This is a genomic window from Microbacterium sp. PRF11, from assembly GCF_031844085.1.
Lineage (GTDB): Bacteria > Actinomycetota > Actinomycetes > Actinomycetales > Microbacteriaceae > Microbacterium.
Genome location: NZ_JAUZUP010000002.1, coordinates 628,191 through 685,861 on the forward strand (window position 1 = coordinate 628,191; position 57,671 = coordinate 685,861).

Below are 57,671 nucleotides of genomic sequence, written 5' to 3' on the forward strand. Positions count from 1 at the left end.
CCGGTGACGCCCGGTGCACGTGCGTGGCCCCGGGGCCACCTGCGCCGCCCCGGGGCCACGCGCGCCGCCCCCGCTCGCCGCGCCGACCCCCAGCGCACCCCCGCGATAAACGCCCTCCCGAGCGAAACACGCCGCGTGACAGGGTGTCTCGCTCGCCGGAGCGTTTATCGCGCCTGGCAGGCGTCACGCGTCGCGACGCGCGCCCTCCGACGGGGTCACCGTGAAGATGTTCGGGGTGCGGAAGCCGGATGCCGCGAACGCGACGCGGACCGCCTCGGTCGCCGCCGGCACGAGTCCGGTGGGGATCAGCGCGATCGCCGCCCCGCCGAAGCCGCCGCCGGTCATGCGCGCGCCGAGCGCGCCCGCGGCCAGCGTCGTCTCGACGGCGAGGTCGAGCTCGGGCACCGAGATCTCGAAGTCGTCGCGCATCGAGGCGTGCGAGGCGACGAGCAGCTCGCCGATTGCGGAGGGGCCGTCGGCGTCGAGGGCGGCGACCGTGTCGAGCACGCGCTGGTTCTCGGTGATCACGTGGCGGACACGGCGGAAGGTGACGTCGTCGAGGATCTGCTCTGCGCGGGGCAGGTCGTCGACCGACAGGTCGCGCAGTGAGGGGACGCCGAAGGCCGCGGCCCCGCGCTCGCACGCCTCGCGGCGCTCGCGGTAGCCGCCGGTGGAGTGCGCGTGCTCGACGAGCGTGTCGGTCACGAGGATCGACAGGCCGGCGTCGGCGAAGCCGAGGGGCACCGCGCGCGTGGCGAGGGTGCGGCAGTCGAGGAAGGTCGCCGCGTCGGCGACGCCGAGCATCGACGCCATCTGGTCCATGATCCCGGTGGGGGCGCCCACGGCGTCGTTCTCGGCGATGCGGCCCACCCGGGCGAGGGCGACCTTGTCGAGGCCGGCGTTCCACACGTCGTTGAGGGCGGATGCGACGGCCCCCTCGATCGCGGCCGACGACGATAGGCCGGCACCCACCGGCACCTCCGACGCCAGGGCGATGTCGACGCCGCGCGCCGTGGCATCCGGGGCCTCCCGCAGCAGCGCCCACGCCACGCCCAGCGGGTACCCGGCCCAGTCGAGGCCGCCCGCGGCGATGCGCGCGTCGAGCTCGCCGAGGGAGACCTCGACGGCCTCGGGGGCGAAGGTCGAGCGCACGCGGATCACGTCGTCGTCGCGGAGGGCCACGGCGGCGGCGGTGCGTTGGGCGATCGCGAAGGGGAAGACGAAGCCCTCGTTGTAGTCGGTGTGCTCGCCGATGAGGTTCGCTCGACCGGGGGCCGACCAGACCCCCACGGCGGGGGCGGCGAGAAGGGCGCGGGCGTCGTCGACGGCGGTCATGCCGTCACCTCCGGAACGGTGTCGAGGGCGGCACGCAGGCGCTCGGCCTGCGACTCGGGGGTCACGTCGCCGATCCAGGCGCCCATGGCGGCTTCGGATCCGGCGAGGTATTTCAGCTTGTCGGCCGCGCGGCGCGGCGAGGTGATCTGCAGGTTCAGGCGCACGGCATCCCGTCCGCGCCCGACGGGGGCCTGGTGCCAGGCGGCGATGTAGGGCGTGGGGGTGTCGTACAGCGCGTCGATGCCGCGCAGCAGCCGCAGGTAGAAGGGCGCGAGCTCGTCGCGCTCCGCGTCGGTCGTCTCGGCGAGATCGGCGACGTGGCGGTGCGGCAGCACGTGCACCTCGATGGGCCAGCGCGCGGCGAACGGCACGAACGCCGTCCAGTGCTCGCCGCGCAGTACGACGCGTTCGCCCGCCTGCTCGAAGGCGAGGATGCGTTCGAACAGGTCGTCGGAGGTGCGCGAGATCGTGTCGAGCAGACGGTGCGTGCGCGGGGTGACGTACGGGTAGGCATAGATCTGCCCGTGCGGGTGGGGGAGCGTGACGCCGATCTCCTGGCCGCGGTTCTCGAAGGGGAAGACCTGCCGGATGCCGGGCAGAGCCGACAGTGCCGCGGTGCGGTCGGCCCACGCCTCGATGACGGTGCGGGCGCGCGTGCGCGAGAGCGAGCCGAACGACCCCTCGTGCTGCGGGCTGAAGCACACGACCTCGCAGCGACCCACCGAGGTGCGGGTGCGACCGAGGCCGAGGTGCTCGAGGTCGTCGTCGCCGCGGGGCGGGTCGACGGCCGCGGGGGCGTCGCCGATCGCGGCGTCGAGGGCGGGGCCGAACGACGGCGACTTGTTCTCGAAGACCGCCACGTCGTAGAGCGAGGGGATCTCGGAGGGGTTGGTCGGCGTCTGCGGCGACAGCGGGTCGAGGTGCGCGGGAGGCAGGAACGCGCGGTTCTGGCGATTGGATGCCACGGTGATCCAGTCGCCCGTGAGCACGTCCTGCCGCATGGTCGCGGTGGTCGGGCGAGGGTCGAGGGTGCGCTCGTCGATCGCGCGTTCAGCGCCGAGGCTGGTGCCCGGGTCATCGAAGTAGATCAGGTCGCGACCGTCTGCCAGGTGGGTCGGCCGCTTGATGACGCCGGCGCCGAGCGCCACCGCGGAAGGGGTGTCCGTGTTCACGATAACACGCTACAGCCGGCGCGTGCTATCGTCAACACGGAGGGGGAATCGTGCGAGTTTCCATGGCCCACGTGGCCCAACGGGCCGGGGTGTCGGCGCAGACCGTGTCGCGCGTCGCGAACGGCAGCCCCCGCGTCGACCCGGCGACCCGCGCGCGCGTCGAAAAGGCCATGGCCGACCTCGGCTATCGCATGCATCGCGCTGCGCGTGCTCTGCGCACGGGCCAGACCTCGACGATCGGCCTCGTCGTGTCGACCCTCGCCTCGGTCGGCAACTCCCGAATGCTCCAGGCGATCTCCGAAGCCGCGGCCGAGCGCGACTACGCCCTCGCCGTCGTGACGGTGGGGGAGCGCGGCATCCGCGAGGCCTTCGCCCGCCTGCGCTCCCAGGGTGTCGACGGCGCGGTCGTGCTCAACGAGGCCACCGAGCTGGCGCGCGATGTCGAGACGCCCGCCGACCTTCACCTCGTCGTGGTGGACTCCCCGCCCGACCGGCGTTTCTCGATCGTGCAGACCGACCACGCCGGGGGAGCGCGAGCGGCCACCGCCCACCTCCTCTCCCTGGGCCACGACACGGTGCATCACCTCGCCGGCCCCGCCCGCTCCTTCGCCGCCGCCGAGCGCGAACGCGGATGGCGCGAGGCCCTCGCCGACGCCGGGGCGATGGTGGTCGACCCTGTTCGAGGCGACTGGACCTCGGCATCCGGTCATCGTGCGGCGGCAGACCTCGGAGCCGCCACGGCCGTCTTCGTGGCGAACGATCAGATGGCGCTCGGCGCCCTGCGCGCCTTCGCCGACTCGGGTCGGCGGGTGCCCGACGACGTCGCGGTCGTGGGCTTCGACGACATCGTGGATGCCGCCGAGTACCGGCCCCCGTTGACCACGGTCCGCCAGGACTTCGACGCTCTGGGTCGGCGTGCCGTCGACGCGCTCGTCTCCGCGATCGAGGGCGGCGCCCCCGCGGCCGACTCGGTGCCCGCGTCGCTGGTGGTCCGCGAGAGCAGCCTCCGCGCCTGACGGCGGGGCGACCCGATCAGTACTCCTCGTGCCACCCTCGGTCGAGGATGCGGAAGCCGGCCTCGATGGTCGCCGCCGCGTCGTCGTGCTCGAAGGCGAGGATCTGCAGTTGCAGCACCATGCGCGCGTACACCCGAACGTCGGCGTCGGGCTCGTCGCGTCCGGTGGTCTCGGCGATCGCCTGCGCGAGGGCGTCTTCGTGGCGAAGCCACATGCGTGAGGCGTAGTCCTGCAAGGCGGGGGTCTCGGTGATCAGCTTCATGAACTGACGCCGGTTCTCGCCGGTCGGGTCGAAAGCGAGGCCGATCAGCTCGCGCCGGTAGAGATCGCGCAGGGCCTCGGATACTGAGGTGCCGGGGGCGCGGTCGCGCACGGCGCTGACGAGCAGGTCGCGCTGGGCGTCGTCCTCGTCGAAGACGAGCGCCTCCTTCTGCGGGAAGTGCGCGAACACGGTGGTGGGCGAGACGTCGGCGGCGTCGGCGATCTCGCGGATGCTGACGTCGTCGAAGCCGCGCTCGACGAACAGCATCGTCGCGGCGTCGGAGATGGCCTTGCGGGTGGCGGCCTTCTTGCGTTCGCGGCGTCCGGGCTCCGTGGTCATGCCCTCAGCTTAGCGGCCTCGGTCCAAACACGTATTGACACCAAAACTGGTACGAGTACAGTTACGGCGTGACTTCACTTCCTCCCACATCCGATCCGGGCCGACGTGCCTGGATCATGCTCGTCGTCATCACGACGCTCACCACCGCGGGCATGACCGTCGTGCTGCCGGTCCTGCCCTTCGTCGTGCTTCGTTACGTGTCGAACCCGGCCGACCTGGCCGTCTGGGTCGGCATCCTCGAAACCGTCAACGCGCTGTGCGCGTTCCTCGTCGCGCCGTTCCTCGGGCGCATCTCCGACCGCTTCGGCCGTCGACCGGTGATCATCGTCGCCGGGTTCGGCGCCGCCCTCGGCTTCCTGCTCTTCGGCATCGGCGGCGCGATCTGGGTGCTGCTGCTCGGGCGCATCGTCCAGGGCATCACCGCCGGCGACCTCCCCGCCCTCTTCGCCTGCCTCGCCGACATCACCCCGCCCGAGAAGCGCGCGCGCCGCTTCGGTGTGCTCGGGGCGACCGCCGGCATCGGCACGATGGTCGGTCCCGCCCTCGGCGGCACCCTCGCCGCGATCGACGTCGACCTGCCCGTCTTCGTCACCGCGGCCCTCGCCCTGACGGTCGCGATCCTCAGCATCTTCCTGCTGCCCGAGAGCCTCGCGCCCGACAAGCGCATCGCCGCTCTCGACCTGCGCGCGGCGCACCCGTTCGCGGTGTTCCGCGGGGTCTTCCGCCGCCCCGAGCTGCGCGGCCTCATGGTCGGCCTGATCCTCGTGGGTCTGCCGTTCGGCTTCTTCGTGAACAACTTCAGCGTGCTCGCCCTCGACGCGATCTCCTGGAGTCCCACCGCGATCGGCCTGCTCACCGCCTGTGTCGGCATCATCGACATCGCGATCCAGGGCGTGCTGCTCGGATTCCTGCTGCCGCGCATCGGCGAGCGGGGCGTCGTGGTCGGCGGCATCCTCACCCAGACGGTCGGGCTCGTCGCCCTCGCCGCGGTCGCGTCGCTGTTCGCACAGCCGTGGCTGTTCGTCGTCGGTGCGCTGACGCTCGCCGCGGGGCAGGGGGCGGCCCAGGCCACGATGGACGGTCTGCTCTCCAACGCCGTCGGCGACGACGAGCAGGGGTGGATCGCCGGCGCCGCGCAGTCCCTCAATGCCGCGGTCGGCACGGTCGCACCGCTGGTCGCGGGCCTGCTCTACGCCCACGTCGCGCACGCAGCACCCTACGTACTGGGTGCGGCGCTCATGCTCGTTGCCGCGGTGGTCATCGGCCGCGCGCGCTTCACGAGCCCGTCGCTACGGTCGAAGGCTCCGGATGCCGCGGAGCCCGTGATCGCCACGCCGTGAGGCGGCATCACGCGAGATCGCGCGCCCGGGCGACACCGCCGTCAGGCCTCGTCGCCCCACGGCATCGGCCGGTCGGGGTCGCGGGAGCTGTCGTCGGGCAGGGGCGGCAGCGCCTCGCCACCCGCGCGGATGCAGAGCCACCGCAGCTCGCCCTCCCCGTCCGGGATCGCGCGCCACGTGCGCCAGACGTTCTGCCCCACTCGCACGACGCTGCCCGGTCCGACGTCGATCACGTCGTCGTCGAGCCCCATCTGACCGCGACCCTCGAGGAAGACGTAGAGCTCCTCGACCCGGGTGTGCGTGTGCCAATAGCCCGCCTGTTCGCCGGGGAGGAGGGCGTTCGCCGTCATCCCGATGAACTGCATGGTCAGTTCCTGGTCGACCACGCGTCGCCCGTCGCGCGAGCGCGCCGGGGCGAAACCGCCGAAGTGTTCGCGCCAGGCGTCCAGCCCGCCGATCTCGGTGATCTCGTAATCGCTCATCGCTTCTCACTCTCGTTCATTGGTCTGCCCACTGCCGGCGGTCGGAGGTGCCCGCCCGGTCTGGTCCCAGCCGGATGCCGCACCCGGCGCCCGAGGTCGACCGGGGCGCCGCAGCGACCTCAGTCCCCGCGGCGGCCGCTCTGGCGATCCCACTCGAGCGAGCGGAACTGCAGGTACGTGCAGAGGTTGACGGCGGCGACGACGAGCGCGGCGAGGCGGCCGAGCTCGAGAGGGGACATCGTGACCTCCTCGTCACGGGCGGGGAGCGTCATCTCCCACAAGGGGTCGTCGTACGCCCGCGGCTGGATGTAGATCGGCATCTCGGAGTGGCGGGGGCGCATCACGACGAGGCCGGTGTCGAGGTCGCGCTCTCCCTCCTGCGGCATCACGTCGATGCGGTGGCCGGAGTCGCCGTCCTCGGCGAGGAAGTCGTCGACCCATCCCTGCAGTCGTTCCCGCGTCCGGCGGGGAGGGAAGTCGTCGTCGTCGCTCATGGTGTCATCCTTTCACTCTCCGTCCCACGCCGCGCCCCGGATACGGAGCAGGCCGGTCCTGGACGGACCGGCCTGTTCCGGGGCGAGCCCCTCGGGCGACGTCTACTCCTCGAGCTGCCCCAGGGAGGGGCCTGCGACGAAACGGGCGACCGGAGCGACGGCGTGCTCGAGCTCGAGAACGACCACCTCGTTCGTGCCGACCCGCGTGGCCGGGCCCGGGACGTACAGGGTGCCCTGCGGGACGCTGTTCCAGTACCGGCCGAGGAAGAAGCCGTTGACGAACGCGAAGCCCTTGCCCCACGAGCTTGTGTCGAGGAAGAGGTCGGCCTCGCTCTCGAGCTCGAACGAGCCGCGCAGCAGGGCACGTCCCACGGAGCCGTTGCCGGCTCCTCGGGCGAGCGTGAGGTCGACCGGAGTCGCCGTCCAGCCGGTGAGTGGCTCGCCGTTCAGCGTCACCGCGCCGATGAGGCCCTTGGCCTCGCCGAGACGGTCGGCGTAGTTGACCCGGCCCTGGTCCTCGACGAGGACGGTCAGGCGGGCGCCGGCGGGGATCGTCAGCGCGCGTTCGTGCAGCGCTCGCGAGAGGCGGCCCACCGGCGTCCCGTCGACGTGGATCCACGCGAGGTCGCGCACCTCCTCGAACATCAGGGCCGCGGGTCCGCTGAACGCGGGGAGGTCGACGTCGTAACGCACAAGGGGTCCCAGGTGCGCGAGTTCCTCGAACGTCGCGGGAACGTCGGTAGGAGCCGCCGCGGAGGTCGCCGGCATCCAGTCCCCGTGTCCGACGAGGGGCGCCTCGAAGACGGGCGCGTCGGGTCGGGGGGCGGGGACGTCCGCGGGTACGGGGGCGTACTTGGCGATGACCTCGCGGAACGCGTGGAACTTCGCCGTGGGGTGCCCCGACTCGTCGATCGGCGCGTCGTAGTCGTAGGAGGTCACGATCGGGTCGAAGCGACCCTTGTCGTTCGCGCCGTTCGTGGTGCCGAAGTTGGTGCCGCCGTGCACCATGTAGATGTTCACCGACGCACCCGCCGCGAGAAGCACGTCGAGGTCGTGGGCGGATGCCGCGGGGTCGGTCGTGTGGTGGATGCTGCCCCACCAGTCGAACCACCCGTCCCAGAACTCGCTGCACATGAGCGGGCCCGTGGGCTGGTGCTCGCGGAGGGTCGCCAGGCGATCCTCGGACCGCGAGCCGAACGACCCGGTGAGGTGCAGCTCGGGCAGGCTCCCCGCCTCGAGCATCCACGGCATGGGCTGGTCGACCGTGGTCAGCGGCACCGTGATGCCGGCGTCCTTCGTCACCCGCACGAGTTCGCGCAGGTACTCCTTGTCGGAGCCGTACGCGCCGTACTCGTTCTCGATCTGCACGAGCACGACGTTGCCGCCGCGGTCGATCTGGCGGGGCGCGACGATCTCGTAGACGCGGCGCAGGTACTCCGACACCGCCTCGACGAACTGCGGTTCCGAGCGACGGATGCCGATCCCCGGCGTCGAGGTCAGCCACACCGGCAGGCCGCCGTTGTGCCACTCCGCGCAGATGTAGGGGCCCGGGCGCACGATCGCGTGCAGGCCCTCCGCGGCGATGAGGTCGAGGAAGCGCCCCAGGTCGTTCCACCCGGTGGCATCCCACTCGCCGCGCACCGGCTCGTGCGCGTTCCAGGCGACGTAGGTCTCGATGGTGTTCAGGCCCATCGCCTTGGCGGTGCGGATGCGGTCCGCCCAGTGCTCGGGGTGGATGCGGAAGTAGTGCAGCGTGCCCGAGATGACCTGGTGCGGTCGTCCGTCGAGCAGGAAGTCGGTCTCGCCGATGGAGAAGGTCGTCACGATGTCTTTCGGGTCAGGCGGTGAGGCGCGCGGTCAGGCGCACCCAGGCGAGGGCGGGGAGAGTGAAGCGGAGGATGCCGTCGGCACCCACCTCGACGGGCAGGTCGACGGGGGCGATGGGCTCGCCGTCGGCGGAGTTGGTGGTGTGGCGGTCTCCGCCGTCGGGGACCGTGACGATCACGGCCTCCACCTCGGCGACGCGGCCGAGGTCGAGCTCGACGGGGGTCGACGCCTCCAGGTCGCGGTGCGCGAGGAAGACCGACACGGCGTCGCCGTCGATCGTGGCGACCGTGTCGACGGCATCCACCGCGCCGTGTCGGGGGGTGTCGATCGTGGCGCCGTCGACGTGCGGGACGACGACGCGGCCCGTCGCCGCCCGCGCGGTGAGGGCGAAGGGGTGGAACGTGCTCTGGCGCCAGGCCGCACCGCCGTCCGGTTCGGTGCGGATGGGCGCGATGACGTTCACCAGCTGGGCGAGGTTGGCCATCGACACGCGGTCGGAGCGTCGGATGAGCGTGATGAGGAGTGAGCCGACGACGACGGCGTCGGTGACGGTGTAGTCGTCCTCGATGAGGCGCGGCGCGATGGGCCAGTCGCCGGTGAAGACGCGCGGCTTGTCGACCTCGTTCCAGCGCGTCTGGTTCCAGACGTTCCACTCGTCGACGCTGATGCCGATCGGGCGGCCGTCGGGGGTGGTCGCCCCGACCTCGTCGATGATGTCGGCGACCTCGCCGATGTAGCGGTCGAGGGCGGCTCCGCTGGCGAGGAAGCTCTGCGGATCGGCGGGGTCCTCCTCGTAGTACGCGTGCACCGAGATGTGGTCGATGAGGCCCGCGGTGTGGCGCAGCACGGTGCGCTCCCACTCGCCGAAGGTGGGCATCTCGTGGTTCGAGCTGCCCGCGGCCACGAGCTCCACGGTCGGGTCGATGAAGCGCATCATGCGCGCGGTCTCGGCCGAGAGGCGGCCGTACTCGTCGGCGGTCTTGTGGCCGATCTGCCAGGGGCCGTCCATCTCGTTGCCCAAGCACCAGAGGCGGATGCCGAAGGGGTCCTCGCGGCCGTTGTCGCGGCGGCGGTCGCTCAGCGCCGTGCCGGAGGGATGGTTCGCGTACTCCAGCAGGTCGGCGGCCTCGGCCACGCCGCGTGTGCCGAGGTTGACGGCCTCCATGACCTCGAGGCCCGCGGCATCCGCCCACTCGGCGAACTCGTGGAGACCCACCTGATTGGTCTCGGTGCTGTGCCACGCGGCATCCAGGCGCACCGGTCGCTCCGCCCGGGGTCCCACGCCGTCCTCCCACCGGTAGCCCGAGACGAAGTTCCCACCCGGGTAGCGCACGACCGTAGCGCCGAGCTCGCGGACGAGATCGAGCACGTCGGCGCGGAAACCGGCGGCGTCGGCGGTGGGGTGTCCGGGGGAGTGGATGCCGTCGTAGACGCAGCGGCCCATGTGCTCGACGAACGAGCCGAACAGGCGGCGGGGGACCTCGGCACCGACCGCGGAACGGTCGACGCGGATGCGGGTGGGGGTGCTCATGACTCTCCTCGGGAGGGAAAGGGAGGGGCGGACCGCTAGCGTTCGCTGCGGCCCGCCCCCGGGGAACTGCTTACTTGTTGACCGAGAAGCCCTGGTCGTTGCCGTACTGCACGAGCTGGTCCTGCCACGTGCTCAGGCCCGCGTTCAGGTCGCTCTTGTTGGCGTAGGCCTGGCCGACGGTGTCGCTGTAGATGCTGTTCGCGTACACCTGGAAGGGGAGGTAGCTCCAGCCCTCACGGACCTCGCTCGAGGCCTGCGTGAGCACCTGGTTGATCTGCTGGCCGCCGAAGTAGTCCGACTTCTTGTCGACGAAGGCGGAGTCGCTCAGCTGCGCGGTCGTGGAGGGGAACCCACCCGACTCGGCGAAGATCTGCAGGCTCTCCTCGTCGTTGTTCAGCCACTTGAGGAAGCCGGCCGCGAGAGCAGGGTTCTTGCTCTGCTTGGTCACGGCCTGGCCACCGCCGCCGTTCTCGGCCGTCACGGCCTTGCCGTCGTAGGTGGGGATGGGGGCGACGGCCCACTTGCCCGCGCCGTCGGTCACCGACGACTCGAGCACGCCGGGCATCCAGGCGCCGATGACGAGCGAGGCGATCGATCCGTCACCGAGGCCCTTGAACCACTCGTCGCTCCAGCTGGGGGTGTCCGAGAGCAGGCCGCCCTCGATGAGGCGGTTCCAGTTGTCGGCGAACTTCTTCGAGCCGTCGTCCTGCAGGTCGATGGTCACATCGGTGCCCGCGTCGCCGGTGGTCTGGAAGGGGGTCCCGCCGGCCTGCCAGATCATGCTCGTGGTGAAGCCGGAGTCGCCGGTGTCGGCGGTGATGTACTTCGTCGGGTCGGCGGCGTGCAGCTTCTGCGCGGCGGCGTAGTACTCGTCCCACGTGGTGGGGACGGCGATGCCGTACTGGTCGAAGACGCTCTTGTTGTAGAACAGGGCCATGGGGCCCGAGTCCTGCGGGAGGCCGTAGATCTTGCCGTCGAAGTCGACCGAGCCCCAGGGGCCGGTCGCGTAGTCGCCCTTCAGGTCGGCGAAGCCGTACGACGACAGGTCGAGCAGCGAGTCCGACAGCGCGAACTGCGGGAACGCGTAGTACTCGATCTGCACGACGTCGGGCGCGCCCGAGCCCGCCTTGATGGCGTTCTGGAGCTTGGTGTACTCCTCGGTGTTGGTGCCCGCGTTGACGTAGTTCACCTTCACGTTGGGGTACTTCGCCTCGAAGGCCTTGACCTGCGCCTCGGCGGAGGGCGTCCACGACCAGTAGGTGATCTCGCCGCCGGCCTCGAGGGCCTTCTCGATGTCGTCGGCCGAGCCGCCGGCGGCGCCGCCACCGGTGTTGCCGCCGGAGCACGCGGTCAGCGCGCCCACCGACAGGGCGGCGGCGGCGACGGCGAACACGGCCCGCCGTGCGGCGGTGCCCTTGCGCATGAATGTCATCGGTTCCTCTACTTCGTTGTTGTGGATGCCGGGGCAGGACGCTCCGGAGTTCGGGTGTGCGGTTGTGCGGGGCGGATGCCCCGATCAGGGGGAGTTCGGGTGGATCACTGCTTGACGCTGCCGGCGCTGAGGCCGGACTGCCAGAAGCGCTGCAGCACGAGGAAGGCGGCGACGATCGGGATGATCGACAGCACGGCTCCCGTGATCACGAGGTTGTAGATCGGCTGGGCGCCCACGCCCACGGCCTGCGCGTTCCACTGGTTCAGGCCGACGGTGAGCGGGTACCACTGCGGGTCGCTCAGCATGATGAGCGGCAGGAAGTAGTTGTTCCAGGTCGCGACGACCGCGAACAGCAGCACGGTGACGATGCCCGGGGTGAGCAGACGGATCGAGATCGTGAAGAACGTCCGGAACTCGCCGGCACCGTCCATGCGGGCGGCTTCCAGCAGCTCGGTGGGGATGGCATCCGTCGCGTAGACCCAGATGAGGTACAGGCCGAACGGGCTGATGAGCGAGGGGATGATGATCGCCCAGGGCGTGTTGGTGAGCCCCAGCTGGCTGAACAGCAGGAACGTGGGCACCGCCAGCGCGGTGCCGGGCACCGCGATCGCGCCGAGCACGACGGCGAACACGGCCTTGCGTCCGCGGAAGTTGTACTTGGCCAGACCGTATCCCGCGAGGGTCGCCAGCAGGGTCGCACCGCCGGCGCCGACGACGACGTACAGCAGCGTGTTGCCAAGCCAGCGCAGGAAGATGCCGTCGCGGTAGGTGAGCGTCTGCGCGATGTTGTCGAACAGCGCGAAGCTGGTGCCCGGGCCGAGACCGAACGTGGTGAACAGGTCGGGCTGGGTCTTGGTGGCGTTGATGAGCAGCCAGGCCAGCGGCAGGAGCGTGTACACCAGGTACAGCGCCATGACGATGCTCAGCACGACCGACTTCTTGCCCTGCGTGGGCGAGGTGCGGGCGAACCGGCGACGCGTGCTCGATCGGGACGTGGTCACGGCCACGGTGTCGGTGCGGGGTGCGGTCGCGGTGGTCATCGCGCCTCCTGACGGGAGCCGCGCAGCTGCACGACGTAAGCGATGACGGCGGTGATGACGCCCATGATGATGGCGATCGTGGCCGCGTAGTTGTACTGCTGGCCCGCGAACGAGAGGTTGTAGGCGTACATGTTCGGCGTGAAGAACGTCGAGATCACGTTGGGTGCCAGGGGCTTGAGGATGTTCGGCTCGTTGAACAGCTGGAAGCTGCCGATGATGGAGAAGATCGTCGCGATCACCACGGCGCCGCGGACGGCGGGGATCTTGATCGAGAAGATCGTGCGCCACGCGCCGGCTCCGTCGATGGATGCCGCTTCGTACAGCTCGTTCGGGATGGTCTTCAGCGACGAGTAGAAGATGAGCATGTTGTAGCCCACGAACTGCCACGTGACGATGTTGCCGATCGACACCAGCATCCACTCGGGGATGAAGGGCTGCACGAAGGTGCCGCCGAGCAGGTCGTTGAGGTTGCGGGTGAGGCCGAACTGGTCGCCGTAGATGTAGCCCCACATGAGCACCGCGACGACGGCCGGCACGGCATAGGGCAGGAAGATCACGATGCGGTAGAAACCGGCCGCGTGCAGCCGGGCGCTGTCGATCGCGAGTGCGGCCGCCAGGGCCAGCAGCAGCATGATCGGCACCTGGATCACGAGGAAGATGCCGACACGGGTGAAGCCGTCCCAGAACTTCGGGTCCTGGAAGGCCGTGATGTAGTTCTCGAGACCGACGAAGGCGTTGCCGCCGATGAGCTGGTCGCGGAACAGGCTCAGGTACACCGAGTACGCCAGCGGCGCGAGGAAGACGAGCGCGAAGACGAGGGCGAAGGGGGCGACGAACAGCCAGCCGCGATCGTCGATTCGTGCGCGCCGCTTGCGCCGGGGGGTGCGCAGGGCGGGCGGGGGTGCCGCGGTGGTCGTCATCGTCCGGTGCCTCTTCGTTGTTGCGCATCCGGTCCGGGTGAGCCGGATGTTGACGTAAACATAACCCGACCGCGCTAGGGTGTCAACGTCAACATCCAGGGGGCCTGAAATGAGCGAGACGACGACGACGTCGACCGTGATCCCGACGCGCGAGCGCCGACGAGAGGTGTCGATGGCCGACGTGGCCGCGGCCGCCGGGGTGTCGGGTCAGACCGTCTCCCGCGTGGCCAATGGTCGCACGAATGTCGACCCCGATACGCGTCAGCGGGTGCTCGATGCGATGTCGACCCTCGGCTATCGCCCCAACAGCGCCGCGCGGGCGCTGCGGTCCGGACGGTTCCGCAGCATCGGCGTGATCATGTTCTCGCTCAGCTCCTACGGCAACACGCGCACCCTCGATGCACTGGCGTCGATGGCGGCGGCATCCGGATACTCCATCACTCTCATCACCGTGCAGTCGGCGTCCCAGTCCGACGTCTCGGGGGCCTTCCTGCGCCTGCGCGAGCACGCGGTCGACGGCATCGTCATCCTCATCGAGACCCACCGCCTCGGCGAGAACGAGCTGGCGCTGCCGACCGGGCTCCCGGTCGTCGTGGTCGACTCCAGCGCCGACTACCCCTATGCCGTCGTCGACAACGACCAGGCGCAGGGGGCGCGGCTCGCGACCGAGCACCTGCTCGACCTCGGTCACGAGACCGTCTGGCACGTGTCGGGACCGCCGGAGTCCTTCGCCGCCGAACGCCGGCGCAACGCCTGGCGCGCCGCCCTCGAGGACCGCGGATGCCACGTTCCCGACGAGCAGATCGGCGACTGGACCGCGGAGTCGGGGCACCGCATCGGGCAGGCGCTCGCCGCCGACGCCGACGTCACCGCGGTGTTCGCCGCGAACGACCAGATGGCGCTCGGGGTGATCCGCGCCTTCCACGAGGCCGGACGCGCGGTCCCCGACGAGGTGAGCGTCGTGGGATTCGACGACATGCCCGAGGCCGCGAACTTCTGGCCGCCGTTGACCACCGTGCGCCAGCGCTTCGAGAGGGTGGGCGAAGAGGCCATGACGGCCCTCATCGCCGACATCGAGGGCACGGGCAGAGAGCACGCGCGTACGCTCGTGCCGACCTCGCTGGTCGTCCGCTCCAGCTCCGGCCCGCGCCGCTGAGGAGCCGGCAGCGCGCTGTCGCGCGCGCTGCATCGGCTCGCCGGCGCGAACGTGCGGTCGCGGCCGCCGAATCATTGCGCGGCGGCCGCGCGCTCACCTATGCTCGATCTTGACGACACCATGTTGACGTCAACATCACCCCCCACAGGTCGCACCGGTGCGACCGGATCGGAATGACGATGAAGTCACCTCGACTCTTGTCGATGACGTGCGCCGTGGCCCTCGCCGCCGGGGCGATCACCGCCACGGCCGCCGTGGCACCCCCCTCCGCCGAGGCGGCGGTCGACCAGACGGTCTCCATCACGCCCAACCCGGCCACGGCGTCGGAGAAGCCCTTCGAGGGTTGGGGCACGAGCCTGGTCTGGTTCGCCAACGCGACCGGTCAGTACCCCGCCGACGTGCGCCAGAAGCTCTTCGACGCCGTCTTCGGCGACGACGGCCTCAACCTCAACATCGCCCGGTACAACATCGGCGGCGGCAACGCCACCGACGTGCCCCCGTACCTGCGACCCGGCGGCGCCGTCCCCGGGTTCTGGAACCCCGACCTGCCGGTAGCGGGCGTGAGCTCGACCTACGCCGACCGCGCGGCGTACCGCGACGCCTGGAACCCCGACGACCCGAGCCACTACGACTTCTCGGCCGACCAGGGCCAGCGCTGGTGGATCGACGCCCTGAAAGACAAGGTCACGCACTGGGAGGCGTTCAGCAACTCGCCGCCCTACTTCCTCACGCAGAGCGGTTACGTCTCGGGCGGCATCAACAACGCCACAAGCGAGCAGCTCGCCCCCGCCGACATGGACAAGTTCGCGGGATACCTCGTGAACGTCGTCGACGAGCTCGAGAAAGAGCACGGCGTGAAATTCGACACCATCGACCCGTTCAACGAGCCGAACACCAACTACTGGCAGACGCAGATCCCCAACGGCGCCCAGTGGCCCACCGGCGGCCGCCAGGAGGGCGCGCACATCGGGCCCCAGGCGCAGGACGCCATGGTCAAGGCGCTCGCGGCACGCCTCGCGCAGCCGAGCACGACGACGGATGCCGTCATCTCGGCGATGGACGAGACGAACCCCGGCATCTTCGCGAACAACTGGAACGCGTGGTCGGCGCAGTCGAAGAGCCTCGTCGATCAGCTGAATGTCCACACGTACGGCACGGGCGGGCGCCAGGTCGTCCGCGACATCGCCAAGGCCGCCGACAAGCCGCTGTGGATGAGCGAGGTCGAGGGCAACTGGACCGACACGAGCCGTGGCTTCGTCACCGACGACATCGAGAACGGTCTCGGCATGGCCGAGCACATCGTCGGCGACCTGCGCGAGCTCGAGCCCGACGCGTGGGTGTTCTGGCAGCCGGTCGAAGACCTCTACAACATGCAGAAGGTCGAGAAGCTCAACTGGGGCAGCGTCTTCATCGACTTCGACTGCAACGCCGAGGGCAAGTCGGAGCGCCGCATCAAGGACGGCGACGCCGACCCCTCGTGCAAGGTGCTGACCAACGAGAAGTTCAACACCGTGCGCAACTTCACGCACTACATCACCCCGGGCAGCCACCTGATGGCGACCGACAACGGCCAGTCGACCGCGGCGATCGACGCCGACGGCCAGGGCGCGACGATCGTGCACGTCAACTCCGAGGCCAACGCGCAGACCGTGCAGATCAACCTGCGCGACTTCGGCTCCGTCGCCCCGGGTGCGACCGTGACCCCCATCGTCACGACCCAGTCGACCGCCGACCAGCCCGCGCTCAACGCCCTGAAGCAGGGCGAGCCGGTGAGCGTCGACCCGACCTCGAAGTCGGCCACGCTGACGGTCCCGGCGAAGTCGGTCGTGACCTTCCTCGTCGACGGCGTCTCGGGCGTCTCGGCCGATGCCGCGGCGTTCCGCGACGGCCAGACGATCCAGCTGAGCGGCCTGCAGAGCGGGCTGCTGCTCGACGGCTCGTCGACCCTCGCGATCCGTCCCGAGGCCACGACCGCGGAGGCGGCGAAGGCGCAGACGTGGACGGTCGGCACCGTGGACGGCGCGGGCACCAACCGTCACCGTTTCACGCTGCGAAGCGGCACGGGAGCGTACCTGGCCGCCCGTGACGGCGGAACCGCGCTGGTCTCGTCCGACCCCGCGACGGCGGCGAATGACCCCTCCCTGCAGTGGATGGCATCCACCACCGACGGCACGAACTACTCCGTGCTGAGCGTGGCGAACGAGCGCGTGCTCGACGTCAACGGTGGAAAGACGGATGCCGGCACGACGGTGGGTCTGTGGACCTCCAACGGCGGCTACAACCAGCAGTGGCGCATCGCCGGCACGGCGATCGTCGGGGCCGAGCCGGTCTCGGCCGCGACCGCGGTGGGCGTCGTCCCCGAGGTCGGTGCGTCGCCGAACCTGCCGAAGGACGTCACGCTGCGATACCAGGGTCGCGTTCTGCGCAGCGCCCCGGTGACGTGGCAGCTCGACGGCGTCGACTTCTCGCGAGCCGGTACGGTCCAGGTGCGGGGAACGGGCACCGACCTCTTCGGCGCCGCGTTCACCGCGACGGCCGACGTCGAGGTCGGTTCGTACACCGCCACGCGACCGGCCTCGGTCACGGTGCCGGCCGGCAGCGCACTCGACGTGGTGAAGGGGCTCGCCGACACCAGCGTCCAGGCCGAGCTGCGGCCCTCGGGCTCCGGTTACTGGGTCCCCGTCGAGTGGACGTGGGACGGCGTGACCGACGCGCAGCTCGCGACGCCGGGCACGGTCTCGGTCCCGGGCGTCGCGACCGACCCGACGGGTGCGAAGCTGCCCGCGGCTCTCACGGTCATCGTGACGGCGGCCTCGGAGCGCAACGTCGCTCCCGAGAGTCGGCCCTCGGCCACCTTCACCGAGAGCGCGCAGTACGACGTGAAGAACACGATCAACGGCAGCACGACCGACAAGGGCTGGTCGAACTGGCGATCGGGGACCAAGAACGGTTCCGACACGCTCAGCTACGACCTGAACGAGCGTGCGACGCTCACGCACGTCGCCGTGCAGTTCTACCGCGATGGCAACTCGCTGAGCTGGCCGGAGACCATGCGCGTGGACCACCGGGTCGACGGTGGCGAGTGGGTCGAGGGAGCCGTGCAGAACGTTCCCGCTCCCTCGAGTGGTGCTCCGCGCGTCGACGTGCCGGTCTCCGGCGCCGCCGACGAGGTGCGAGTGGTCATGAACGCCCGCTCGCAGACGCACATGATCGTCTCGGAGGTCGAGATCTACGCGGCCTCGGCGGCCCCGGCCGGCATCGCGGACCTCGCCCGCCTCACCGTGGGGGACACCGAGGTCGAGGGCTTCGACCCGAAGACCCTCGCCTACACCGTCACCTCCACCGGGGCGGAGTGGCCGCAGCTGCACGCTCTCGCGGTCGACGAGGACGCCCGGGTCGAGATCACCCAGCCGGGTGACGCGGCGCCTACGGCCCGTGCCCTCGGCGGCGTCGGAACGGTGCAGGTCACCGCTCCCGACGGCACCGAGCAGACGTACACCGTCACCGTGAACCGCGCCGTCGGCGTCGACACGCCGACCCTGACGGGTGAGGCCCGCGTCGGGGCGACCGTCCGCGCCGCTGCCGGCACCGACCCGGCCGACGCCGCGCTGGCGTTCGTCTGGCTGCGCGACGGTGTCGCGATCCCGGATGCGACCTCCGACGCTTACCTGCTCTCGGCCGCCGACCTCGGGCGCGAGATCACGGCCGAGGTGACCGCGACGGCCGACGGCTTCGACGACGGCACCGCGCGTTCGGCGGCGATCGTGCCGGTCGCCGGGCCCAGCACCGGCGGCGGCGACGACGGTGCGAACCCCGGTCCGGGCTCGGGCTCGGGTTCGGGCACCGGTTCGGGTTCGGGCTCCGGCGACGGCTCCGGCCAGGGCACGACGCCCGGCTCGGGCTCGGGTTCCGGTGCCTCGGCGGGCGGTACCGCGACGTCGGGTTCGACCGACGCGAAGGGCAAGAACCTCGCGATCACGGGTCTGAACGCCGAGGGTGTCACGGCCACCACGATCGGCGCCGTCGTCCTGCTCCTGCTCGGCGCGGGGGTGATGCTGCTGCGCCGTCGTCGCTCCGACGCCTGAGCGCCGTGACCGAGGCCGTGTCGGCCGCCTTCCGGCGGCCGACACGGCCTCGTCGTCTTGCCCGGGCGGCTACTCGCGTGAGGTGTCAAGAATTGTCGCTTCGACGGTGTCCGAAGCGACAATTCTTGGCACCTCACACGTGCGTGGCACCTTGCGCACATCTGTGCAAGCCCGGCACGGCAGGAGTCGGGCGGGGGAGGATGGATGCATCCGCATCGACCCCCACTGAGGAGAACCATGCACGTCAACGCCTACGCGGCGTCGTCCGCGACCTCGCCCCTCGAGCCCACGACCATCGAGCGTCGTGACGTCGGCCCGAAGGACGTCCTCATCGACATCGCCTACGCCGGCATCTGCCACTCCGACATCCACACCATCCGCGGTGAGTGGGGCGACGTGCCCTACCCCCTGACCGTCGGCCACGAGATCGTCGGCACCGTCGCCGAGGTCGGCTCCGAGGTCACCAGCCACAAGGTCGGCGATCGCGTCGGCGTCGGCTGCATGGTCAACTCGTGCCGCGAGTGCGAGAACTGCAAGGCGGGCGAAGAGCAGTACTGCGAGAAGGGCAACATCGGCACGTACGGCGCGAAGGACGTCGACGGCACGATCACCCAGGGCGGCTACAGCGAGAAGATCGTCGTCGACGAGCACTTCGTGCTGCGCGTGCCCGAGTCCATCCCCTACGACAAGGCCGCCCCGCTGCTGTGCGCCGGCATCACGACCTACTCGCCGCTGAACCACTGGAACGCCGGCCCCGGCAAGAAGGTCGCGGTCGTCGGCCTCGGCGGTCTCGGCCACATGGCCGTCAAGATCGCCCACGCCATGGGCGCCGAGGTCACCGTGCTCTCGCAGACGCTGAGCAAGAAGGACGACGGCCTGAAGATGGGCGCCGACCACTACTACGCGACGAAGGACGACGAGACCTTCGAGAAGCTCAAGAAGAGCTTCGACCTCATCATCAACACCGTCAGCGCCCCGCTCGAGCTCAAGCAGTACCTGGGCCTGCTCGCCCTCAACGGCACGATGGTCAACGTCGGCGCCCCCCCGGAGCCGCTGCCGATCCAGGTCTTCACGCTGTTCACGAACCGCCGCTCGTTCGCCGGTTCGTCGATCGGCGGCATCCGCGAGACCCAGGAGATGCTCGACTTCTGCGCCGAGAAGGGCATCGCGCCCGAGACCGAGCTCATCTCGGCCGACCAGATCAACGAGGCGTACGAGCGCGTGCTGAAGAGCGACGTGCGCTACCGCTTCGTCATCGACGCGAAGACCTTCGCCCCCGCCTGACCCCGGCTTCGGCCCCGGATGCCACGGCCCCGACGTTCTCCGGAGCGCCGGGGCCGCGGCATCCCGCCGCCCCCGTCGCGAGAAACGCTCCGGCGAGCGAGACACGCTCTGCGGCGCCGGGTCTCACTCGCCGGAGCGTTTATCGCCACAGCTGGGCCGGCAGCGCCACCGCCCTTGGCGCACGCGAAAGCGGCGCCGCCCCGAAGGGCGACGCCGCTCGAACGCGAGCGCTCAGGCCTGACCGAGCGCGGCGGAGACGACCGCGCGGGCCTCCTCCTGCACCGCGCGCAGGTGCTCCTCGCCCCGCAGCGATTCGCCGTACAGCTTGTAGACGTCTTCGGTGCCGGAGGGGCGGGCGGCGAACCACGCCGATGCGGTCTGCACCTTGAGGCCGCCGATCGCCGCGCCGTTGCCGGGCGCGTGCGAGAGCTTCGCGGTGATGGGCTCGCCGGCGAGCTCGGTGGCGGTCACGGCATCCGGAGACAGCTTCGACAGTGCCGACTTCTGCGCCGGCGTCGCGGGAGCGTCGACGCGCTGGTAGGCCGAGGCGCCGAACTCGGCTTCGAGCTCGGCGTAGCGCTGCGAGGGGGTCTTGCCGGTGACCGCGAGGATCTCGGCGGCGAGCAGGCAGAGCAGGATGCCGTCTTTGTCGGTGGTCCAGACCGTTCCGTCCTTGCGCAGGAACGACGCCCCGGCCGATTCCTCGCCGCCGAAGGCGACGGAGCCGTCGAGCAGCCCCGGCACGAACCACTTGAAGCCGACGGGAACCTCGAGCAGCGTCTTGCCGAGCGAGGCGGCGACGCGGTCGATGATCATCGACGACACGAGGGTCTTGCCCACGGCGGCGCCGGCGGGCCAGTTCGGGCGGTGCGAGAACAGGTAGTCGATCGCGACGGCGAGGTAGTGGTTGGGGTTCATCAGACCCGCATCGGGGGTGACGATGCCGTGGCGGTCGGCGTCGGCGTCGTTGCCCGTGAGGATGTCGTAGTCGGCGCGCGCGGCGACGAGCGAGGCCATGGCCGACGGCGACGAGGGATCCATGCGGATCTTCTCGTCCCAGTCGAGCGTCATGAACTTCCACGTCGGGTCGACCTCGGGGTTCACGACGGTGAGGTCGAGCCCGTACACCTCGGCGATGAGCGCCCAGTACTCCACCGATGCGCCGCCCAGCGGGTCGGCGCCGATGCGGACTCCGGCGTTCTTGATCGCGTCGATGTCGATGATGGATGCCAGATCCCGCACGTACGCGTCGCGGAAGTCGTACTGGCCCAGGCCGTCGAGGTCGATGTCGGCGTGGCGGGTGCGGCGAACGCCCTCGAGGCCGGCGGCGATCAGCTCGTTCGCGCGGTCGGCGATCCAGCCGGTGGCGTCGGTGTCCGCCGGGCCGCCGTGCGGCGGGTTGTACTTGAAGCCGCCGTCGCGGGGCGGGTTGTGGGAGGGCGTGACGACGATGCCGTCGGCGCGGCCCGGGTCGTCGGTCGCCCGGCCGCGGTTGTAGGTGAGGATCGCGTGGCTGAGCGCCGGGGTCGGGACCCAGGCGTCGCGCGCGTCGACGCGGACGTCGACACCGTTCGCCACGAGCACCTCGATGGCGCTGCGCTCGGCCGGCAGCGACAGGCCGTGGGTGTCGCGCCCGAGGAAGAGCGGTCCGGTGATCCCCTGTGCGGCGCGGTAGTCGACGATCGCCTGGGTCGTGGCGAGGATGTGGTCCTCGTTGAAGCTGGTGCTCAGCGACGAACCGCGGTGACCGCTGGTGCCGAAGGCGACGCGCTGCTCGGGCACCGTGGCATCCGGTTTGCGGTCGTAGTAAGCGGCGATCAGTTCGTCGATGTCGATGAGATCGGATGCCTCGGCGGGCTGTCCTGCGCGACTGCTCATGCGCCCAGTCTGCCCGCTGCATCCGACATGCGCACACGTGGCGACGAATTCCGGGAGAATCCGTCGACAGCCGTCCCCCGCGACGCGACTAGGCTGAGCCGGTGCTGCCCGACACAGACCACGCCCCCGCCCGCCGTACATACAGCTACCTCGGGCCCGCCGGCACCTTCACCGAGGCCGCTCTCGCGCAGGTTCCCGAGGCGCGGGACCAGATCTGGCGGCCGGTCCGCAACGTCGGCGAGGCGCTCGCCGACGTCGTCGAGGGGCGGTCGGACGCCGCGATGATCGCGATCGAGAACTCCGTCGACGGCGGCGTCTCCACCGCGCAGGACGCCCTGGCCACCGTGCCGGGACTTCGCATCGTGGGCGAGTACCTCGTCCCGGTCAACTTCGTGCTCGTGGGGCGGCCCGGAGCCACCCTCGACGGCGTCTCGCTGATCGCCGCGCACCCCGTCGCCTACGGACAGTGCCTCGGCTGGCTGAGCGGGAACGTCCCGGCGCACGCGCACCTGCCCGCCGAGAGCAACGTGGCCAGCGCCCTCGGCGTGCTCGACGGGACGAGCGCCGCGGATGCCGCGATCGCGGCGCCCGGGATCGTGGCGCACCATGACGTCGCGGTGCTGGCCGAGAACATCGGCGACAACCCCAACGCGGTCACCCGTTTCGTGCTTGTGAGCCGCACGGTCGCCCCGGCCCCTCCGACGGGCGCCGACAAGACCTCGCTCATCGTGGAGCTCCCCGAGGATCACCCGGGAGCACTGCTCGAGCTGCTGGAGCAGTTCGCCACCCGGGGCATCAACCTGAGTCTGTTGGCATCCCGCCCCATCGGCGACGCCCTCGGCCGCTATCGGTTCGTGATCGACGCCGACGGGCACGTGCACGACGAGCGCATGGCCGACGCCCTCCTGGGCCTCCGGCGGTTCAGCCCCAAGGTGATCTTCCTCGGCTCGTACGCCCGCGCCGACCGCGCCATCGTCCGCTACCCGCAGCGCTACAGCGACGACGTGTTCGTCGAGGCGCGCGATTGGCTGCGCGGCCTGCTGAGCGGCGAGCCCGAGGCCTGAGGCGCCGGTCCAATCGCCGCCGGGCTGCCGCCCGCGCACCGTCGTGGGAAGTTCTCGTTCGACACGCTGTAGCCGGATGCCGCGACTCGGCGCGTCGCCGACGACCTCTGCGCGGCGACGACCAGCTCGCGCCTCAGGCCGCGACGGTCGCCGGGGCGGCGATCAGCTCGAGCGTCTGCGCGCGCCCCTCGGACGTCTCGCCCTCATAAGCGCCGGCGACGGGCGACACCATGATCTCGTCGACCCCGTGCTGCGCCGCGAACGCGCTCAGCTGGGAGCGCACGTCGTCGCCGGTGCCGACGAACCACTTCTGGCGGGTCGATGCCATGATCGACTCGCTCATCGCGTCGAAGGGATCGGCCTGCGCCTGCTCGATGGTCTCGAGCGGGACGAGGGGGCGGTTGGTGCGCAGTCGCGCCATCATCCGCAGCTGCGGGATCGCGCGCTCCTTCGCCTCCTGCGGGGTGGGGGCAGCGACGACGTTCGCCGTGACGAAGGTGCGCGGGCCCTCGCCCGACTCGTTCGGCACGAACTGGTCGCGGTAGATGCGCAGCGCGTGCTCGAGCCCCTCGCCGGCGAAGTGGTTGGCGAAGACGTAGGGCAGGCCGAAGCTCGCCGCGAGCTGCGCGGAGTAATCGCTCGAGCCCAGCAGCCACACCTGGGGCGTCCCGGATGCCGCGGGCGTCGCCTTCACCTGATACTCGCTGCCCGAGGTGAAGCGCACCGTCGCCCCCTCGGGCGAGGTGAGCGCCATGATGTCGGTCACGTGGTCGGGGAATCGGGAGACGTCGCTGGTCGTGCCGGAGCGGTTCAGCAGCTGGGTGATGACCGGGTCGCTTCCCGGGGCACGACCGATGCCGAGGTCGATGCGACCGGGCGCGAGGGCCTCGAGGGCGGCGAACTGCTCGGCCACGATGAGGGGGGAGTGGTTCGGCAGCATGACGCCTCCCGATCCGACGCGGATGCGGCTCGTGCGGGCGGCCGCGGCGGCGATCAGCACCGGGGGAGTCGTGGATGCCACGGAGGGCATGTTGTGGTGCTCGGCGAACCAGTAGCGGCGATATCCGAGACGGTCGGCGCGCTCGACGAGGTCGAGGGCCGCGCTCACCGCCTGCGCGCTGGTCTGCCCGTGGCGCACGGGCACGAGGTCGAGAACGGAGAGGGAGGGGATCGCGTCGTTCACCCCGAGGACAACGGGTTTTGCTCATGCGGTATTCCTCGGGCGCCCCGCGCGCAACCCCCGTGAGCTCTGCGTGCTCCGCCGCTTACCGTGCCGCGCATGAGCGACACACAGACCATGGTGCGCACCCAGATCGCCATCGACGACAGCTCCTTCTTCCTCGCGCAGGGGCAGGACGTCGATGAGCTCCAACGGCGGATCGAGGCGGCATCCGAGGCGGGCGGACGCTTCGTGAGCTTCGTCGTCCTCGGCAACCGCCGGGTGACCGCGCTGTTCACGCCGCACTCCCGCGTGATCTTCTCGGTGGAGACAGTGCAAAACGACCCCCGCGATACCGGCGACGCGGCGGATCCGTTCGGGGGCTTCTTCGACGACTGAGACGTTCTCAGTCTTCTTTCAGAAAATCGGCGTGACGAATCCCCTCCGGCCCGCGTCTCCTCTATGACATCGCGGGACGCACGGTCCCGCTCACGACGGAAGGAAGCGACATGGCCGAGAACACCACCCCCGCCACCCCCACCACCGCGACCAAGGACGGCGGCTCGACCGTCATCGTCGACGCCGTCGTCGCCAAGGTCGCCGGCATCGCCGCGGCCGAGGTCCCCGGTGTGCACGCGCTCGGCGGCGGCGCCGCCCGCGTCATCGGCAACATCCGCCAGGCGGTCGGCGCGAAGGACCACGCCCAGGGCGTGAGCGTCGAGGTCGGCGAGACCGAGGTGGCCGCCGACATCGCGATCCAGGTCGACTACCCCGAGCAGCTGCAGCGCGTGGCCGGCAACGTCCGCAAGGCCGTGCACGAGGCCATCACCGAGCTGGTCGGCATGAAGGTCGCCGAGATCAACGTGACGGTCGTCGACGTCTTCATCCCGGGCGACGACGACGAGGACGACGCCGAGGAGCAGCGCGTCAACTGACACCTTCTCGAAGGGGCGTCGCCGGAAGGCGGCGCCCCTTTCGCGTGTCCGGGACAAGGGCCCGCGGAGCTCAGCCGCCGTGCCGCACCTGCGCGTAGGCGTCCAGCGCGCGCTTGCGTGTCTCGCCGAGATCCACCATCGGCTCGGGCGGGTTCTCACCCAGGTACTCCGGCGCCCACTCGCGGATGTACTGGTCCCGCGGGTCGAACTTCTTGCGCTGCGTCTCCGGGTTGAACACGCGGAAGTAGGGAGCGGCATCCGCCCCGGACCCCGCGACCCACTGCCAGTTGAACGGGTTGCTCGCGGCATCCGCGTCGACGAGGCAGTCCCAGAACCACTGCTCGCCGTGGCGCCAGTCGATCAGCAAGTTCTTGATGAGGAAGGATGCCGTGACCATGCGCACGCGGTTGTGCATGACGCCGGTGTGCCAGAGCTGACGCATCCCGGCATCCACCACCGCCACCCCCGTCTTGCCCTGCTGCCACGTCTCGAGGTGGGAGCGATTCAGCCTGGGCCAGGGGAAGTCGTCGAAGTTCCGCCGCCAGTTCACCGTCGCGATGTCGGGGGAGTGGTACGTCACGTGCCAGGCGAACTCGCGCCACACGAGCTCGGAGAGGAAGCCGCTCGCGCTCTTCGCGTGCTGTCCGGAGCCCTTGTGCTCGAGGGTGTCGTGCCACACCTGGTACGGGCTCAGCTCGCCCCACCGCAAGCGCGGGGAGAGGTTCGAGGTGGCGCCGCCGGCGAACTCGTCCCGGTACTGCGAGTAGTCGCCGAGGTCGTCGTCGAGGAACTCCTTCAGTCGGGCCTTCGCCGCCGGCTCGCCCGGCTCCCACGTCTCGCGCAGGCCGCCGGCCCAGTCGGGCTTCGCGGGGAGGAGGTCCCACGCGCCGAGGTCGTCACCGTCGACGCTCCCGTCGAGGCCGGGGACCTTGCGCGCCTCGGGCATCGGCGGACGCGGCGCGGGGAGCTTCTGCACCGCGCGGGAGAACGGGCTGTAGACGCCGTACGGCTTGTCGGACTGCGTCCGCACCGTCCACGGCTCGTAGAGAAGGTTGGCGGCGAAGGAGGCGACCGTGACCCCGTCGTCGCGCAGCTTCTCCTTGATCCCCGCGTCGATCTCGCGCTCGACCCCGCCGTAGCGGCGGTTCCAGAACACCGCCCCGGCGCCGAGCTCGTCGACGAGGGCGGGAACGATCTCGGCGGCCCGACCCCGCCGCAGCACGAGCGACGAGCCGCGTTCCTCGAGGCGCTCGCCGAGGGATGCCAACGACCCGTGCAGCCACCACCTCGCCGCCCCGCCGATCGCGCGCACACCGTCGGACTCCTCGTCCAGCACATACAGGGCGATGATCGGCTCGTCCCGGTCCAGCGCGGCGCGAAGCGCCGGATTGTCGGTCAGGCGCAGGTCGTCGCGGAACCACACGATCGAGGGGGATGCCATTCCCCGACGCTATCCACCGCGGCATCCCGTACCGCGGGCTTGACACCCGCCTCGGCTCGCTCGCGCCGGGAAAGGTCCGCGTCGGCGCCGAGATCACACGTCCGGGTCCAGATCACACGGGATTGCGTTGCAAAGACGTGTGACCTCGAGCGGATCGTGTGATCTCGCTCGATAACGGACGGCCGGCGTCAGAGCGACGAGGTGTCGTGGCCCTTCGGCAGCGCGACGGAGAGGCCGCCCGCGATGATGCGCGTGTAGATGCGCGTGGCCTCGCCGAACTCGTCGCCGTCGAGCTCGATCGGCTGCGCGGGGGCGGTCGCCAACTCGATGCCCGTCCCGCGGAGGTAGCGCACCGAGGAGTCCTTGCGGCGCTCGAGCACACGTCGGCCCGCGCGGAACTTGCGCAGCACGGAGTTGTCCCACACGATGCTCCGCCACACGCCCAGCCAGCCCAGCGGGCCGCTCGGCTGCAGGACGGCCACGTCGAGACGTCCGTCGGCGACCGAGGCGTCGGGGATCAGCGCCACGCCGCCCTGCAGGGCGCCGCAGTTCGCGAACAGCACGCTGTGCACCTTCGCCGAGTGCAGGCGGTGCCCGTTGAGCTGGTACATGACGCGGAACGGCTTGGCAGCGACGAGCGACCGCGCCGCTCCGTCGACGTAGGCGACCCAACCGACCTGCTTCTTCAGGTCGTCGCGGGTGTTCTGGATCATCGCCGCGTCCAGTCCCATGCCGGCCATGACCGAGAACCCGTGCTCCTCGACCTCGCCGTCGGCGCGACGGATGCGGGCCATGCCGGTGTCGATCGGGTGGATGTCGCCCTCGAAGGTCGCGCGGATCATCGCGTCGGTGTCGGTCAGCGGGAGGTTCAGGTTGCGGGCGAGCAGGTTGCCGGTGCCGCTCGGCACGATCGTGAGGGGAATGCCGGTGGAGGTGAGCGCCTCGGCCACGGCGCGCACGGTGCCGTCGCCGCCGGCGGCGAGCACGGCGTCGACCTTCTCGTCGAGGGCGGCGCGGGTGGCGTCGTCGCCCAGGTCGTCGACGGTGGTCTCGTAGAAGAGGGGATCGGCCCAGCCGGCCTCGGCCGCGAGCTCGGCGACGCGCGCCCGAAGCGTCTCGGGCTCGACCTTCGTGGGGTTGTAGACGAGGGCGGCGCGCTTCTTCCGCGTCACCTCGGCGTCCATCGGCGCCTCGTCGCCCTCGGCGTCGACGCGCTGCGCCTTGCCGGGCAGCTCGGCCGAGGAGTCGGGCTCGACGTCCTCCGGCTGGTGGATGACGTCGTCGGGCTCCGCCGCCTCCTTGGGGTCGGGGGCGTCCGTGCGGGGGTGGTCGTCGGTGTCGTCGCCGAGGCGTGCCGCGTCGAAGTGCTCCTTCGACCCGTCCGCGGCTGCGGCGTCGGCGTGCACCTCTTCGGGCGCATCGGTGGGGACGTTCGCGGGGGACTGCGCGTCGTCACGCGGATCATCGGAGGCGGCCATGGCATCCACCATAGGACCGCGCGAACGCGGGGAACGGGCGGGTCGGGTGGGGTTGACGACCGGATGCCGACGGACCATGCGCCGCGCGGACAGCGGCGTCGTGGTGCGACCGGAGGAGAGCGGCGGCGGTGGGCGTGGTCCGGGAGGAGCGGCCGGACGCGACCATAGGATGGACGCGTGATCGACCTGACCCTGCTGCGTGAAGATCCCGAGCTCGTGAAGCGCTCCCAGATCGCCCGCGGGGAGTCGCCGGATTCGGTGGACGACGCCCTCGCCGCCGACCGCGACCGCCGCGCCGCCATCACCGCCTTCGAAGAGCTGCGGGCCGCGCAGAACGCGCACGGCAAGCGCGTCGCGCAGGCGCCCAGAGACGAGAAGGCCGCGCTGGTGGCCGAGGCGAAGGAACTGAGCGAGAAGGTCAAGGCCGCCCAGCACGCCGCCACCGAGGCCGAGGCCGCCGCCGAAGCGGCGCTGTCGAAGATCGAGAACATCGTGCTCGAGGGTGTCCCCGCCGGCGGCGAGGACGACTTCGTGACCCTCCGCACCCACGGCGAGGTCCCGTCGTTCGACTTCGCCCCGCGCGACCACCTCGAGATCGGCGAGCTGCTCGGCGCCATCGACATGGAGCGTGGCACCAAGGTGTCGGGCAGCCGCTTCTACTTCCTGACCGGCATCGGCGCGCGCCTCGAGCTCGCGCTCATGACCCTCGCGCTCGATCGGGCCCTCCAGGCCGGCTTCACCCCCATGATCCCGCCGACGCTCGTGCGTCCCGAGGTCATGCGCGGTACGGGCTTCCTCGGCCAGCACGCCGACGAGGTCTACCACCTGCCCAAGGAGGACCTCTACCTCGTGGGCACGAGCGAGGTGCCGCTCGCGGGGTACCACATGGACGAGATCCTCGACCTCGAGCGCGGCGCCAAGCGCTACGCCGGCTGGTCGACGTGCTACCGCAGCGAGGCGGGCTCCTACGGCAAGGACACCCGCGGCATCATCCGCGTGCACCAGTTCAACAAGCTCGAGATGTTCGTCTACACCGATCCGGCCGACGCCGAGGCCGAGCACGACCGGCTCGTCGGGATGCAGGAGCGCATGCTGCAGGACCTGGGTCTGTCGTACCGCGTCATCGACGTGGCCGCGGGCGACCTGGGCTCGAGCGCTGCGCGCAAGTTCGACATCGAGGCGTGGGTTCCCACCCAGGACGCCTACCGCGAGCTGACGAGCACCTCGAACTGCACGACCTACCAGGCCCGTCGCCTCGACACCCGCTTCCGCCCGGAGGAGGGGGCGAAGACCCAGCCGGTCGCCACGCTGAACGGCACGCTCGCAACCACCCGCTGGATCGTCGCCCTGCTCGAGACGCACCAGCGCGCCGACGGCTCCGTCACCGTGCCCGAGGTGCTGCGGCCCTACCTCGGCGGGCTCGAGGTCCTGGAGCCGATCGCGTGATCGACGAGGCCGCCCTCCCCGACACCGGTGCCGTCGACAGCGCGCCGAAGCAGGAGGCGGCCGATGTCGTCGCCTCTCTCGCCGACGCCGCACCCGTCGTCGAGCGGATGCTGATCGCCCTCGACATCGACGGCACCGTCCTGCTCGAGGACGACACCCTCAGCCCCGGTGTCGTCGAGGCCGTCGCCGAGGCCAACGCCGCCGGGCACGAGGTCATGCTCGCCACCGGTCGCAGTTGGGACAGCACCCACACGATCATGGACCGGCTCGGCATCCGGCCCGAGTACGCGGTCTGCTCCAACGGTGCCGTCGTGATGCGCCGCCGCGGAGACGGGGATGCCGCGGAGTACGAGCGCGCGCACGTCGTGACGTTCGACCCCACCGAGGTGCTGCAGCTGCTCGGCGAGCATCTCGCGGGGGCGCACTTCCTCGTCGAGCTGCCCGACGGGACGCGCAAGTTCACCGACTACCTCGACGACTGGAACCTCGTCGGCGCCAACAAGGTGACGTTCGCGCACCTGTCGGACGAACCCGTGTGCCGTGTCGTCGTGGTGGCGCCGGAGCAGACCGACCAGGACTTCCTGGAGCTGGTCGAGCGCATCGGCCTCAGTCAGGTGTCGTACGCGATCGGGTGGACCGCGTGGCTCGACATCGCCCCTCAGGGCGTCGACAAGTCCACGGCCCTCGAGCTCGTGCGCGGGTGGCTCGACATCGCCCCCGAACGGGTGCTCGTCATGGGCGACGGACGCAACGACATCGAGATGATGCAGTGGGCGGTGCGCAACGGCGGCCGCGCGATCGCGATGCACCAGGGGCCGGCCGAGGTGCACGCGGCGGCCGGCGAGGTCGGTCTGTCGGTCACCGAGGGCGGCGTCGCCGCGGCCCTCCGCTCCCTCTGACCCCCGCTCCATGTCAGGCGTCGCCGCGGCGCCTCGGCCCCGGTCCCTGAGCCTGTCGGAGGGCCCGGGAACCATCGCGGTGCCGACCCCTCGGCTCCCGGAGCCCGCTGACGGGCCCGCTGCAGAGCGGCTGCACCGGAGCCGGTCAGACCCGCGCGGACCCGCCCGCCACGTGGGCCGCGCGGTCGGCCGGGTAGGCGGTGCGGTCACGCACGGTCACGACGCGGTGGGCGGCGCGGTGATCGGCGACGCGCGCCGCCTCCCACGCCAGCAGCCCCACCGGGGGCAGCAGCAGAAGGGCCGCCACCCACGCGGCCTTGAGGCCGGCGGGTGCCTGCGGATCGCGTACGGCGACGACCGCCGCGAGCACGGATGCCGCGTAGACGAGCGCGAAGACGGCGAGAACGATCTGCGCGGACAGGGTGGTGACGAGCATGATGACCTCCTCCACTCGGACGGCCCGGCGGGTCGTGGGGTGATGATCTCGGTCTACTCCTGCCTCAAGACCGACGGCGGGGTGCGCGGTGAACGGATAACGCGTCCATAGCGGCCTCTCAGCGCGATGCCGGGACGCCGCTCCAGGCGGTGCGCGCGGCGGCATCGAGCACGCGGCGGTCCTGGCGTGTCAGCTCGCGCCGAGCCCGTTCGCGGGCCGCGCGGGCGGCATCCCGGAACACCCCGCCTCGGGCGGGTGAGGATGCCGCGAGCGAGGCGAGGCACTTCTGCAGGCGCACCTGCACCTCGACGTCGGATGCGCCGTCGCGCGCGAGGGGGCGGAAGGCGTCGTCGACGAGGTCGGCGAGGCGGGGCGGCGGCAGGAAGACCCGCTCGTGCGCGACGCGGTGTTCCGCCTCCGTGGCGAGCGCTGCATCGAAGACCCGCTGGAGAGCGGCGATCACCTCGATCGCGGTCCCCGGGTCGTTGGTCGCTGCGGAGAGGGCGCGGCTGCCGATCTCGGTGAGGGCGATGACGCCGAAGCGGGGGTCCTGCTCGTAGGTGCGGTGGTTCTCGATACGGAACGCGCGACGCACCCGGGCGACGTCGTCGTCATCGAGGGGGCCGGTGACGAGCGCGAGGGGGAGGCGGGCATCGGCGATGCGTCCCGGGGTGGCGCGCACGTGGATGTCGAGGTCGAGGCGATCGGCGATGCGATCGAGCCCCGCCACGTCGACGTGCGTGACGTAGCCCACCCGTTCCGCGTGCACGGCCCGGGCCTCGGCAGGCACGGCGACCGCGGGACGGGCGCCGAGGGTGGGCGATTCGGCGTGCAGCCGGAGCGAGGTCGCGGCCGCCCTCTCGACGCGGTCGATGACGTCGGCCATGCGGCCGAAGGTCGAGAGGTGGGAGATCCACCGCAGCAGGGTGAACACGACGATGCCGATGACCACGAGGGTCGCGACGAAGAGGATCGTCCGGCCCTGTTGTTGGTAGTACCCGGTGGAGAGCGCGACGATCCCCACCAGCGAGAACGTGAAGGCGCCCACGAACGTCGAGACGGCGTTCTGCGAGGTCGGGTCGGCGATCAGCAGCTGCGTCGAGCGCGGGGTGGCGGTGGTCGTCGCCGACGAGAACGCGGTGACCATCGCCGTCACCGAGAACGTGCTGACCGTCAGCATCGCCGTGGCGATGATCTGCAGGAGCTCGTCGACAGCGCCCTCGGCGAGATCGATGCTGAACGAGAACGGAAGCAACGGCCCGATGAAGCGCGCGGCCAGGACGACGACGATCGCGATGGCCGTGAAGATCGCCGCGCGCACCCACACCTGTCTTCCCAGGCGGAGGAAGAAGGAGGCGAGGGAACTGCGCGCGGTCGGTGCCATGCGCTCGACGCTATCCCGCGCCGCGCGGCTGGCTCGGGGGCTGGACGCGAGGACCTGTCCTTCGGAGAACGGCGACTCTGGACCCCGGGCGATATGCGACCGAAACAGACCGCAACGTGTCCGACATGCCGCCCTGGAAGGGTCGGAGCACCCCCAACGACCGCGGATGCCGAGAGGCCCGCGCGGATCCCGGTCGTGCTCGCCCCGTCTCCTGAGGAGCCTCACCCCCGCATGTCCGCACACCGCACACCTCCCCGTCCGAGACCGGCCCGCCGGCTCGGTGCCGCTCTCGTCGCGGCTCTGGCCCTTCTCGGGCCGCTGCTCATCGCCCCCGCGGCCCACGCCGCCCCTCCCACCGCGACGCTGTCGCTCTCGCTCGACGAGACGGACGTCACCGCGGGTGACTCCCTCGTCGCCACCATCACGGCCGCGGGGGTGACCGACCTGTACTCCTACGACCTCGAGCTCGCTTTCGACCCCGAGCTCGTGGCACCCGCCGAGGAGGCCCCCACCGGACCGGACGGCGGCTTCACGTCGTCGGCCACGGGCCCCGGCACGCTGACCGTGACGCACACGCGGCTCGGCACCTCGCCCGGTCTCGCCGGGACGAGCGGTGTGGTCCTGGCGTCCATCCCGCTTCGGACGCTCGCCCCCGGCTCGGCCGTCGTCGCGCTGTCGTCGGTGCGCCTGGTGTCGTCGACCGGTGACGTCGTGACGGCGGAGGGCGTGGCATCCGGCATCGTCGACATCGCGGCCCAGCCGGGTCCGGTGCCGCAGCCGACGGTCTCGCCGTCTCCGTCGCCCTCGACGTCGTCCTCGGCGTCGGCCACGCCGCTCCCCGCCGCGAACGCTCCGGGCGATCTCGCCACCACCGGTTTCGACGCCGCCCCGTGGCTGATCTCCGGGGCCCTCGGCGTCGTCGCGCTCGTCGCCGGTGCCGTCCTGGTCGTGCTCCGCCGTCGTCAGGCGGTGCAGGAATGACCGCGTCCCGTTCGTCCGTCCTCTCTCGCGAAGGATCCGTCATGACCCCCCTGGCCCGCCGTGTCCTGGCCGTGTCCGCCTCCGTCGGCGTCGTCGTCGCCGGGGCGGTCGTCGCGCCGTCCGCGGCGCTCGCCGCCCCCGTCGCCGGTGCTCCCTTCCTCGCGCCGTACTACGCCGAGCTCGACGTCACGGGCGACGCGCAGGTGACCACGGCCGACCTCGAGGCCCTCGCCCCGCACCTGGGCGCGACCTCGGGTATGGCCGCGTGGGCGGATGCCGCGCGGTTCGACCTCGACGACGACGGTGCCGTGACGGCATCCGACCTCGCCCGGTTGTCGGAGCGCATCATCTACGACGACGGACCGTTCGAGATCGTCGAGGCCGACGCGGTGGCGATGCAGGCGGCGATGAACGCCGGGGTGATCACCTCGGTGTCGCTCACACAGCAGTACCTCGATCGCATCGCGGCGTACGACAAGACTGTGCGTCCGACGGGTGTGCGCCCGCTCAACTCGATCATCACGACGAGCGAGGTCGCGCTGAAGGCCGCGGCGGAGGCGGATGCGATCCGCGCCGAGAAGGGGATGACGGGGATGCTGCTCGGCATCCCGGTGGCCCTCAAGGACAACTACAACACCGTCGACATGCCCACCACGGCCGGATGCGGCTGCTGGAACGACAACCAGACCTCGACCGACGCGACCATGGTGAAGGGGCTCCGTGCCGACGGCGCGGTGATCGTCGCCAAGGCCTCGATGGACGAGTTCGCCATCAACCTCAGCTCCGAATGGTCGGCCTTCCAGCCCGCGGGTGCGTCCCGTATCGTTTCGAGCCCCTACGACACCTCGAAGACCTCGGGCGGGTCGAGCGGCGGAACGGGGGCCGCGATCGCCGCGAACCTCGCCGGCATCGGTTTCGGCACCGACACCGGCGGGTCAATCCGCATCCCCTCGACCTACAACCAGCTCGTCGGCGTGCGTCCGACGGTGGGCCTCGCGAGCCGCGACGGCATCGTGCCGCTCGCTCTCTCGCAGGACACCGGCGGTCCGATCGCCCGCTCGGTTCAGGATGCCGCGATCGCGCTCGACGCGGTGGTCGGCGAGGACGCCGGTGACCCGGTGACCGCTCGCCAGGCCGGGAAGGTGCCCGAGACGTACACCTCGTACCTCGACGACGGCGCGCTGACCGGGAAGAAACTCGGATACTTTCCGTCGCTCGTCGGCACCAACCCCACGACGCTGCGTCTGTTCGAGCAGGCGAAGAAGACCCTCGAGCAGCGCGGAGCGACGGTCGTCGAGCTGACCCCGCCCGACGGCTTCGCAGCCATCGTCGGCGAGGGCAGCGGCAGCGGCCCCGAGTTCAACCACGACCTGCAGAACTACATCACCGCCTACCTGAACCCGGCGGTGAGCGCGCGCAGCCTGCTCGCGATCTCGCAGTCGCCGAACATCGTCCCCGGACGCGCGGGCAACCCCTATGGTCAGCGCGCGGCGGTCACCGAGTCGGCGTACCAGGCCTGGGCCGGCCCGCAGGGGTCGCACACCCTGCAGCTGGCCAAGGGCAAGCAGATCATGACCGCGTTCATGGACGCTCAGAAGCTGGATGCCGTCATCTACCCGAGCGCGAACACCTACACCACGATCAGCACCGCGAACATGCGTCTCAGCCCCAACACGGGTCTGCCGGCGGTCACGGTGCCGATGGGGCAGGGGCTCGCGACCGAGGCCTCGACCGGGGGAGTGAACCTGGAGTTCCTCGGCCGTGACTTCGCCGAGGGGCCGCTCCTCGGCCTCGCCTACGGCTTCGAGCAGGCGACCCATGCCCGCACGACCCCGGCGGCCTACGGTCCGCTCGGCTGACACCGAACGGCGGTGGTCCGTGGTTCCCGCCACGGGCCGCCGTCGCGTCCGGCGGCGCATGTCGACGGCTCCCCGGCTCGGTAGACTCGGGACGTTCGGGAGGGTTGTCCGAGCGGCCGATGGACCTGGTCTTGAAAACCAGTGGGCAGCAATGTCCCGTGGGTTCGAATCCCACACCCTCCGCAACGGAAGAACGCGGGCCCCGCAGGGGTCCGCGTTCTTCCGTTATGACCGGCGGAGCCGGAGTCGAACGGAGTTGGGCCCACGCCGCCGGAGGCTCCGCCGAGCGCGAAGCGATCGGTGGAGGGGCGGTGGGGAGAATCCCACACCCTCCGCAACGAGGAAAGCGGGCCCCGCAGGGGTCCGCGTTCTTCCGTTATGACCGGCTGAGCGGGAGTCGAACGGAGTTGGGCCCACGCCGCCGGAGGCTCCGCGTGCCGCGGAGTGGCGCGTGGAGGGGCGGTGGGGAGAATCCCACACTTTCCTCGTTATGACCGGCTGAGCGGGATGCGAACGGAGTTGGGCCCACGCCGCCGGAGCGCTCACGCCCCGTCGCGATTGCTGAGCGCGGCGACGATCCCCATCGTCACCGTGGCGACCACGAGGCCGCCGATCGCGACGAGGATCAGAACCGTTTCGAGCGTCTCGTCCATGCCGTCCTCCCCGTCCGTTGCCGCAGGCTAGCGCGCGATCGTGACGCCGCGGCATCCGTTGGACGAACACCGGACGCCGCGCCGCGCCGCTCTTCACGCCATTCACAGCCGCACGTCCCTAGTATTGCTGCGACCTCCGGCCGCGCCGGGGTCGACGTGCTGCCGGGCCGGTGGCATCCGTCTCCGAGAGGACCCGAGTGAGCAAGACCAGAACACCGCGCGGTCAGCGGACCGTCGCGCGCCACGGGCGGCTCACGTCGCCGGGGCCCTTCGCGCAGCTGTTCCGCGGTGTCGCGATCGCGCTCGCCGTCCTGCTCGTCTCCGGCGGTGCGGTGCTCGCGTACGCCGCGGTCGACCTCACCCAGAGCTTCACCGCGGACGCGGTCGATCTGAAGGGTCAGCCCGCTGTCCCGCCCGACCTCGGCGAGCTCAAGGGCGGCGTCAACATGCTGCTGGTCGGCACCGACGAGTGCGAGCCGGACTTCGCGCAGTACTTCGGCGACCGCTGCTCGGGTGACGACGCCGAGGGCAACCTCAACGACGTGAACATGCTCGTGCACATCTCGGACGCCCCGCGCCGGGTGACGGTCATCTCCTTCCCGCGCGACCTGATGGCGCCCATGCCGTCGTGCACCGACAAGGACGGGAACGAGAGCTACGCGAGCGACTACCGCCAGATCAACAGCGCGTACCTCTATGGCGGACTGTCGTGCGTCGTGCAGACCGTCTCGGAGCTCAGCGGTCTCGACATCCCCTTCGCCGCGAAGGTCAGCTTCGGCGGCGTCATCAACATCACCGATGCGATCGGCGGCGTCGACGTCTGCATCGCCAACGGCATCAAGGACCGCTACACCGGTATCGACTGGCCCGCGGGGATGCGCACGGTGAAGGGGCTCGACGCTCTGCAGTTCCTGCGTACGCGACACGGCGTCGGCGACGGCGGCGATCTCGGTCGCATCTCGAACCAGCAGCAGTACATGTCGCGACTGGCGAACAAGCTCAAGAGCGAGGACGTGCTGTCGAACCCGGCGACGCTCTACAAGCTCGCGTCGACCGCCCTGCGCAACGTCGACCCCTCGACCTCGCTCACCAACCCGCTGACGCTCGTGCAGATCGCCTCCGCGGTGAAGGACGTGCCGTTCAGCGAGATCGTCTTCATCCAGTACCCCACGTACACCGACCCCTCCAACGCGAACCGCGTGGTCCCCGACCGCGAGGACGCCGAGACGCTGTGGGCCGCGCTCGCCGCCAATCAGCCCCTCGAGCTCTCGGGCAACCTCAGCGACGGAGACGGCGTGGTCGTCGACGAGAACGCGACGCCGGCGCCCATCGACACCCCTGCTCCGGTCGACACCGCGAGCCCCGAGCCCACCGAGAGCGCGACCGCGTCGCCCGCCCCGACGTCCGATGTCATCACCCTGCCGTCGGGGATCGCGGGTCAGACCGCCGCGCAGTCGACCTGCTCCAACGGCAACGTCCGCTGACCTGCGCCGCCCGGCCTCCGATCGTGGTTCGGATGCCGGGCGGCGACCGGTTAGTATGGACCCGTGTGTTCGAGCCGCGAGGCGCCGATCACCTGGAGACGTCGCATAGTCAGGCCTAGTGCACCACCCTGCTAAGGTGGAGTCCCCGTAAGGGGACCGAGGGTTCAAATCCCTCCGTCTCCGCCGAAAAGCCCCGGTTCGCCGGGGCTTTCCGCGTTCCCGTCATCGCCCGCGCAGGGGCAGGGTGCTGAGGCCCGGCATCCCGAACCAGGAGCGACCGTCGTCGGCGTCGATGAGGGTGAGGAGCACCCCGTCGCAGCCGCGGCAACGGGCCACCAGGCCCATCGCCGTGGCGAAGACGACGACTCGGCCGAGCTCGCCGACCTCGCCGCAGTGCCGGCACCGGATGGGGGAGTCCGTGGCGTCGCCGCCGAGGACCTCGGCCAGCCGGCCGGCCAGTGCGTTTCCGTCGAGCAGGGTCATCACGATCCTCCGAATCTCTCGGTGCGGATGTCGGCGGCTGCGTGGCCGGCGTCGACCAGCCAGCCCGAGACGGCCTCGACGAACGGCGTCGGCCCGCAGACGAAGACCCGGGGATGCCGTTCCGGCGGCACGATCGCGGCGGACAGGCGCTCCGCGGTCAGGCGTGCCGGCGGCACCTCGCTGCCGGGAGGGGCGGAGCGCGTGTACACCAGGTCGATCGACAGCGTGGGGGAGCGCAGCGCCTCGAGTTCGCGGCGGAAGAACACGTCGCCGGGGGAGCGCACCGAGTACAGCAGGCGGAACGGTGCGGTGTCGTCGCTCGCGGCGCTCGCGGACGCCATTGCGTACAGGGGCACGATCCCCGACCCTCCGGCGATGAGCTGCACGGGACGCGGATCTCCCGTCGGGCGCCAGACGAAGAACGCGCCGAGGGGACCGTGGACCTCGAGGCGATCGCCGACGCGCAGGTCGTGCACGAGGAAGGGCGACACCTCGCCGTCCGGCACCTCGTCGACCGCGAGCACCACCAGCGTCCCTCGGCCCGACGACGCGATGGAGTAGGAACGGCTCGCCTGGTACCCGTCCGGAGCGGTGAGGCGCACGTCGAGATGAGACCCGGCGTCGTTGCCCGGCCACGTCGGCACCTCGAGTGCGATGCGCCGGGCGGTCGCGGTCTCGGGTCGGACGTCGGCGACCGTGGCCACGTGCCAGGCGGCGCCCGGGAGAGTCACCCGTACCGTTCCTCGCGCCAGGGGTCGCCGTGCAGGTGGTAGCCGTTCTGCTCCCAGAACCCGGGCTTGTCGGCGGGCATCGTGATGAGGCCCTGCACCCACTTCGTGCTCTTCCAGAAGTACAGGTGCGGCACGAGCAGCCGCGCGGGTCCGCCGTGCTCGGGGGTCAGCGGCGCACCGTCGGCCTCGAAGGCGATCCAGCTGCGACCGCCGAGCAGATCGTCGAGGGCGATGTTGGTGGTGTACCCGCCGAACGAGTGGACCATCGCGTAGCGGTGCGCGGTGTCGACCTCGGCGAAGATGCGGTCGAGCGACACCCCGCGCCACGGCATGTCGAGCTTGGTCCAGTGGGTGACGCAGTGGATGTCGACCGTGACGTCCTCCATACCGAGCGCCCGCAGTTCGTCCCACGACCAGCGGTGAACGCCGTTCTCGGTGCCGATGGCGAACTCCCACGTCTCGGGATCGACGGCGGGGGTGGGCCCGGCCGAGAGCACGGGCCAGTCGCCGACCAGCGTCTGGCCGGGTGGCAGGCGCGGGTCGCGCTCGCGTCGGCGGCCGGAGAATCCGCGGGTGATGAACGACATGCTTCCCCCTCGTGCGTGCGTGGGTTCACCCTAGCCACGCGCGCGCGGTGGCGACAGGGCGCGCACGGGAGGAGATCGGGCGGGCGGAGGACGATCGGTGCGTCATCCGTCCTCCCCCTCCGCACTCTCCTCCCGAACGGTCGCGCCACCCCGCTCGGGGCTCGCGGTGGCCCGATAGGGTCGAGCCTGCGGCGCGCGTGCGCCGTGCCCCTCGCACCCCCGGGAGAAGCGCATGTCCGTCGGTCTGCTCGCCGTCGTCGATGACATCCTCAGCGCCGCCATGCGGGCCAGCGCCAAGACCGCGGGCGTCGTCATCGACGACGCCGCCGTCACCCCGCAGTACGTGCAGGGCCTCACCCCGGCGCGGGAGCTCCCGGTGGTGTGGAAGATCGCCCTCGGCAGCATCATCAACAAGTACGTCATCATCATCCCGATCGCCCTGCTGCTCACGGCCTTCGCGCCGTGGGTGCTGCCGTACCTGCTCATCATCGGCGGCGGCTTCCTGTGCTTCGAGGGCGCCGAGAAGGTGCTCGAGTGGTTCGGCGTGCATCACGGCGCCCACGACGACGACGGGCCCCGCGACGAGAAGAAGCTCGTGCTCGGGGCCGTCCGCACCGACCTCATCCTCAGCACCGAGATCATGCTGATCGCCCTGTCGAGCCTCGACCCCGGCTTCGGTATCTGGATGACGCTCGGGGCCCTGCTCGTGATCGGCTTGGCGATGACCGTGGTGGTCTACGGCGCGGTCGCGCTGCTGGTGAAGATCGACGACATCGGCCTGCGCTTCATGAAGAGCCCGTCGCGCGGTGTCCGTCGCTTCGGAGCGCGGGTCGTGGCATCCATGCCCGCGGTGTTCCGCGTGATCAGCGTCGTCGGAACGGTCGCGATGCTGTGGGTGGGCGGGCACCTCGTGCTGCAGAACCTCGCCGAAACCCTGTGGGCGGGCCCGTACGACCTCGTGCACGTCGTCACGCACGCGATCGAGGCCGCGGGCCCCGTCATCGTGTGGATCGTCGAGACCGCCATGTCGGCGGTGTTCGGCCTCGTGCTGGGCCTCATCATCGTGGCCGTCGTGACCGGGATCTCGCGGCTGGTCGCGCGCAAGGGTGCGAACAGCACCCACTGACGGATGCCGCGTCCCCGGCGCGGCGGACGACCGCGGGCGCGCGAGCACCCGCCGGAGCGGCGGAGCGTGCTCCCGTCAGTCCTCGAGGCGCGAGTGCTCGCCGAGGCGGTGCCAGGTGCGGTTGTGGTAGACCAGGGCGGCCCCGGGCTCGCCGGGCTCGATGTCGCGCTCGACGTCGACCTGCAGGGCCTGGGCGGCGATGACGGTGGAGCCGCCGGCATCCATCCGGCTGACGATCTTGCATCGCAGCCAGGCGCGTACGCCGTGGTAGACGGGCTCCCCGGTGGACAGGCGCGACCAGGCCGAGGTGTCGGCGAAGCGGTCGAGGCCGCTCGTGGCGCCCGCGCGGGCGAGGCCGATGTCCTCGGCGTCGAGCAGGTGCACCACGATCGTGTCGGCGGCGATGATCGTGGGGGTGGCCGACGACAGGGCCGACACCGAGAAGATCAGCAACGGCGGATCGGCGCTCACCGACGACACCGACGACGCCGTCAGAGCGACGGGGCCGTTCTCGCCGTAGGCGGTGATGACGGCGATACCGCCGGGGTGGCCGCGGAAAGCGCGTTTGAAGTCGTCCGCCGAGACCGAGGTTCCGATCGAGGGGGTGCTCTCGGGGGCGCCGTGCGGAAGAGAGGTCATGGTTTCGACGCTACTCGCTGGGACCGGCCTCGGCTCGGCGGGGGAAACATCGTGAAATGCGGGGTCCGGATGCCGCGGCATCCGGACCCCGTCATCGTCGGTCGGTCACATGCCGTCGGCGATCATCGCCCAGATGAGCTGGACGTGACGATCGGCGTTGAGGTCGGACATCTCGTTGTCGTAGTTGAGTCCGTACGGCCAGATGTGGGAACCGCCGCAGTTGAGCACCGCCCCGGCTCCGTCGAACTCCGCGAGCTTGGCGTTGGCGTTCGGTCCGGTCCACTGCCCGTTCTGGCACATGGCGTACCAGGCGTTCGCGGTGCCGTTGCCGACCGTGTGCGAGATCTCGTGCAGGGCCGTGCGCTCCTGCATGAATCCGCGGTTCTCGCCGAAGCGGATGGTGCCGTCGATGCTCGCCTCGGCCGTGGGCACGCCGGGCACGTAGTACACGTTGAGGTGCCGGTCGAAGTCGCTGAACTCGTTGTAGCGGGCGACCGCGGCATCCATCGCCGCGCGGATGCGCTGGTAGGCGTCGGCCTGGTCGGCGGTGGGGGAGGCCTCTTCGTAGAGCGTGTAGGTCATGCGCCCGGCCGCCTCGGCCGGGGTCGTCGCCACAGCCACGGGGGTGACGGCGGCCGCGAGGGCCAGGGCGCCGGCGACCACGAGTCGGCGGAGCGAGTGCGAACGGGTACGGGGGATATCCGTCATGGTTTTCTCCTTCGAAAGACGCGACATCGTCATCGCGTATCCGGCACGCTAGGCGCGTCCTGACCGAAAACGCAGGGTCCGGCCGGATTTCTCACACAGTTCTCATGTTTGTGAGGCTTCACATCCCGCCGATCACAGGCCTCCGTGACCTTTCCGTTGCAAATCTCTGCTTGACAGCGTGTGATGTGTGAGCGCTAACATTCAGCAACGGCTCACCCGAGAGCTGCATCACATGACCCGGCACAGTGGCCGGCGAAACGAGGAGGTTTCACCATGAAGGCGAAGAAGATCATCGCAGGAGTCGCATTCCTGGGCGCGCTCGCCCTGACGGCGACCGGTTGCGCGGGCGGCGGCGGCGCTGCGGGCGGCAACGGCGGTGGCGACGGCGTCATCACGGTCGGTTTCGCGCAGACGGGCTCGGAGAGCGGTTGGCGCAGCGCCAACACCGAGTCGATGAAGGAGGCGTTCAGCGAGGCGAACGGCTTCAACCTCGTCTTCAACGCGGCCGACAACAAGCCCGAGGCGCAGATCGCCGCGGTGCGCAGCTTCATCAACCAGGGCGTCGACGCCATCGTGCTCGCCCCCATCGTCACCGACGGTTGGGACGACGTGCTGCAGGAGGCCAAGGACGCCAACATCCCGGTCATCCTCGAAGACCGCACGGTCTCGGCCTCCAAGGACCTGTACGCCAGCTGGATCGGCCTGGACTTCAAGAAGGAAGGCGAGACCGCCGGCAAGTGGGTCGCCGAGAACTTCGGCTCCACCCCCACCAACCTGGTCGTCCTCGAGGGCACCACCGGTTCGTCGGCCGCCACCGACCGCGCGTCGGGCTTCGACTCGGCGATCGCCGGCACCGACATCAAGGTGCTCGACTCCCAGACGGGTAACTTCACCCGCGCCGACGGCAAGACCGTCATGGAGGGCTTCCTCCAGAAGTACGGCTCGCAGATCAACGTGCTCTTCGCGCACAACGACGACATGGGCCTCGGTGCCCTCGAGGCCATCAAGGCCGCGGGCCTCACGCCCGGCACCGACATCAAGATCGTCACGATCGACGCGGTCAAGGACGGCATGACCGCTCTGGCCAACGGCGAGTTCAACTACATCGTCGAGTGCAACCCGCTGCTCGGTGAGAAGACGGCCGAGGTCGTCAAGAAGGTCGTGGCCGGCGAGTCCGTCGACAAGCAGTACATCGTCGAGGACCAGGCGTTCGACCAGGAGCAGGCCAAGAAGGTCCTGGACAGCCGCCCCTACTGATCCAGGCATCCCCGCCGACGGCGCCTCCCCCGACGCCCGACGCACCCTCCCCGGCGTGCGGGGCCGGTTCCCCCAACCGGCCCCGCACACCCCATGACTCATCAGAAAGCGGTCGGACATGACTTCCGAACGTGCTGCCGTCGTCGCCATGCGCGGCATCAGCATCCAGTTCCCCGGAGTGAAGGCGCTCGACGGCGTCGACTTCACGCTCTACGCCGGCGAGGTCCACTCCCTGATGGGAGAGAACGGCGCCGGCAAATCCACACTCATCAAGGCGCTGACCGGTGTCTACGGCATCGATGAGGGCGTCATCCGGGTCGACGGGCAGGAGCGGCAGTTCCGCTCCACCGCCGACGCGCAGAGCGCCGGCATCGCGACCGTGTACCAAGAGGTCAACCTCTGCCAGAACCTCACGGTCGGCGAGAACGTGATGCTCGGCAACGAGATCCGCCGCGGCGGAATGCTCGACTGGAAGGCCACCCACGCCGCCGCGGCGAAGTACCTCGCCGAGCTGGGCGTGAACATCGACACCCGGTCGATCCTGGCCAGCCACTCCATCGCCATCCAGCAGCTCGTCGCCATCAGCCGCGCCATGGTCGTCGACACCAAGGTGCTCGTGCTCGACGAGCCCACCTCCAGCCTCGACCGCGGAGAGGTCGAGCAGCTGTTCGGCGTCGTCCGCGACCTGCGCGACCGCGGTGTCGCGATCCTGTTCGTGTCGCACTTCCTCGATCAGATCTACGAGATCTCCGATCGCCTCACCGTGCTGCGCAACGGCACCCTCGTCGGCGAGTATCCCGTCGAGGAGCTCGGCCGCGAGCAGCTCGTCGCGAAGATGATCGGTCGCGAGCTCGGCGAGCTGGATGCCATCTCCGCCAGTGCCGAGCGCGCGATCGACCGCTCGGGCACCCCCGTGCTGCATGCGACCTCGCTCGCCCGCAAGAACGCGCTCGAACCGATCGACCTGGACGTCTACCCGGGCGAGGTCGTCGGCCTCGCCGGTCTCCTGGGCTCGGGCCGCACCGAGCTGGCCCGTCTCATCGCCGGCGCCGACCGCGCCGACGACGGTCAGATCGAGGTCACCGGAACCGGGGCCCGCCTCGGCTCTCCCCGTCACGCGCTCGACCGCGGTGTCGCGTTCTCCTCGGAGGACCGCCGCGCCGAAGGCATCGTCGGCGATCTGACGGTGGCCGAGAACATCATCCTCGGGGTGCAGGCCCGCCGCGGTGCACTGCGTAAGATCAGCGCCGCCGAGAAGCAGGCCATCGTCGACGAGTACATCACCGCGCTCGGCGTGCGTCCCGCGAACCCGAACGCCCTCATCCGCAACCTCTCGGGCGGAAACCAGCAGAAGGTGCTGCTCGCCCGGTGGCTCGCCACCGCTCCGGAGCTGCTCATCCTCGACGAGCCGACCCGCGGCATCGACGTCGGCGCCAAGGCCGACATCCAGCGCAAGGTCGCCGAGCTCGCCGAGAAGGGACTCGCCGTCATCTTCATCTCCTCGGAGCTCGAAGAGGTGCTGCGTCTGGCTCAGCGTGTCGCCGTCCTGCGCGACCGTCGTAAGATCGGCGAACTGGCCACCCGCGACGTCGACCTCGACGGACTCGTGTCCTACATCGCCGAGGGGCAGCTCGACGCGGCCGCCATCTCGACGCCGCAGACCGCACCCGAGACACTGTCGTCCGATCGGGAGAAGATCGCATGAAGAAGTTCCTCACGCACCGCCTCGTGTGGCCGATCGCGGCCCTCATCGCGCTGATCGCCGTCAACACGATCTCGCGGCCGTCGTTCCTTAGCATCACGATGCAGAACGGTCAGTTCTACGGCTCGTTGATCGACATCCTGCGCAACAGCGCCCCGCTCATGCTCGTCGCCCTCGGCATGACGCTCGTCATCGCCACCCGAGGCATCGACCTCTCGGTGGGCGCGATCATGGCCGTCTCCGGCGCCGTCGCCCTCACCGTCATCGAGGCCTCGCCCGATCCCGGCAACCTCGGCGTGGTCTTCACCGCCATCGCCGCCGCCGTGGGTGTGGCACTGGTGCTCGGAGTCTGGAACGGCTTCCTCGTGTCGGTGCTCGGCATTCAGCCCATCATCGCCACCCTGGTGCTCATGCTCGCCGGTCGCGGTGTGGCCCTGCTCATCACAGGCGGCTTCATCACCACGATCAATAGCGACCCCTACAAGTTCATCGCCGGCGGATACGTGCTGGGTCTTCCCTTCGCGTTCTTCGTCGCGATGTTCGCGGTGGTCGTCGTCGGCGTCCTCGAGCGTCGGACGGCGCTGGGCATGCTGACCGAAGCCGTCGGCATCAACCCCGAGGCGAGCCGCCTCGCCGGTGTCCGCTCGCGCGGCATCATCTGGGGCGCGTACATCGCCAGCGGAACGCTGGCGGGTATCGCCGGCATCCTCTACAGCTCGAACATCATGGCCGCCGACGCCAACGCCGCCGGCCTGTACATCGAACTGGATGCCATCCTGGCGGTCGTCCTGGGCGGCACCTCGCTCGCGGGCGGCAAGTTCAGCCTGGCCGGTACCGTGGTCGGCGTCTTCACCATCCAGACGCTCAAGAGCACGATCACCTTCCTGGGTGTCCCGCCCGCCGTCAGCCCGGTGTTCATGGCCGCGGCCGTGCTCATCGTCGTGCTCCTGCAGTCGCCTCGCTTCCGCGCCTTCTTCCACACGGCCGGACGCAACGCCCTGCGTCCCCTCACCCGACGTCCCGACGCAAAGGTGCTGTCCTGATGGCCACTCTCACTGAAGAACGACGCGTCGCGTCGTCGCCCGCGGGCTCGTACCGCCGTTTCCTCAGCCGCCACATCTCGTGGGTCCCGGTGTTCGCCGCTGTCGTGATCCTCGTGCTGATGATCGCGGGGTCCATGTGGTACTTCCCGAACTTCCAGTTGAACCGCATCCTGTCGTCGATCCTGCTCGACAACGCCTACCTGCTTGTCCTCGCGGTCGGCATGACCTTCGTCATCCTGACCGGCGGCATCGACCTGTCGGTCGGAGCGGTCATGGCCTTCACCGGCATCCTCTGCGCGAAGATGCTCGGCGACGGCGTGCCGGTCGCCGTCGCGGTCCCCGCGATGATGCTCATCGGCGCCGCGATCGGTCTGCTGATCGGCGTGCTGGTGCAGTTCTTCGACGTCCAACCATTCATCGCCTCGCTCGTGGGCATGTTCCTCGCCCGCGGTCTCGCGTTCGTGGTCAGCCTCGAGTCGATCAAGGTCGAGAACGACGGCCTGCTGTGGCTGCAGTCGACCCGCTTCTCCTTCGCGGGCTGGTACATCACCCCGACGGGCATCATCGCCTTGCTCACCGTCGCGATCGCCGCGTTCGTGTTGCGGTACACACGTTTCGGCCGTACGGTCTACGCGGTCGGCGGCAACGAGCAGTCGGCCCGGCTCATGGGTCTGCCGGTCGTGCGGGCGAAGCTCTCGGTATACGTCATCAGCGGCGTGTGCGCCGGTCTCGCGGGCATCGTGCTGACGGCCTACTCCGGCGCCGGGTACCCGCTCAACGGCGTGGGCACCGAGCTCGACACGATCGCCGCGGTCGTCATCGGCGGCACGCTCCTCACCGGCGGCAGCGGCTTCGTCGTCGGATCGATGATCGGCGTGTTCGTCTACGGCCTCATCCGCACGATCATTTCGTTCTCGGGTGCCGAGCAGTCCTGGACCCGCATCACGGTCGGCGCGCTGCTGCTGCTGTTCGTCGTGGTCCAGCGCGTGATCGTCTCGCGCTCGGCTCTGAGCCGCTGACCGCACACCGCGGCGGGGGAAACGCCCCGCCGCGGTGTTAGCGCTCTCGCGCAGACCGGGGCATGATGGACCCCATGCCCGCCACTGACGCCCCGCCACTCCTCGAGGTGCGCGGGGCGTCCGTGCGTTTCGGGGTCGAGTCGGCCCTGGCCGGGGTCGACTTCCTCCTGCGGCCGGGTGAGGTCCACTCGCTCATGGGCGAGAACGGCGCCGGCAAATCGACCCTCATCAAAGCCATCACGGGTGCGCTGCGGCTCGACTCGGGCGACATCCTCGTCGAGGGCGAGCTCTCGCGCTTCTCGTCGCCTGCCGACGCGCAGGCGGCGGGCATCTCGACGGTGTATCAGGAGATCGACCTCCTGCCGAACCTGACCGTCGCCGAGAACATCTCCCTCGGCCGCGAGCCCCGGCGGTGGGGCGTGATCGACCACGCGGCCATGCGCGAGCGGGCCAAGGACGCCCTTTCCGCCCTCGGGGTCGACGTCGATCCCGCCTCCGTGCTCTCATCGCACCCCCTCGCGATCCAGCAGTTGGTCGCGATCGCGCGGGCCGTATCGATCGACGTCAAGGTACTGGTTCTGGACGAGCCCACCTCCAGCCTCGACGCCGACGAGGTCGCCGAGCTCTTCCGCGTCATCCGCGAGCTCAAGGAGACGGGCATCGCGGTGGTGTTCGTCTCGCACTTCCTCGACCAGGTCTACGAGATCTGCGACCGGGTGACGGTGCTGCGCGGCGGCCGGCTGGTCGGCGAGTACGCCACCCGCGAGCTGCTGCGCATCGACCTCGTCGAGAAGATGCTGGGAGCCGCTGCCGCTGCGCTCGCCCCCCTCGGCCAGCGGACGATCGACGACGGCGAGAGCCCGTCGATCGTGAGCGCCCGCGGCATCGGTTCGGGTCCCCGCCTGCGCGAGGCCGACCTCGATCTGGCCGAGGGCGAGGTCATCGGCGTCGCGGGTCTGCTCGGCTCCGGGCGCAGCGAGCTCGCGCGCGCGCTCACCGGCGTCGATCGGCCCGCCGCGGGGGAGCTGCTCATCGACGGGCGCCCGGTGCGCTTGAACTCCCCGCGTGACGCGATCGCGCAGCGGATCGCCTACTCGTCCGAGAACCGCCGCACCGAGGGCATCATCGGAAACCTCAGCGTGCTCGACAACATCAGCCTCGCGCTGCAGGCCCAGCGCGGCGTTTTCCACCGGATGAGCACCGCGCGCCGACGCGAGCTCGCTCACAGCTGGGTCGAAGCGCTGCACATCCGTCCGGCCGACATCGATCGACCGGTGTCGACCCTGTCGGGCGGCAATCAGCAGAAGGTGCTGCTCGCGCGACTGCTGGCGCTGTCGCCCCGGGTCATCGTGCTCGACGAGCCGACGCGCGGCATCGACGTCGGTGCGAAGGCCGAAATCCAGCGCCTCGTCGGCGAGCTCTCCGAGAACGGTCTGTCGATCATCTACATCTCCGCCGAACTCGACGAGGTCCTGCGCGTGGCGCACCTCGTCGCCGTGATGCGCGACGGCGTCCTGGCGCAGATCGTCCCGGCCGCCGAGGTCACCCCCGACGCCCTCCTGGCTCTCGTGGCCAAGCCCGAGAGCTCGGAGGGGGCCGCGGATGAGTGACGACAAACCGGCACGCACCGCCAACATCTTCGACGTCGCGCGACTCGCCGGAGTCTCGCATCAGACGGTCTCGCGCGTGCTCAACAACATGCCGAACGTGCGCCCCGCCACGCGCGCCCGCGTCGAGCAGGCGATCGCGCAGCTGCGCTACAGTCCGTCGCCCGCCGCGCGCGCCCTGGTGACGCGCCGGACCCGGACCATCGGTCTCGTCCAACCCGGAACCGTCAGCTACGGCCCGTCGTCGATCGCGATGCACTTCAACTTCGCCGCTCGCGCCGCGCGGTACAACGTGGACACCATCAGCACGCCCGAGAACGAGATCGCGGCGGTGCGCTCGGCGATCGACGGGCTGCTGAAGCAGCGAGTGGATGCCATCGTCCTCATCGTGGTCGACACGGAGGTGCTCGCGGCGGTCCAGGCCCTGGAGCTCGACATCCCCCTGATCGCCGAGGCGTCGTCGAGCCGGCCGCACCCGCGCCTGGTCGCGATCGACCAGTACCGCGGAGCGCGCAGCGCCGTGCGGCACCTGCTCGAGGCCGGGTACGGTCCGATCCGTCACATCGCGGGACCGGCACGCAACCCCGACGCGGTGGAGCGTCTGCGCGGCTGGCGCGAGGAGCTGGCGACCTCGCGGAGCGAGGCGATCCCGGTGGTGCACGGCGACTGGTCGGCGGCGAGCGGGTACCGCATCGCCGGCGAGGCCGACATCGCCCCCGGCGAGGGCATCTTCGTCGCGAACGACCACATGGCGATCGGCGCGCTCTCGGCCCTGCGTGAGCGGGGGCTGCGTGTTCCCGAAGACGTCGGTGTCGTCGGCGTCGACGACCTGCCCGAGGCCGGGTTCCTCTACCCGTCGCTGACCACCGTCCGCCAGGACTTCGCGGCGCTGGGGGAGATCCTCATGCAGAAGGTGCTGCTCGCGGTCGAAGAGCCCGACACGATCAGCGAGAGCACGCCGCTGCCCACACGTCTGATCGTTCGGGATTCGGCCCCCGCGGTGCGCCCCGCCGCCACTCGGCGCTCTCGCTGACCCTGCGGCCTCCCTCCCGGCGGCTCGACGCATCGCCGCGGGGAGACGCGTTCGCCCGCCCGGCGACGTCGCGTCATGTTGACGTCGACATGCTGTTGCCCTTCCGTCTGTGAGCGCTAACATGAGGGGGCTGTCGAGGACGACGGCCCTGCAACGATGCATCACGAGAGGACCCCACCCCCGTGCCCTACACCCCCGCCTCGGCGCCGCCACGGCGCCGATCCCGCCTCGCGCTGACCGTCCCGGTCGTCGCCGCCCTGGTGGCCGCACCCCTGACCGCGCCCCTCGCGGCCGCGGCCGCCGAGACAGACCCGCAGCTGGTCGTGTCGTACCCGCTCGACGAGACCAGCGGAACCGTCGCCCACAACACCTCCGCGCGCGGATCGAGCCTGGACGCGACGCTCGTCGGCGGCCCGACCCTGAGCGGCGACGGCGTCCGTCTCGACGGCGTCGACGACTACGTGCAGCTCCCCAACGACGTCCTCAAGAACCTCACCTCCGTCACGGTGAGCGCCGACGTGATCGTGCGGCCCGAGCAGTCAGGCAACTACTTCCTCTGGGGGCTGGGCAACACCACCGACTGGTACGGCAACGGGTACCTCTTCGCGACCGGGAATCCCGCGCGCGCGGGCATCGCCTCGGGCAACTGGACGACCGAGCAGGAGACCAGGAGCGGGTCCGACCTCGAGCGTGGCGTGTGGAAGAAGGTCACCTACACCCTCGACGCGCCCACCAAGACGGCGCGCCTGTACGTCGACGGTCAGCAGGTCGCGGAGAACACCAACACGACCACCACCCCCGGCCAGATCGGCAACGGCACGACGACCAAGAACTACCTGGGTCGATCCAACTACAACCCCGACAAGCTCCTCGCGGGCAGCATCCGCGACTTCCGTCTCTACGACGGCGCTCTGAGCTCGACGCAGGTGAAGAACCTCATCAAGACCCCCGAAGACGAAGCATCGGTCGCGAGCGCACTCCAGGCGCTGACCGTGACGAACGTCGACGACGTGCGCGGGAACCTCACCCTCCCGACCAGCTCGCAGGGGCTGCCCGTGACGTGGACCTCCGCGAACGCCGCCGTCGTCGACGCCGACGGAAAGGTCACGCGCCCGAGCGAAGACACGACCGTCGAGCTGACGGCATCCATCACCAAGAACGCCGTGACGCAGAAGCGCACGTTCTCCGCTGCCGTGCGCAAGGCCGCCGACATCGGGCCGCTCGAGGGGTACACCTTCGCGTACTTCACCGGGAACTCCGTCGCGGGCGAGAACATCTACTTCGCCGCGAGCAACGGAAACAACGCCCTGTCGTGGACCGAGCTCAACGGCGGCCAGCCGAAGCTCACCTCGACCGAGGGGGAGAAGGGTCTGCGCGACCCGTTCCTCATCCGCTCTCCCGAGGGCGACACGTTCTACCTGATCGCCACCGACCTCTCCATCGGCCGCAACGGCGACTGGGGCCGCGCGCAGCGTCAGGGCTCGAAGTACCTCGAGGTGTGGGAGTCCCACGACCTCGTGAACTGGAGCGCGCAGCGCCACGTGAAGGTCTCTCCCGACACTGCCGGCAACACGTGGGCGCCCGAGGCGTACTACGACGAGACGCTGGGCGAGTACGTCGTGTTCTGGGCGTCGCAGCTGTACCCCGAGTCCGACCCGAACCACACCACGGGCAGCTACAACCGGATGCTCTACGCGACCACGCGTGACTTCGTGACCTTCAGCGACACGAAGATCTGGCAGGACGGGATGTCGCGCATCGACTCCACCGTCATCAAGGCGAACGGCGTCTACCAGCGCTTCACCAAGGACGAGGGTGCGGGCACCACCGGCTGCAGCGACATCATCCAGGAGAGCTCCCCCGTTCTGACGGCGCCCCTGGACCAGTGGACGGGCGTCACCTCGTGCATCGGCCGTAACGCCGGCACGGGTGCCGTCGAGGGGCCGAGCATCTTCAAGTCGAACCCCGGTGACGTCAACGGCGACAAGTACTACCTCTTCGTCGACGAGTACGGCGGACGCGGATACATCCCGCTCGCCACCACCGACATTGCCAACCCCGACTGGAAGGTCCCCGCGAGCTACCGCCTGCCGGCGAGCCCCCGCCACGGAACGGTGATGCCGGTCACGGCGTCGGAGCTGGCCGCGCTGCGCGCGAACCTGCCCCAGCCGCTCTCGGCGAACGCCAACGGCGAGATCGTGCGCTACGACTTCACCGACGCCTCAGGTGCGGTGCTGCACGACCGCTCCGGAGCCGGTCGCGACGCGCAGATCCAGGGCGGTGCGACGTTCTCGAACGGCGCGCTCACCTTCGACGGCTCGAACGACTACGTCGACCTGCCCGACAACCTGCTCGTCGGCGTGAACGACTTCACGATCGAGACCGAGCTGCGCATCGACCCCGCCCAGCGCAACCCGTACTTCCTCTACGGGATGGGCAACACGGCGGGCGATGGTACGGGCAACGGCTACCTCTTCGCCACCGGTGACGGCCAGTACCGCGCCGCGCTGACGACGGGGAACTGGACCGGAGAGCAGAACGCGAACTCCGGTTCGCCGCTGCCGCGCGATCGCTGGGTGCACCTCACGTACACCCTCAGCGGGAACACGGCCCGTCTGTACCTCGACGGGCAGAAGGTCGCCGAGAACACCAACGTGACGGTGCGTCCCGCCGACATCGGCGGTGGCTCGACCCTGGCGAACTACCTCGGCAAGTCGGTGTACAACGCCGACAACCTCTTCCGCGGACAGATGCGCGAGTTCGCGCTCTACAACCGCGCGTTGAGCGGTCAGGAGATCGTCGAGCAGTCCGGAAACGCCGGTCTCCTCGGCGACGTCAGCCTGCAGGATGCCACCGCGCTGAAGGTCGCGCCCCTCGTGGACGCCGCCAACCGCACGGTGACGTTCCCCGTGAAGCCGGGCACCGACCTGACGACCCTGCGTCCGACGTTCGCGACCGCCGCCGGCACCACGGCCACCCCCGCCTCGGGCACCGTCCGCAACCTCAGCACGCCCATGACGGTGACGCTGAAGACGAACGGTCAGGCCGATGTGGTGTGGACGCTCAAGGCGATCGAGATGAAGAGCCCGGTGCTGCCGGGGCTGTACGCCGACCCGAACATCGCGGTGTTCGGCGACACGTACTACATCTACGCCACGACCGACGGCACCCCCGGCTGGGGCGGCAACACGTTCTACGTCTGGAAGTCGAAGAACCTCGTCGACTGGACGCGTTCGGACAAGCCGTTCCTGACCCTCGACGGTGCCAACGGCAACGTCCCGTGGGCCACCGGCAACGCGTGGGCGCCGACCATCACCGAGAAGGGCGGGAAGTACTACTTCTACTTCAGCGGGCACGAGCCCAATGCCAACCGGAAGATGATCGGTGTCGCCGTCGCCGACAGCCCCGAGGGACCGTTCACCGCGGAGGCGCAGCCGATGATCACCAACGGTGAGAGCGTCAACAGCGGTCAGGCGATCGACCCCGCGGCCTTCAAGGACCCCAAGACGGGCAAGTACTACCTGTTCTGGGGCAACGGAAGCCCGGTCTACGGCGAGCTGTCCGATGACATGAAGAGCATCAAGGCGGGCACGATCAAGCGCATCAGCGGTCTGCCCGACTTCCGCGAGGGGCTCTTCATGAACTACCGCGACGGTCTGTACCACCTGACCTACTCGATCGACGACACCGGTTCGCCCGACTACCGCGTCGGCTACGCCACGTCGACGAGCGTCGACGGACCGTGGACCTACCGCGGCATCCTGCTGCAGAAGGACCCGTCGCAGGGCATCCTCGGACCGGCGCACAGCTCGATCATCAACGTGCCCGGAACCGACGAGTGGTACATCGCCTACCACCGCTTCGCGATCCCCGGCGGCAACGGGACCAACCGCGAGACGACCATCGACCGCGTCACGATCGGCTCCGACGGACTGTTCCAGCCCGTGAAGCCGACGCTGACGAGCGTGGACCCGCGCGAAGTCCCCGCGACGCCGGACCCCTCGGCCAGCCCCACGGCGACGCCGACGGCCAGCCCGACGGCACCGCCCACGGCGACGCCCACGGCGACCCCGACGGCGACCCCGACGGCAAGCCCGACGGCCAGCCCGACGGCCGAACCGACCGCGTCGCCCGAGCCGACCGCGTCGCCCGAGCCGACCGCGTCGCCCGAGCCGACGACCGGTCCCACGGGCTCGCCGGAGCCGACGGCCACGTCGACGCCGGGCACGACGCCCACCGCCGGCGCGACCTCGGCGCCCTCGGCCCCGCGCGTCACGGTCTCGACCACCACGGTCGAGCGCGGCGGCATCGTGACGGTGACGGTCACCGGGCTGAAGGCCGGTGAGCAGATCACCGCCGAGCTGCGCAGCGACCCGATCCGCATCGCGGGCATCCCGGCCGCCGACGGCAACGGACGCGTCACGTTCGACGTGCAGATCCCGGGCAACCTGCCCACAGGAGCGCACTCGATCGTGGTGTTCGCCGCCGACGGCTCCGAGATCCAGCGCGTCGGGATCACCGTCGTCGCCAAGGGCCAGCTCGCCGCCACCGGCGCGCAGGCGCCCCTGGCAGCGGGTCTGCTCGCGGCGATGCTGCTGGTCGCCGGTGGAGCACTGTGGGTGATGCGTCGCCCGCGTCGCACCGCGGCGTGATCCGCTGACACCGATGCCGGCGTCGTGCCCTTCCCGGGGTGCGGCGCCGGCATCCGTCTGATGACCCATCGACCCGAGGAAGCACCGTGACGAGCTCGCGCACCGCTGCTCCCGCACGCCGGCCGGCTCCCGCGCCGCCCCCGCGCCCCGCGGTCAGCAGGCCGCTCGTCGTGTGCGCCCTCCTCCTCGCCGCCGCCGTCGTCGTGCGCGTCGTGACGATCGGCGCGGACTCCCCGCTTCCCAGCGCCCTGTCCGACGGGATCACCCTCGCCGCGAGCGTCGTGGTGGAGTCCTTGCCGTTCGTGTTCCTGGGCGTGGTGATCTCGATCGCCGTGCAGCTGTGGGTGCCGACCCGGGTGATGGATGCCATCGTCCCGCGCCGCGGCATCCTCCGCCGCGCCGTGCTGTCGCTGCTCGGCGTGATCCTCCCCGTCTGCGAGTGCGGGAACGTGCCGCTGGCGCGGGGCCTCATGATGAGGGGGTTCTCGGTCGCCGACTCGGTGACCTTCCTGCTCGCCGCCCCGATCCTCAACCCCATCACCCTCGTGACGACCTACCAGGCGTTCGGGTGGAGCGACGGCATCCTGGTCTCGCGCCTGGTCGGGGGCTTCGTCATCGCCAACCTCGTCGGCTGGCTCGTGAGTCTGCACCCGGATCCGGCGCGTCTGCTGACCCCGGCCTGGGCGGCCGCGTGCGCGAGCTCGGTCGACGAGCGCTCCCGGCCGAGCCTGCGGCGGGCGGCGTCGCTGTTCCGCGACGAGATCTCGGCCATGCTCCCCGCCCTGTTCCTCGGCGCGGCGATCGCCGGTCTCATCCAGGTGGCGGTGTCGCGGGAGACTCTCGTCGGCGTCGGCGGCCACCCCGTGTACGGGGTGCTCGCGCTCATCGCCCTGGCGTTCGTCATCGCCATCTGCTCCAACGTCGACGCGTTCTTCGCCCTCTCGCTCGCCTCGTCCTTCTCTCCCGGGGCGCTCATCGCCTTCCTCGTGTTCGGCCCGATGATCGACGTCAAGATGCTCGCGATGCTCTCGACCACGTTCCGGGCCCGCGCGCTCGCCGTCGTCACCCTGATCGTCGCCCTGGGCGCCGCGGTGCTCGGCCTGGGGGTGAACCTCCTTGCGTAGGCTCTCGGGGCTCGTCTCGCGCCAGGGCGGCATGCTGCTGTGCGGGATCGGACTGGTCGCCACCCTCGCGCTCGCCGCGGCGGGCGATCTGACGCTGTACATCCACCCGCGCTACGTCGTGTTCACGGTCGTACTCACGCTGGTGGGGGCCGTGCTGTTCGCCCTCGCGGTGTGGTTCGCGGCCACGGGCGCCGCCGACGCGCACGAGGGCCACGACCACCACGATCACGACCACGACCACGAGGGCGGTCGCGCGCGGCGGTGGCGCGCGATCCCGGCCGTGGGCACGGCGGCGCTCGTCCTCGTCGCGGCTCTCGCCCTGCTGGTGGCGCCGCCGGCGACCCTCAGCGCGGAGCGCGCGCTCACGAGCACCGCCGCCGCGGACGGCGGGGGAGACGTGCTGGCACCCGTGCTCGTGGGCAGCGATCCGACGCGCTTCTCGATCCGCGACTGGGCGACGATCCTCGGCACGGGGTCGACCGCGAACGACCTCGTGGGCCAGCGCGCCGACGTCACGGGCATCGTCCTGCTCGACGGTGCCGGCACCGCTCGGATCGGCCGGTACGCCGTCACCTGCTGCACGGTCGACGCGCAGCTGTTCGCCGTCCCCGTCGACCGCGCGACGCTGCCGGCCGGGGTGGAGTCGGGCGACTGGGTGCGGGTGACCGGCACCTTCGCCGACGGCGAGGGCGCGACGCGTCTCGTCGCCGACTCCGCGGAGGAGGTGCCCGAGCCCGATGACCCGTACATCTCCTGAGTCACGGCCCGGGGCGCGGCGCTTCGTCGTCGTCTGCACCTCCGTCGTGTCCGCTCTCGTGCTGGCGGGGGCGGTGCTGGCCGGCGCGGCCCTCGCGCGCGGACCGCAGGTGCGGGCGGTCACCGGCGACCCCTCCGTCGCGGTCGCCCAGCGCGATGTCGTCGTGACGGTCCGCACCGACCAGCCGCTCGATCCGTCGTCGGCGGAGGGGGTCGCCCTCGAGCCGGCGGCACCGATGCAGGTCGAGGTGGTCGGTGCCTCGCTGCGCGTGCGCTTTCCCGAGACCCTGTCCTTCGACACCGCCTACCGTCTCGTCGTGCCCGCCCTGCGCGGACAGACCACCGGGACGCTCAGCAGCACCGAGTACGCGTTCACGACCCCGGCCCTGACGATCACGACGCTCGAGCGCGGCGGCCCCTTCGACCGCGGCGACGGAGACGACGAGGTCGTGCGGCACGACCTGTCCCGGGAATCGGATGCCACGGTTTTGCGTGCGCCGCGCATTCAGGAGTACGCCGAGGCGGGCGGCGACACCGTCGCGGTGGCCGTCGACCGCGACGGCGCGACGTCGTTGCGACTGGCCCGCGGCGACGGTTCGCAGGCGACGCTGCCCCTGCCCGGGCGCGGCGACCTCCGTTTGCTGCGCGCCTCGAGCGACGCCGGTCGCATCGGGTACGTCTTCACCGGGTCCTCGGACGACGGTGTGCAGCAGTACACCGGGACCCTGTTCCTCGTCGATCCCGCCGACCCCTCGGCGCCGCCGCGCACAGTCGCGGGTCTCGACGGCGCGCCCGTGCGGACCGAGGCATGGCAGTTCGTGCCGGGCAGCGCCTACCTGGTCGCACAGACGCCGGATCGCAGCCTCCTCCTCGTGGATGCCACGGGGGCGGCGCCGCCGCGGGTCCTGGGGCAGCTGGGCGATCTGCTGTCGTTCCTGCCGGGGACGACCTCGGTCGTGGTCGGCGACGTGGACGGTCTGTCGATCCTCGACCTGACGAGCGGTTCGATCACCGCCGTCGACGGCACTCGCGCGACCGGCGCCGCTCCGGGGACCGGGCGCCTCGTGCTCGCTCCCGATGCGGTGGCGACGTGGTCGAGCACCGAGCTGACGCGTCGGCAGCCCGACGCCACGGACACCGTCGTCGCGCGCGCCGACACGGGTACCCGCATCGTCGAGGTGTGCGCCTCGCCGAGCGGCCGGCATCTGGCGATCGGACTCGTCCCCGAAGCGGCGCCCGTCGACGGCTATCCCGCCCGCGCCGATCGCGTCGGGCGTCGGACGCAGATCGTCGACGCGGTGAGCGGCGCCGTGGTGACGGACGTCGAGGGCACGCGGCCGGGGTGGTGCGGCTGAGGGACGTCGTGGGATCGTTCCCACGCATCACGGGCCGGTAACAAAGGCGCAACCGGTTCGACAGACTGTAGCCTTCGCGCTCTGTGAGCGCTAACATTCCCGGAGCGACGCCGTCGTCGCCGCTTGCAACGATGCCCATCCTGAGAGGGGGCGCTTCGACCGGAGCCCGAACCGGTCCGATCGCCCTGCCCCTCTCCTGCTCTGCGACGTCGCAGAAAGGAACAGCATGTCCCTCCTCCGAAGGTCTGTGGCGCTGGGCGCCACCGCCCTCCTCGTCGCCAGCGGGGTCGCGTTCACCGCGCCCGCGGCGGCGACAGCGGCATCCGGTCTGGATGCCGCGAAGGTGCTCGATCTGCCCTTCGACGGCTCCCTCGCCGACGCCGGCGCGGGAAAGAACCCCGTCGCGATGAAGCAGGGCGCGGCCGAGTACGTCGCCGGTATCTCCGGCCAGGCGCTGAACCTCAGCGGCGACGACGCGCTGACGCTCGGCACGAGCCCGACACTGCAGCCCGAGAACCTCACGCTGTCGTTCTGGTTCAAGCCGAACGGCGCGATGACCGGCGAAGAGGTGTTCACCTGGAGCAAGGCCGAGTACAACTCGGAGGGGTGGTACCTGTCGTCCGAGAACGACGGCACCCCCCTGGCCCTCTCGATCGGCCGGAGCAACGGCCAGCCCTACAAGGTCTCGGTGCAGGGCCAGCGCAACAGCTTCTTCCCCGCCGACGCGTGGACGCACGTCGTCGTCACCTACGACAAGGCGACCAAGGCCGTCACCTTCTACCGCAACGGCGAGCGACAGGTCTCGACCGTGGTCGTGGGTGTCGGCGTCGACGGGAACACCGGTGTGCTCGGCTCGGAGTCGAGCGTCGAGAAGACCATCGGCTATAACGGCACCGTCTACCGCGGCGCCTACACCCGCGGGGCGATCGACGATTGGACGCTCTACAACGCGGTCGCCTCGACGAACGACGTCGTCGCGCTCGAGCAGAAGAACAACCCCGGATTCGACCCCTCGGTCGTCGCCCAGAAGGGTCTCG

47 protein-coding genes and 2 tRNA genes (2 of these 49 cut by a window edge) are annotated in these 57,671 nt (G+C 70.5%); 27 read left to right on the plus strand and 22 right to left on the minus strand.

All coding sequences use genetic code 11. The features are described 5' to 3' along the window. From Q9R20_RS08460 to galT, 3 genes are all read right to left on the minus strand, one after another. Positions 1-19, minus strand: the beginning of a protein-coding gene (locus Q9R20_RS08460) for a hypothetical protein (RefSeq protein ID WP_311248922.1). It extends 269 nt beyond the left edge of the window; 19 of the gene's 288 nt are visible here — the first part of the coding sequence; it begins with the start codon at positions 17-19; the stop codon falls past the left edge of the window. Between the two features lie 164 nt (positions 20-183). Then, positions 184-1,335: a galactokinase gene (galK, locus tag Q9R20_RS08465; RefSeq protein ID WP_311248923.1), complete on the minus strand. Its 1,152-nt coding sequence runs from the start codon at positions 1,333-1,335 to the stop codon at positions 184-186. Then, positions 1,332-2,507: a galactose-1-phosphate uridylyltransferase gene (galT, locus tag Q9R20_RS08470; RefSeq protein WP_311248924.1), complete on the minus strand. Its 1,176-nt coding sequence runs from the start codon at positions 2,505-2,507 to the stop codon at positions 1,332-1,334. Before galT ends, galK begins: the two co-directional genes overlap by 4 nt. A 62-nt stretch (positions 2,508-2,569) precedes the next feature. Between galT and Q9R20_RS08475 the strand changes: the two genes are divergently transcribed. Continuing rightward, on the plus strand, positions 2,570-3,523 hold the full coding sequence (locus Q9R20_RS08475; protein ID WP_311248925.1) for a LacI family DNA-binding transcriptional regulator: 954 nt from the start codon (positions 2,570-2,572) through the stop codon (positions 3,521-3,523). A gap of 16 nt (positions 3,524-3,539) precedes the next feature. Here the strand turns inward: Q9R20_RS08475 and Q9R20_RS08480 are convergent, their stop codons facing one another. Continuing rightward, entirely contained in the window at positions 3,540-4,124 is a 585-nt protein-coding gene (locus Q9R20_RS08480) for a TetR family transcriptional regulator (protein ID WP_311248926.1), read from the minus strand. A gap of 68 nt (positions 4,125-4,192) precedes the next feature. On the opposite strand from Q9R20_RS08480, the gene Q9R20_RS08485 reads away from it, so the two are divergent. Continuing rightward, entirely contained in the window at positions 4,193-5,464 is a 1,272-nt protein-coding gene (locus Q9R20_RS08485; RefSeq protein ID WP_311248927.1) for an MFS transporter, read from the plus strand. A gap of 41 nt (positions 5,465-5,505) precedes the next feature. On the opposite strand, the gene Q9R20_RS08490 is transcribed toward Q9R20_RS08485, so the two are convergent. From Q9R20_RS08490 to Q9R20_RS08520, 7 genes are all read right to left on the minus strand, one after another. Beyond that, positions 5,506-5,946 carry a cupin domain-containing protein gene (locus tag Q9R20_RS08490; RefSeq protein WP_311248928.1) on the minus strand — a complete coding sequence of 147 codons (441 nt, stop codon included), beginning with the start codon at positions 5,944-5,946 and terminating at the stop codon, positions 5,506-5,508. Between the two features lie 119 nt (positions 5,947-6,065). Further along, positions 6,066-6,440 (minus strand): hypothetical protein, encoded by a 375-nt coding sequence (locus Q9R20_RS08495; protein ID WP_311248929.1) that lies wholly within the window; start codon positions 6,438-6,440, stop codon positions 6,066-6,068. Positions 6,441-6,542: 102 nt separating this feature from the next. Continuing rightward, positions 6,543-8,264, minus strand: coding sequence for a beta-galactosidase (locus tag Q9R20_RS08500; RefSeq protein ID WP_311248930.1), 1,722 nt, complete (start codon positions 8,262-8,264; stop codon positions 6,543-6,545). Between the two features lie 13 nt (positions 8,265-8,277). Continuing rightward, positions 8,278-9,798 carry an alpha-L-arabinofuranosidase C-terminal domain-containing protein gene (locus Q9R20_RS08505; RefSeq protein ID WP_311248931.1) on the minus strand — a complete coding sequence of 507 codons (1,521 nt, stop codon included), beginning with the start codon at positions 9,796-9,798 and terminating at the stop codon, positions 8,278-8,280. Positions 9,799-9,868: 70 nt separating this feature from the next. Beyond that, a complete protein-coding gene (locus Q9R20_RS08510; protein ID WP_311248993.1) occupies positions 9,869-11,221 on the minus strand; it encodes a sugar ABC transporter substrate-binding protein in 1,353 nt (450 codons plus the stop codon). A gap of 113 nt (positions 11,222-11,334) precedes the next feature. After that, positions 11,335-12,270 carry a carbohydrate ABC transporter permease gene (locus Q9R20_RS08515; RefSeq protein ID WP_396653673.1) on the minus strand — a complete coding sequence of 312 codons (936 nt, stop codon included), beginning with the start codon at positions 12,268-12,270 and terminating at the stop codon, positions 11,335-11,337. Further along, positions 12,267-13,190, minus strand: coding sequence for a carbohydrate ABC transporter permease (locus Q9R20_RS08520; protein WP_295839151.1), 924 nt, complete (start codon positions 13,188-13,190; stop codon positions 12,267-12,269). Before Q9R20_RS08520 ends, Q9R20_RS08515 begins: the two co-directional genes overlap by 4 nt. 109 nt (positions 13,191-13,299) lie before the next feature. Between Q9R20_RS08520 and Q9R20_RS08525 the strand changes: the two genes are divergently transcribed. The 3 genes from Q9R20_RS08525 to Q9R20_RS08535 all read left to right on the plus strand — a co-directional run bounded on the left by Q9R20_RS08525 (position 13,300) and on the right by Q9R20_RS08535 (position 19,715). Then, positions 13,300-14,346, plus strand: a complete 1,047-nt coding sequence (locus Q9R20_RS08525; RefSeq protein ID WP_396653674.1) for a LacI family DNA-binding transcriptional regulator — start codon at positions 13,300-13,302, stop codon at positions 14,344-14,346. 203 nt (positions 14,347-14,549) lie between these two features. After that, positions 14,550-18,431, plus strand: a complete 3,882-nt coding sequence (locus tag Q9R20_RS08530; RefSeq protein WP_311248932.1) for an RICIN domain-containing protein — start codon at positions 14,550-14,552, stop codon at positions 18,429-18,431. A 237-nt stretch (positions 18,432-18,668) separates the two neighbouring features. Next, a complete protein-coding gene (locus tag Q9R20_RS08535; protein WP_311248933.1) occupies positions 18,669-19,715 on the plus strand; it encodes an NAD(P)-dependent alcohol dehydrogenase in 1,047 nt (348 codons plus the stop codon). 231 nt (positions 19,716-19,946) lie between these two features. Here the strand turns inward: Q9R20_RS08535 and pgm are convergent, their stop codons facing one another. Beyond that, complete coding sequence (gene pgm / locus Q9R20_RS08540) at positions 19,947-21,593, minus strand: phosphoglucomutase (alpha-D-glucose-1,6-bisphosphate-dependent) (protein ID WP_311248934.1); 1,647 nt, start codon at positions 21,591-21,593, stop codon at positions 19,947-19,949. Positions 21,594-21,694: 101 nt separating this feature from the next. Between pgm and pheA the strand changes: the two genes are divergently transcribed. Beyond that, the gene (gene pheA, locus Q9R20_RS08545; RefSeq protein WP_295839147.1) at positions 21,695-22,657 is read left to right on the plus strand and encodes a prephenate dehydratase; all 963 of its coding nucleotides are present in this window, start codon (positions 21,695-21,697) and stop codon (positions 22,655-22,657) included. 133 nt (positions 22,658-22,790) lie between these two features. Here pheA and Q9R20_RS08550 read toward each other — a convergent pair whose 3' ends face one another. Beyond that, on the minus strand, positions 22,791-23,840 hold the full coding sequence (locus Q9R20_RS08550) for an LLM class flavin-dependent oxidoreductase (RefSeq protein ID WP_311248935.1): 1,050 nt from the start codon (positions 23,838-23,840) through the stop codon (positions 22,791-22,793). A 96-nt stretch (positions 23,841-23,936) separates the two neighbouring features. Here Q9R20_RS08550 and Q9R20_RS08555 point away from each other — a divergent pair, with 96 nt between their 5' ends. Then, positions 23,937-24,215, plus strand: a complete 279-nt coding sequence (locus Q9R20_RS08555; RefSeq protein WP_311248936.1) for a hypothetical protein — start codon at positions 23,937-23,939, stop codon at positions 24,213-24,215. A 110-nt stretch (positions 24,216-24,325) separates the two neighbouring features. Beyond that, positions 24,326-24,751, plus strand: a complete 426-nt coding sequence (locus Q9R20_RS08560; protein ID WP_295839144.1) for an Asp23/Gls24 family envelope stress response protein — start codon at positions 24,326-24,328, stop codon at positions 24,749-24,751. A gap of 70 nt (positions 24,752-24,821) precedes the next feature. Here Q9R20_RS08560 and Q9R20_RS08565 read toward each other — a convergent pair whose 3' ends face one another. Further along, on the minus strand, positions 24,822-26,192 hold the full coding sequence (locus Q9R20_RS08565) for a deoxyribodipyrimidine photo-lyase (RefSeq protein WP_311248937.1): 1,371 nt from the start codon (positions 26,190-26,192) through the stop codon (positions 24,822-24,824). 188 nt (positions 26,193-26,380) lie between these two features. Next, positions 26,381-27,670, minus strand: coding sequence for a diacylglycerol kinase family protein (locus tag Q9R20_RS08570; RefSeq protein ID WP_311248938.1), 1,290 nt, complete (start codon positions 27,668-27,670; stop codon positions 26,381-26,383). Positions 27,671-27,847: 177 nt separating this feature from the next. Here Q9R20_RS08570 and serS point away from each other — a divergent pair, with 177 nt between their 5' ends. Then, on the plus strand, positions 27,848-29,116 hold the full coding sequence (gene serS / locus Q9R20_RS08575) for a serine--tRNA ligase (RefSeq protein WP_311248939.1): 1,269 nt from the start codon (positions 27,848-27,850) through the stop codon (positions 29,114-29,116). Next, positions 29,113-30,015 (plus strand): HAD family hydrolase, encoded by a 903-nt coding sequence (locus tag Q9R20_RS08580; RefSeq protein ID WP_311248940.1) that lies wholly within the window; start codon positions 29,113-29,115, stop codon positions 30,013-30,015. The genes serS and Q9R20_RS08580 overlap by 4 nt, the downstream gene beginning before the upstream one ends. A gap of 145 nt (positions 30,016-30,160) precedes the next feature. Here Q9R20_RS08580 and Q9R20_RS08585 read toward each other — a convergent pair whose 3' ends face one another. Continuing rightward, complete coding sequence (locus tag Q9R20_RS08585) at positions 30,161-30,451, minus strand: PLDc N-terminal domain-containing protein (RefSeq protein ID WP_311248941.1); 291 nt, start codon at positions 30,449-30,451, stop codon at positions 30,161-30,163. Between the two features lie 118 nt (positions 30,452-30,569). Then, the gene (locus Q9R20_RS08590) at positions 30,570-31,835 is read right to left on the minus strand and encodes a DUF2254 domain-containing protein (RefSeq protein ID WP_311248942.1); all 1,266 of its coding nucleotides are present in this window, start codon (positions 31,833-31,835) and stop codon (positions 30,570-30,572) included. A gap of 231 nt (positions 31,836-32,066) precedes the next feature. On the opposite strand from Q9R20_RS08590, the gene Q9R20_RS08595 reads away from it, so the two are divergent. From Q9R20_RS08595 to Q9R20_RS08615, 5 genes are all read left to right on the plus strand, one after another. Continuing rightward, positions 32,067-32,816 (plus strand): cohesin domain-containing protein, encoded by a 750-nt coding sequence (locus Q9R20_RS08595; protein ID WP_311248943.1) that lies wholly within the window; start codon positions 32,067-32,069, stop codon positions 32,814-32,816. A gap of 41 nt (positions 32,817-32,857) precedes the next feature. Beyond that, a complete protein-coding gene (locus Q9R20_RS08600) occupies positions 32,858-34,675 on the plus strand; it encodes an amidase family protein (RefSeq protein ID WP_311248944.1) in 1,818 nt (605 codons plus the stop codon). A 98-nt stretch (positions 34,676-34,773) separates the two neighbouring features. Continuing rightward, positions 34,774-34,858 (plus strand) — tRNA-Ser (locus Q9R20_RS08605). A gap of 667 nt (positions 34,859-35,525) precedes the next feature. Then, positions 35,526-36,812: an LCP family protein gene (locus Q9R20_RS08610; RefSeq protein WP_311248945.1), complete on the plus strand. Its 1,287-nt coding sequence runs from the start codon at positions 35,526-35,528 to the stop codon at positions 36,810-36,812. A 94-nt stretch (positions 36,813-36,906) separates the two neighbouring features. Further along, positions 36,907-36,995: transfer RNA gene (locus Q9R20_RS08615), tRNA-Ser, on the plus strand. A 39-nt stretch (positions 36,996-37,034) separates the two neighbouring features. Here the strand turns inward: Q9R20_RS08615 and Q9R20_RS08620 are convergent. The 3 genes from Q9R20_RS08620 to Q9R20_RS08630 are packed head-to-tail and all read right to left on the minus strand — an operon-like array spanning position 37,035 to position 38,613. Continuing rightward, positions 37,035-37,295 (minus strand): DUF6510 family protein, encoded by a 261-nt coding sequence (locus Q9R20_RS08620; RefSeq protein ID WP_311248946.1) that lies wholly within the window; start codon positions 37,293-37,295, stop codon positions 37,035-37,037. Continuing rightward, a complete protein-coding gene (locus Q9R20_RS08625; protein WP_311248947.1) occupies positions 37,295-38,026 on the minus strand; it encodes an FAD-binding oxidoreductase in 732 nt (243 codons plus the stop codon). Before Q9R20_RS08625 ends, Q9R20_RS08620 begins: the two co-directional genes overlap by 1 nt. Then, a complete protein-coding gene (locus Q9R20_RS08630) occupies positions 38,023-38,613 on the minus strand; it encodes a molybdopterin-dependent oxidoreductase (RefSeq protein ID WP_311248948.1) in 591 nt (196 codons plus the stop codon). The genes Q9R20_RS08625 and Q9R20_RS08630 overlap by 4 nt, the downstream gene beginning before the upstream one ends. Positions 38,614-38,845: 232 nt before the next feature. On the opposite strand from Q9R20_RS08630, the gene Q9R20_RS08635 reads away from it, so the two are divergent. Further along, complete coding sequence (locus tag Q9R20_RS08635; protein ID WP_311248949.1) at positions 38,846-39,739, plus strand: DUF808 domain-containing protein; 894 nt, start codon at positions 38,846-38,848, stop codon at positions 39,737-39,739. 75 nt (positions 39,740-39,814) lie between these two features. Here Q9R20_RS08635 and Q9R20_RS08640 read toward each other — a convergent pair whose 3' ends face one another. Next, positions 39,815-40,378, minus strand: coding sequence for a flavin reductase family protein (locus tag Q9R20_RS08640; protein ID WP_295839657.1), 564 nt, complete (start codon positions 40,376-40,378; stop codon positions 39,815-39,817). A gap of 105 nt (positions 40,379-40,483) precedes the next feature. After that, entirely contained in the window at positions 40,484-41,086 is a 603-nt protein-coding gene (locus Q9R20_RS08645; protein ID WP_311248950.1) for a hypothetical protein, read from the minus strand. A 273-nt stretch (positions 41,087-41,359) separates the two neighbouring features. Here Q9R20_RS08645 and Q9R20_RS08650 point away from each other — a divergent pair, with 273 nt between their 5' ends. The 11 genes from Q9R20_RS08650 to Q9R20_RS08700 all read left to right on the plus strand — a co-directional run. Beyond that, positions 41,360-42,343, plus strand: a complete 984-nt coding sequence (locus Q9R20_RS08650) for an ABC transporter substrate-binding protein (protein ID WP_311248951.1) — start codon at positions 41,360-41,362, stop codon at positions 42,341-42,343. Positions 42,344-42,461: 118 nt separating this feature from the next. Beyond that, complete coding sequence (locus Q9R20_RS08655; protein ID WP_311248952.1) at positions 42,462-44,048, plus strand: sugar ABC transporter ATP-binding protein; 1,587 nt, start codon at positions 42,462-42,464, stop codon at positions 44,046-44,048. After that, a complete protein-coding gene (locus Q9R20_RS08660; protein ID WP_311248953.1) occupies positions 44,045-45,088 on the plus strand; it encodes an ABC transporter permease in 1,044 nt (347 codons plus the stop codon). Before Q9R20_RS08655 ends, Q9R20_RS08660 begins: the two co-directional genes overlap by 4 nt. Then, on the plus strand, positions 45,088-46,107 hold the full coding sequence (locus Q9R20_RS08665; protein WP_311248954.1) for an ABC transporter permease subunit: 1,020 nt from the start codon (positions 45,088-45,090) through the stop codon (positions 46,105-46,107). Before Q9R20_RS08660 ends, Q9R20_RS08665 begins: the two co-directional genes overlap by 1 nt. A 65-nt stretch (positions 46,108-46,172) precedes the next feature. Continuing rightward, positions 46,173-47,717: a sugar ABC transporter ATP-binding protein gene (locus tag Q9R20_RS08670; RefSeq protein ID WP_396653677.1), complete on the plus strand. Its 1,545-nt coding sequence runs from the start codon at positions 46,173-46,175 to the stop codon at positions 47,715-47,717. Beyond that, positions 47,710-48,747, plus strand: a complete 1,038-nt coding sequence (locus Q9R20_RS08675) for a LacI family DNA-binding transcriptional regulator (protein ID WP_311248956.1) — start codon at positions 47,710-47,712, stop codon at positions 48,745-48,747. Before Q9R20_RS08670 ends, Q9R20_RS08675 begins: the two co-directional genes overlap by 8 nt. A 182-nt stretch (positions 48,748-48,929) precedes the next feature. Further along, complete coding sequence (locus Q9R20_RS08680; RefSeq protein WP_311248957.1) at positions 48,930-53,399, plus strand: family 43 glycosylhydrolase; 4,470 nt, start codon at positions 48,930-48,932, stop codon at positions 53,397-53,399. Between the two features lie 86 nt (positions 53,400-53,485). Then, the gene (locus Q9R20_RS08685) at positions 53,486-54,523 is read left to right on the plus strand and encodes a permease (protein ID WP_311248958.1); all 1,038 of its coding nucleotides are present in this window, start codon (positions 53,486-53,488) and stop codon (positions 54,521-54,523) included. Continuing rightward, the gene (locus tag Q9R20_RS08690) at positions 54,516-55,280 is read left to right on the plus strand and encodes a TIGR03943 family putative permease subunit (RefSeq protein ID WP_311248959.1); all 765 of its coding nucleotides are present in this window, start codon (positions 54,516-54,518) and stop codon (positions 55,278-55,280) included. Before Q9R20_RS08685 ends, Q9R20_RS08690 begins: the two co-directional genes overlap by 8 nt. Next, on the plus strand, positions 55,261-56,634 hold the full coding sequence (locus Q9R20_RS08695; protein WP_311248960.1) for a hypothetical protein: 1,374 nt from the start codon (positions 55,261-55,263) through the stop codon (positions 56,632-56,634). The genes Q9R20_RS08690 and Q9R20_RS08695 overlap by 20 nt, the downstream gene beginning before the upstream one ends. Positions 56,635-56,860: 226 nt before the next feature. Further along, on the plus strand, positions 56,861-57,671 hold the 5' end (the start) of the coding sequence (locus tag Q9R20_RS08700; protein ID WP_311248961.1) for a beta-L-arabinofuranosidase domain-containing protein. The gene runs 3,683 nt beyond the window's last position; 811 of the gene's 4,494 nt are visible here — the first part of the coding sequence; the start codon lies at positions 56,861-56,863; its stop codon lies beyond the right edge, outside the window.

What these genes read in the sequence shown, in the direction of transcription:
- galK (WP_311248923.1), bottom strand. Translation starts at nt 1,335, where the DNA reads ATGACCGCCGTCGACGACGCCCGCGCCCTTCTCGCCGCCCCCGCCGTG.
- Q9R20_RS08475 (WP_311248925.1), top strand. Translation starts at nt 2,570, where the DNA reads ATGGCCCACGTGGCCCAACGGGCCGGGGTGTCGGCGCAGACCGTGTCG.
- Q9R20_RS08480 (WP_311248926.1), bottom strand. Translation starts at nt 4,124, where the DNA reads ATGACCACGGAGCCCGGACGCCGCGAACGCAAGAAGGCCGCCACCCGC.
- Q9R20_RS08490 (WP_311248928.1), bottom strand. Translation starts at nt 5,946, where the DNA reads ATGAGCGATTACGAGATCACCGAGATCGGCGGGCTGGACGCCTGGCGC.
- Q9R20_RS08495 (WP_311248929.1), bottom strand. Translation starts at nt 6,440, where the DNA reads ATGAGCGACGACGACGACTTCCCTCCCCGCCGGACGCGGGAACGACTG.
- Q9R20_RS08505 (WP_311248931.1), bottom strand. Translation starts at nt 9,798, where the DNA reads ATGAGCACCCCCACCCGCATCCGCGTCGACCGTTCCGCGGTCGGTGCC.
- Q9R20_RS08510 (WP_311248993.1), bottom strand. Translation starts at nt 11,221, where the DNA reads ATGCGCAAGGGCACCGCCGCACGGCGGGCCGTGTTCGCCGTCGCCGCC.
- Q9R20_RS08515 (WP_396653673.1), bottom strand. Translation starts at nt 12,270, where the DNA reads ATGACCACCGCGACCGCACCCCGCACCGACACCGTGGCCGTGACCACG.
- Q9R20_RS08520 (WP_295839151.1), bottom strand. Translation starts at nt 13,190, where the DNA reads ATGACGACCACCGCGGCACCCCCGCCCGCCCTGCGCACCCCCCGGCGC.
- Q9R20_RS08525 (WP_396653674.1), top strand. Translation starts at nt 13,300, where the DNA reads ATGAGCGAGACGACGACGACGTCGACCGTGATCCCGACGCGCGAGCGC.
- Q9R20_RS08530 (WP_311248932.1), top strand. Translation starts at nt 14,550, where the DNA reads ATGACGTGCGCCGTGGCCCTCGCCGCCGGGGCGATCACCGCCACGGCC.
- Q9R20_RS08535 (WP_311248933.1), top strand. Translation starts at nt 18,669, where the DNA reads ATGCACGTCAACGCCTACGCGGCGTCGTCCGCGACCTCGCCCCTCGAG.
- pgm (WP_311248934.1), bottom strand. Translation starts at nt 21,593, where the DNA reads ATGAGCAGTCGCGCAGGACAGCCCGCCGAGGCATCCGATCTCATCGAC.
- Q9R20_RS08555 (WP_311248936.1), top strand. Translation starts at nt 23,937, where the DNA reads ATGAGCGACACACAGACCATGGTGCGCACCCAGATCGCCATCGACGAC.
- Q9R20_RS08560 (WP_295839144.1), top strand. Translation starts at nt 24,326, where the DNA reads ATGGCCGAGAACACCACCCCCGCCACCCCCACCACCGCGACCAAGGAC.
- Q9R20_RS08565 (WP_311248937.1), bottom strand. Translation starts at nt 26,192, where the DNA reads ATGGCATCCCCCTCGATCGTGTGGTTCCGCGACGACCTGCGCCTGACC.
- Q9R20_RS08570 (WP_311248938.1), bottom strand. Translation starts at nt 27,670, where the DNA reads ATGGCCGCCTCCGATGATCCGCGTGACGACGCGCAGTCCCCCGCGAAC.
- Q9R20_RS08585 (WP_311248941.1), bottom strand. Translation starts at nt 30,451, where the DNA reads ATGCTCGTCACCACCCTGTCCGCGCAGATCGTTCTCGCCGTCTTCGCG.
- Q9R20_RS08590 (WP_311248942.1), bottom strand. Translation starts at nt 31,835, where the DNA reads ATGGCACCGACCGCGCGCAGTTCCCTCGCCTCCTTCTTCCTCCGCCTG.
- Q9R20_RS08595 (WP_311248943.1), top strand. Translation starts at nt 32,067, where the DNA reads ATGTCCGCACACCGCACACCTCCCCGTCCGAGACCGGCCCGCCGGCTC.
- Q9R20_RS08600 (WP_311248944.1), top strand. Translation starts at nt 32,858, where the DNA reads ATGACCCCCCTGGCCCGCCGTGTCCTGGCCGTGTCCGCCTCCGTCGGC.
- Q9R20_RS08620 (WP_311248946.1), bottom strand. Translation starts at nt 37,295, where the DNA reads ATGACCCTGCTCGACGGAAACGCACTGGCCGGCCGGCTGGCCGAGGTC.
- Q9R20_RS08630 (WP_311248948.1), bottom strand. Translation starts at nt 38,613, where the DNA reads ATGTCGTTCATCACCCGCGGATTCTCCGGCCGCCGACGCGAGCGCGAC.
- Q9R20_RS08635 (WP_311248949.1), top strand. Translation starts at nt 38,846, where the DNA reads ATGTCCGTCGGTCTGCTCGCCGTCGTCGATGACATCCTCAGCGCCGCC.
- Q9R20_RS08640 (WP_295839657.1), bottom strand. Translation starts at nt 40,378, where the DNA reads ATGACCTCTCTTCCGCACGGCGCCCCCGAGAGCACCCCCTCGATCGGA.
- Q9R20_RS08645 (WP_311248950.1), bottom strand. Translation starts at nt 41,086, where the DNA reads ATGACGGATATCCCCCGTACCCGTTCGCACTCGCTCCGCCGACTCGTG.
- Q9R20_RS08650 (WP_311248951.1), top strand. Translation starts at nt 41,360, where the DNA reads ATGAAGGCGAAGAAGATCATCGCAGGAGTCGCATTCCTGGGCGCGCTC.
- Q9R20_RS08655 (WP_311248952.1), top strand. Translation starts at nt 42,462, where the DNA reads ATGACTTCCGAACGTGCTGCCGTCGTCGCCATGCGCGGCATCAGCATC.
- Q9R20_RS08660 (WP_311248953.1), top strand. Translation starts at nt 44,045, where the DNA reads ATGAAGAAGTTCCTCACGCACCGCCTCGTGTGGCCGATCGCGGCCCTC.
- Q9R20_RS08665 (WP_311248954.1), top strand. Translation starts at nt 45,088, where the DNA reads ATGGCCACTCTCACTGAAGAACGACGCGTCGCGTCGTCGCCCGCGGGC.
- Q9R20_RS08670 (WP_396653677.1), top strand. Translation starts at nt 46,173, where the DNA reads ATGGACCCCATGCCCGCCACTGACGCCCCGCCACTCCTCGAGGTGCGC.
- Q9R20_RS08675 (WP_311248956.1), top strand. Translation starts at nt 47,710, where the DNA reads ATGAGTGACGACAAACCGGCACGCACCGCCAACATCTTCGACGTCGCG.
- Q9R20_RS08695 (WP_311248960.1), top strand. Translation starts at nt 55,261, where the DNA reads ATGACCCGTACATCTCCTGAGTCACGGCCCGGGGCGCGGCGCTTCGTC.